General features: G+C 63.9%; 54 protein-coding genes and 3 tRNA genes (2 of these 57 cut by a window edge). 22 read left to right on the forward strand and 35 right to left on the reverse strand.

All coding sequences use genetic code 11. The annotated features are described in order from the left end of the window. The 3 genes from M0D43_RS01570 to M0D43_RS01580 form a co-directional block, all read right to left on the reverse strand. A protein-coding gene (locus M0D43_RS01570) for a TonB-dependent receptor (RefSeq protein WP_425510629.1) crosses the window boundary here: on the reverse strand, positions 1–2,360 show its 5' portion. It extends 568 nt beyond the left edge of the window; 2,360 of the gene's 2,928 nt are visible here — the first part of the coding sequence; its start codon is at positions 2,358–2,360; the stop codon falls past the left edge of the window. 541 nt (positions 2,361–2,901) lie between these two features. After that, a complete protein-coding gene (locus M0D43_RS01575; protein ID WP_252163264.1) occupies positions 2,902–5,838 on the reverse strand; it encodes a TonB-dependent receptor in 2,937 nt (978 codons plus the stop codon). Positions 5,839–6,093: 255 nt separating this feature from the next. Then, a complete protein-coding gene (locus tag M0D43_RS01580) occupies positions 6,094–7,065 on the reverse strand; it encodes a LysR family transcriptional regulator (RefSeq protein WP_252163265.1) in 972 nt (323 codons plus the stop codon). A gap of 274 nt (positions 7,066–7,339) precedes the next feature. On the opposite strand from M0D43_RS01580, the gene M0D43_RS01585 reads away from it, so the two are divergent. From M0D43_RS01585 to fdxA, 6 genes are all read left to right on the forward strand, one after another. Next, the gene (locus M0D43_RS01585; RefSeq protein WP_260807769.1) at positions 7,340–7,471 is read left to right on the forward strand and encodes a hypothetical protein; all 132 of its coding nucleotides are present in this window, start codon (positions 7,340–7,342) and stop codon (positions 7,469–7,471) included. Positions 7,472–7,475: 4 nt separating this feature from the next. Next, positions 7,476–8,108 (forward strand): 2-dehydro-3-deoxy-6-phosphogalactonate aldolase, encoded by a 633-nt coding sequence (locus M0D43_RS01590; RefSeq protein WP_252163266.1) that lies wholly within the window; start codon positions 7,476–7,478, stop codon positions 8,106–8,108. After that, a complete protein-coding gene (gene dgoD / locus M0D43_RS01595) occupies positions 8,105–9,253 on the forward strand; it encodes a galactonate dehydratase (protein ID WP_252163267.1) in 1,149 nt (382 codons plus the stop codon). Before M0D43_RS01590 ends, dgoD begins: the two co-directional genes overlap by 4 nt. Next, positions 9,247–10,158: an SMP-30/gluconolactonase/LRE family protein gene (locus tag M0D43_RS01600; RefSeq protein WP_252163268.1), complete on the forward strand. Its 912-nt coding sequence runs from the start codon at positions 9,247–9,249 to the stop codon at positions 10,156–10,158. Before dgoD ends, M0D43_RS01600 begins: the two co-directional genes overlap by 7 nt. Beyond that, the gene (locus M0D43_RS01605; RefSeq protein ID WP_252163269.1) at positions 10,155–11,033 is read left to right on the forward strand and encodes a 2-dehydro-3-deoxygalactonokinase; all 879 of its coding nucleotides are present in this window, start codon (positions 10,155–10,157) and stop codon (positions 11,031–11,033) included. Before M0D43_RS01600 ends, M0D43_RS01605 begins: the two co-directional genes overlap by 4 nt. Positions 11,034–11,115: 82 nt before the next feature. Then, positions 11,116–11,439, forward strand: a complete 324-nt coding sequence (gene fdxA, locus M0D43_RS01610) for a ferredoxin FdxA (RefSeq protein ID WP_006453280.1) — start codon at positions 11,116–11,118, stop codon at positions 11,437–11,439. 134 nt (positions 11,440–11,573) lie between these two features. Here the strand turns inward: fdxA and M0D43_RS01615 are convergent, their stop codons facing one another. Continuing rightward, the gene (locus M0D43_RS01615) at positions 11,574–12,092 is read right to left on the reverse strand and encodes a hypothetical protein (protein ID WP_019303177.1); all 519 of its coding nucleotides are present in this window, start codon (positions 12,090–12,092) and stop codon (positions 11,574–11,576) included. A gap of 16 nt (positions 12,093–12,108) precedes the next feature. After that, positions 12,109–13,017, reverse strand: a complete 909-nt coding sequence (dapA, locus tag M0D43_RS01620) for a 4-hydroxy-tetrahydrodipicolinate synthase (protein ID WP_252163270.1) — start codon at positions 13,015–13,017, stop codon at positions 12,109–12,111. 93 nt (positions 13,018–13,110) lie between these two features. Between dapA and M0D43_RS01625 the strand changes: the two genes are divergently transcribed. From M0D43_RS01625 to M0D43_RS01670, 10 genes are all read left to right on the forward strand, one after another. Continuing rightward, on the forward strand, positions 13,111–13,737 hold the full coding sequence (locus M0D43_RS01625; protein ID WP_002813792.1) for a glycine cleavage system transcriptional repressor: 627 nt from the start codon (positions 13,111–13,113) through the stop codon (positions 13,735–13,737). Positions 13,738–13,748: 11 nt separating this feature from the next. After that, positions 13,749–14,099, forward strand: a complete 351-nt coding sequence (locus M0D43_RS01630; protein WP_252163271.1) for a ribonuclease E inhibitor RraB — start codon at positions 13,749–13,751, stop codon at positions 14,097–14,099. Positions 14,100–14,136: 37 nt separating this feature from the next. After that, positions 14,137–14,619, forward strand: coding sequence for a peroxiredoxin (locus tag M0D43_RS01635; RefSeq protein WP_260807771.1), 483 nt, complete (start codon positions 14,137–14,139; stop codon positions 14,617–14,619). Positions 14,620–14,701: 82 nt separating this feature from the next. Next, on the forward strand, positions 14,702–16,099 hold the full coding sequence (locus tag M0D43_RS01640; RefSeq protein ID WP_101364721.1) for a PhoH family protein: 1,398 nt from the start codon (positions 14,702–14,704) through the stop codon (positions 16,097–16,099). Beyond that, positions 16,099–16,581 carry a hypothetical protein gene (locus tag M0D43_RS01645; protein ID WP_260807773.1) on the forward strand — a complete coding sequence of 161 codons (483 nt, stop codon included), beginning with the start codon at positions 16,099–16,101 and terminating at the stop codon, positions 16,579–16,581. Before M0D43_RS01640 ends, M0D43_RS01645 begins: the two co-directional genes overlap by 1 nt. A 6-nt stretch (positions 16,582–16,587) precedes the next feature. Continuing rightward, positions 16,588–17,259 carry a YoaK family protein gene (locus tag M0D43_RS01650; protein ID WP_252163273.1) on the forward strand — a complete coding sequence of 224 codons (672 nt, stop codon included), beginning with the start codon at positions 16,588–16,590 and terminating at the stop codon, positions 17,257–17,259. A gap of 37 nt (positions 17,260–17,296) precedes the next feature. Then, entirely contained in the window at positions 17,297–18,106 is an 810-nt protein-coding gene (gene thiD, locus M0D43_RS01655) for a bifunctional hydroxymethylpyrimidine kinase/phosphomethylpyrimidine kinase (protein WP_260807775.1), read from the forward strand. Then, on the forward strand, positions 18,103–18,984 hold the full coding sequence (locus M0D43_RS01660) for an alpha/beta hydrolase family protein (protein WP_252163274.1): 882 nt from the start codon (positions 18,103–18,105) through the stop codon (positions 18,982–18,984). Before thiD ends, M0D43_RS01660 begins: the two co-directional genes overlap by 4 nt. Positions 18,985–19,024: 40 nt before the next feature. Further along, a tRNA-Arg gene (locus tag M0D43_RS01665) sits at positions 19,025–19,101 on the forward strand. A 95-nt stretch (positions 19,102–19,196) separates the two neighbouring features. Further along, positions 19,197–19,273 (forward strand) — tRNA-Arg (locus tag M0D43_RS01670). Positions 19,274–19,438: 165 nt separating this feature from the next. Here the strand turns inward: M0D43_RS01670 and M0D43_RS01675 are convergent. Continuing rightward, positions 19,439–20,428 (reverse strand): DedA family protein/thiosulfate sulfurtransferase GlpE, encoded by a 990-nt coding sequence (locus tag M0D43_RS01675; protein ID WP_260807776.1) that lies wholly within the window; start codon positions 20,426–20,428, stop codon positions 19,439–19,441. Positions 20,429–20,472: 44 nt separating this feature from the next. Further along, positions 20,473–21,417 carry a LysR family transcriptional regulator gene (locus tag M0D43_RS01680; protein ID WP_252163275.1) on the reverse strand — a complete coding sequence of 315 codons (945 nt, stop codon included), beginning with the start codon at positions 21,415–21,417 and terminating at the stop codon, positions 20,473–20,475. Between the two features lie 135 nt (positions 21,418–21,552). Here M0D43_RS01680 and M0D43_RS01685 point away from each other — a divergent pair, with 135 nt between their 5' ends. Continuing rightward, positions 21,553–22,254 carry a pirin family protein gene (locus tag M0D43_RS01685; RefSeq protein ID WP_252163276.1) on the forward strand — a complete coding sequence of 234 codons (702 nt, stop codon included), beginning with the start codon at positions 21,553–21,555 and terminating at the stop codon, positions 22,252–22,254. A 362-nt stretch (positions 22,255–22,616) separates the two neighbouring features. On the opposite strand, the gene M0D43_RS01690 is transcribed toward M0D43_RS01685, so the two are convergent. The 15 genes from M0D43_RS01690 to rlmE form a co-directional block, all read right to left on the reverse strand. Beyond that, positions 22,617–24,575, reverse strand: coding sequence for a methyl-accepting chemotaxis protein (locus M0D43_RS01690; RefSeq protein WP_252164932.1), 1,959 nt, complete (start codon positions 24,573–24,575; stop codon positions 22,617–22,619). A 958-nt stretch (positions 24,576–25,533) separates the two neighbouring features. Continuing rightward, positions 25,534–25,626, reverse strand: a tRNA-Ser gene (locus tag M0D43_RS01695). Between the two features lie 84 nt (positions 25,627–25,710). Continuing rightward, complete coding sequence (gene csrA / locus M0D43_RS01700) at positions 25,711–25,923, reverse strand: carbon storage regulator CsrA (protein WP_252163278.1); 213 nt, start codon at positions 25,921–25,923, stop codon at positions 25,711–25,713. Positions 25,924–26,062: 139 nt separating this feature from the next. Next, positions 26,063–28,711, reverse strand: a complete 2,649-nt coding sequence (alaS, locus tag M0D43_RS01705; RefSeq protein WP_252163279.1) for an alanine--tRNA ligase — start codon at positions 28,709–28,711, stop codon at positions 26,063–26,065. A gap of 101 nt (positions 28,712–28,812) precedes the next feature. Then, complete coding sequence (gene recX, locus M0D43_RS01710) at positions 28,813–29,301, reverse strand: recombination regulator RecX (RefSeq protein WP_101364712.1); 489 nt, start codon at positions 29,299–29,301, stop codon at positions 28,813–28,815. 287 nt (positions 29,302–29,588) lie between these two features. Further along, a complete protein-coding gene (recA, locus tag M0D43_RS01715; protein WP_101364710.1) occupies positions 29,589–30,623 on the reverse strand; it encodes a recombinase RecA in 1,035 nt (344 codons plus the stop codon). 172 nt (positions 30,624–30,795) lie between these two features. Then, complete coding sequence (gene lexA, locus M0D43_RS01720; RefSeq protein ID WP_252164933.1) at positions 30,796–31,437, reverse strand: transcriptional repressor LexA; 642 nt, start codon at positions 31,435–31,437, stop codon at positions 30,796–30,798. A gap of 88 nt (positions 31,438–31,525) precedes the next feature. Beyond that, positions 31,526–33,202 (reverse strand): 2-polyprenylphenol 6-hydroxylase, encoded by a 1,677-nt coding sequence (ubiB, locus tag M0D43_RS01725; protein ID WP_252163280.1) that lies wholly within the window; start codon positions 33,200–33,202, stop codon positions 31,526–31,528. Between the two features lie 472 nt (positions 33,203–33,674). After that, positions 33,675–34,169 (reverse strand): CinA family protein, encoded by a 495-nt coding sequence (locus tag M0D43_RS01730; protein ID WP_252163281.1) that lies wholly within the window; start codon positions 34,167–34,169, stop codon positions 33,675–33,677. A gap of 418 nt (positions 34,170–34,587) precedes the next feature. Further along, the gene (hflX, locus tag M0D43_RS01735) at positions 34,588–35,907 is read right to left on the reverse strand and encodes a ribosome rescue GTPase HflX (RefSeq protein WP_252163282.1); all 1,320 of its coding nucleotides are present in this window, start codon (positions 35,905–35,907) and stop codon (positions 34,588–34,590) included. A 14-nt stretch (positions 35,908–35,921) separates the two neighbouring features. Beyond that, positions 35,922–36,197, reverse strand: coding sequence for an RNA chaperone Hfq (hfq, locus tag M0D43_RS01740; protein ID WP_101364746.1), 276 nt, complete (start codon positions 36,195–36,197; stop codon positions 35,922–35,924). A gap of 77 nt (positions 36,198–36,274) precedes the next feature. After that, on the reverse strand, positions 36,275–37,258 hold the full coding sequence (gene miaA / locus M0D43_RS01745; RefSeq protein WP_252163283.1) for a tRNA (adenosine(37)-N6)-dimethylallyltransferase MiaA: 984 nt from the start codon (positions 37,256–37,258) through the stop codon (positions 36,275–36,277). Beyond that, positions 37,258–38,160 carry a dihydropteroate synthase gene (gene folP, locus M0D43_RS01750; RefSeq protein WP_252164934.1) on the reverse strand — a complete coding sequence of 301 codons (903 nt, stop codon included), beginning with the start codon at positions 38,158–38,160 and terminating at the stop codon, positions 37,258–37,260. Before folP ends, miaA begins: the two co-directional genes overlap by 1 nt. A 118-nt stretch (positions 38,161–38,278) precedes the next feature. Further along, positions 38,279–40,219 (reverse strand): ATP-dependent zinc metalloprotease FtsH, encoded by a 1,941-nt coding sequence (gene ftsH, locus M0D43_RS01755; RefSeq protein ID WP_252163284.1) that lies wholly within the window; start codon positions 40,217–40,219, stop codon positions 38,279–38,281. A 61-nt stretch (positions 40,220–40,280) separates the two neighbouring features. After that, on the reverse strand, positions 40,281–40,913 hold the full coding sequence (rlmE, locus tag M0D43_RS01760; protein ID WP_252163285.1) for a 23S rRNA (uridine(2552)-2'-O)-methyltransferase RlmE: 633 nt from the start codon (positions 40,911–40,913) through the stop codon (positions 40,281–40,283). 65 nt (positions 40,914–40,978) lie between these two features. On the opposite strand from rlmE, the gene yhbY reads away from it, so the two are divergent. Continuing rightward, positions 40,979–41,284: a ribosome assembly RNA-binding protein YhbY gene (yhbY, locus tag M0D43_RS01765; protein WP_010365692.1), complete on the forward strand. Its 306-nt coding sequence runs from the start codon at positions 40,979–40,981 to the stop codon at positions 41,282–41,284. A 15-nt stretch (positions 41,285–41,299) separates the two neighbouring features. Further along, positions 41,300–41,674: an Mth938-like domain-containing protein gene (locus tag M0D43_RS01770; protein WP_252163286.1), complete on the forward strand. Its 375-nt coding sequence runs from the start codon at positions 41,300–41,302 to the stop codon at positions 41,672–41,674. Between the two features lie 156 nt (positions 41,675–41,830). Here the strand turns inward: M0D43_RS01770 and M0D43_RS01775 are convergent, their stop codons facing one another. From M0D43_RS01775 to surE, 4 genes are read right to left on the reverse strand one after another with little or no spacing between them, the layout of a single operon-like run. Beyond that, positions 41,831–42,604, reverse strand: a complete 774-nt coding sequence (locus tag M0D43_RS01775) for a peptidoglycan DD-metalloendopeptidase family protein (protein WP_252163287.1) — start codon at positions 42,602–42,604, stop codon at positions 41,831–41,833. Then, on the reverse strand, positions 42,601–43,215 hold the full coding sequence (locus M0D43_RS01780) for a YqaA family protein (RefSeq protein WP_252163288.1): 615 nt from the start codon (positions 43,213–43,215) through the stop codon (positions 42,601–42,603). The genes M0D43_RS01775 and M0D43_RS01780 overlap by 4 nt, the downstream gene beginning before the upstream one ends. Before the next feature lie 18 nt (positions 43,216–43,233). After that, on the reverse strand, positions 43,234–43,911 hold the full coding sequence (locus M0D43_RS01785) for a protein-L-isoaspartate(D-aspartate) O-methyltransferase (RefSeq protein WP_010365684.1): 678 nt from the start codon (positions 43,909–43,911) through the stop codon (positions 43,234–43,236). Next, a complete protein-coding gene (gene surE / locus M0D43_RS01790; protein ID WP_252163289.1) occupies positions 43,908–44,687 on the reverse strand; it encodes a 5'/3'-nucleotidase SurE in 780 nt (259 codons plus the stop codon). The genes M0D43_RS01785 and surE overlap by 4 nt, the downstream gene beginning before the upstream one ends. A gap of 99 nt (positions 44,688–44,786) precedes the next feature. Here surE and M0D43_RS01795 point away from each other — a divergent pair, with 99 nt between their 5' ends. Further along, complete coding sequence (locus M0D43_RS01795) at positions 44,787–45,326, forward strand: Smr/MutS family protein (RefSeq protein WP_162301122.1); 540 nt, start codon at positions 44,787–44,789, stop codon at positions 45,324–45,326. Positions 45,327–45,588: 262 nt separating this feature from the next. Here M0D43_RS01795 and truD read toward each other — a convergent pair whose 3' ends face one another. The 9 genes from truD to M0D43_RS01840 all read right to left on the reverse strand — a co-directional run bounded on the left by truD (position 45,589) and on the right by M0D43_RS01840 (position 53,386). Next, on the reverse strand, positions 45,589–46,698 hold the full coding sequence (gene truD, locus M0D43_RS01800; RefSeq protein WP_252163290.1) for a tRNA pseudouridine(13) synthase TruD: 1,110 nt from the start codon (positions 46,696–46,698) through the stop codon (positions 45,589–45,591). Between the two features lie 120 nt (positions 46,699–46,818). Then, on the reverse strand, positions 46,819–47,310 hold the full coding sequence (gene ispF, locus M0D43_RS01805) for a 2-C-methyl-D-erythritol 2,4-cyclodiphosphate synthase (RefSeq protein WP_101364697.1): 492 nt from the start codon (positions 47,308–47,310) through the stop codon (positions 46,819–46,821). A gap of 15 nt (positions 47,311–47,325) precedes the next feature. Further along, positions 47,326–48,129: a 2-C-methyl-D-erythritol 4-phosphate cytidylyltransferase gene (gene ispD, locus M0D43_RS01810; RefSeq protein ID WP_252163291.1), complete on the reverse strand. Its 804-nt coding sequence runs from the start codon at positions 48,127–48,129 to the stop codon at positions 47,326–47,328. Continuing rightward, positions 48,126–48,491: a cell division protein FtsB gene (gene ftsB / locus M0D43_RS01815; RefSeq protein ID WP_252163292.1), complete on the reverse strand. Its 366-nt coding sequence runs from the start codon at positions 48,489–48,491 to the stop codon at positions 48,126–48,128. Before ftsB ends, ispD begins: the two co-directional genes overlap by 4 nt. Before the next feature lie 3 nt (positions 48,492–48,494). Continuing rightward, positions 48,495–49,787: a phosphopyruvate hydratase gene (gene eno, locus M0D43_RS01820; RefSeq protein ID WP_101364694.1), complete on the reverse strand. Its 1,293-nt coding sequence runs from the start codon at positions 49,785–49,787 to the stop codon at positions 48,495–48,497. Positions 49,788–49,919: 132 nt separating this feature from the next. Continuing rightward, positions 49,920–50,192 (reverse strand): hypothetical protein, encoded by a 273-nt coding sequence (locus M0D43_RS01825; protein WP_260814268.1) that lies wholly within the window; start codon positions 50,190–50,192, stop codon positions 49,920–49,922. A gap of 76 nt (positions 50,193–50,268) precedes the next feature. After that, positions 50,269–51,099, reverse strand: coding sequence for a 3-deoxy-8-phosphooctulonate synthase (gene kdsA, locus M0D43_RS01830; RefSeq protein ID WP_252163293.1), 831 nt, complete (start codon positions 51,097–51,099; stop codon positions 50,269–50,271). A gap of 205 nt (positions 51,100–51,304) precedes the next feature. Continuing rightward, positions 51,305–52,969: a CTP synthase gene (gene pyrG, locus M0D43_RS01835; protein WP_252163294.1), complete on the reverse strand. Its 1,665-nt coding sequence runs from the start codon at positions 52,967–52,969 to the stop codon at positions 51,305–51,307. 174 nt (positions 52,970–53,143) lie between these two features. Further along, a complete protein-coding gene (locus M0D43_RS01840; RefSeq protein ID WP_101364691.1) occupies positions 53,144–53,386 on the reverse strand; it encodes a hypothetical protein in 243 nt (80 codons plus the stop codon). Positions 53,387–53,550: 164 nt separating this feature from the next. Between M0D43_RS01840 and parE the strand changes: the two genes are divergently transcribed. Together parE and M0D43_RS01850 are read left to right on the forward strand one after the other, a co-directional pair. Beyond that, a complete protein-coding gene (gene parE / locus M0D43_RS01845) occupies positions 53,551–55,440 on the forward strand; it encodes a DNA topoisomerase IV subunit B (protein ID WP_252163295.1) in 1,890 nt (629 codons plus the stop codon). A gap of 326 nt (positions 55,441–55,766) precedes the next feature. Then, positions 55,767–57,085, forward strand: the 5' portion of a protein-coding gene (locus M0D43_RS01850) for a S10 family peptidase (RefSeq protein WP_252163296.1). Its footprint extends 181 nt past the window's final position; only the first 1,319 of its 1,500 coding nucleotides appear in the window; its start codon is at positions 55,767–55,769; the stop codon falls past the right edge of the window.

Genomic DNA, 57,085 nt, shown 5'->3' on the forward strand with positions numbered 1-57,085 from the left:
CCGTAGTTTTCGGCGACGGTCTGGTTGGCGATGTAATCGCTCACGTCCTTGTAGAACAACGTCAGATACATCATGTCGCTGGTGTCGAAGTACCACTCCAGCGCGGTGTCGTACTGATTGGCCTTTTCCGGCCGTAGATTCGGGTTGCCTGCCGCGCCAGTCCAGCGCGTCACGACACCGTCTTGCACCGTCGCAGAGAGCAACAGATACGCCTGCAGTTGATTGTAGTCCGGCCTTGCCATCGCCTTGGATGCGGCGATACGCCATTGCAGCGCATCGGAGAACTTGAAGCGCAGATTCAAGCTCGGCAACACGTCGGTATAGCGACCATGCGCGCCGTTGCCAAAGTATTGGCCGGTGTACTGGTCACGCAGCGCCTGTGGCGCGATGCTTGCCGACAGATCGGGGAACTGACCATAGCCATCGGCAGAGGTCCTGGTTTGCACCACACGCACACCGATATTGCCATCCACCGGCACGCCCAGTGCCTCGTCGTTACCGAAGGTCAGCATGGCATAGGCGGCCTGGGTACGTTCGGTCTGGTGATTGATATCGCGCAAGCGATAGCGCACCGGCGACCAACCGCGACCGCGCAGGGCGACGATCTGCCGGATCAGCTGCGTAGTGCCGGCATAGTCCTTGACCGCAGCATTGCTGGGGAAGTACAGCTGCGTGGGCACATCGACATGGCCGCGGAACAGGTTCGGAAACGTGTACAACTCCGAAGACCCAGTCATGTATTCGGCCAGATCGGCCAGCCCTGTCGCAGAGCCCGGGACGGGTGCAGATCTGTCGGAAATCACGCCCCAGTTGTAGGGGGTGTTCTTGTTGGTCTGGGTGCGGTCGGTCGCGCGAATGCCGGCACGAAAACTCTGTAGCCAGGCGCTATCGTCGTAGCGATAGTCCAGATCGAAGCGTGTAGCCAGCTCGCGACCGCGATTCTGCCCCAGGTGGTCCATCGCCGCTCTCCAGGAGTAGTTGGAGGGGGCGGCGGCATAGGTACGATCGGCAATTGCCGCAGACGGATACCTGCCGCTCAAGTCGACCATCAGACCCGGCAGATAGATCGTGTTGAACAGGGTGAAATCCAATGTGCCCTTATGCGACTGCAGCAACTGCATGTCGCCGCTCAGCTGCAATTGGTCGGTCAGGCGGTGGCGGAAGCCGCCTGCCAGGTCCGTGGTGGTGGTGGTCTGTTGCACATAGCGCTTCTGGGTATTGAAGCGCACCCGATCGTTCGCGCCGCCTTGCCCGCGCCACAAGCTGGAGCCAGGTTCCCCACTGACGAATCTGCCCTGGTCGTCATAGGCGAATGTCGTTGCTGGCGCAGGGTTGATCGCGCCGCTCTGGTCGTTGAAGACCGCTGCGTGATCGCCCCAATTCAAGTCGTAGCTGGAGCGCATGTATTGCAGATAGAACTCGGTAGCGTCGCTGGGTCGCCACTGAAATGCAGCCGCCCCCCCCTGACGCTTGCGCTCGGAGTCCATTTGCCGCCAGTCCAGTCCACCAGGCACGTAGACCTTGGAAAAATTGGTGCCGGCCAGCAACGTCGGGTCGGTGCGGCGCACGAAGGGCTCCACCTGGACGCCATCGCTACGCGAGCGCATCGCCGAATACGCCGCGTCCAGCATCAGCCCCATTTCCCCCAGCCCGGTGTTCCAACGGTTGCTGAGTAACAATGAGCCGGACGGTTTGGTGGTCTTGCTCAGATCACCCCGATTCGCGTCAGCATTGAACGCGATGCTGCGGCCCGGCTCGTCGAACGGCAGACGTGTGCGCAGGTTGACCGTCCCACCGAGCCCGCCTTCGATGATCTGCGCCGATGGGTTCTTGTACACGTCCAGCCCGGCCATCAGCTCGGCAGGCACATCTTCGAAATTCAAGCCGCGGCCGCTGTCGGCGGTGAAACTGTCGCGACCATTGAGTTCGCCGCGCACCTGGGTCATGCCGCGAATCATCACGCCGCTACCCTCGGCAGAAAAATGGTCCGGATCGCTGCGCGTGATGAAGTGATCGATGGTGACGCCGCTGACACGCTGCAAGCTCTCGGTGACGCTGCGATCCGGCAGCGCGCCGATGTCGTCGGCACTGACTGCGTCAACGATTTGTTCGGCATCGTGTTTGATCGACTGCGACTTGATCAGGCTGCCGCGCAGACCACGCACCTGCACCGCATCCAGATCCACTGCACTGTCCGTCTGGCCGGGAGACGCGCCCTGCGAAGATGACGCTTGCTGCGCGCAGACCGGCACAGCAAGCAAGCAACCGATGGCGACTGCCATTGCCGAACGCGGCAATGGCAGCGAGCGCCCGCCATGCGCGACCTTCCACACGTTTGCAGGGCTTGACGATGGAACCATGCGATTCTCCTCTCCCAGCCTCAAACGACTGAAATGCGCTGGCGCGAAGTAAGAACGCCGCAAGTCATGCGGATGACGTCTGGCTCTCGCTCCTCCCAAGAGCGACCCGCGCCTGATGATGACCACACCTGCCGCTCGCTCGCCCGTCATACAGACATCAATGGCGCGGCAGGCGAAGCCCAAAAGCGCAGCAGTTCCTGGCACGAAGTCTCGTCGAGGAATCAGAGCCGAAATGTTTCGCCTCCCAGAAAATATGCGATCCGCGTCACTGCGATAGTCCAGTGATCGAAGGGCGAAGCAGCGTTCGCTGCACCACCGCCTCGTCTCTCACCCGGCCCACCGATCTGCAGCATCATGGCTCTGCCGTCGCAGGCACACTGTGGGCGCATCGAGGATGGTCTACCCCGACGAAACAACGCTGCAAGGCAAGTAACAGCTGATACAAAAAAAGCGGGCCTGGCATTCAAGCCAGACCCGCCGATCGATCTGAACGTCGCTAGATGTCCCAACGTTGCTTGCAGCCACGCAGTAGCCCGGGCACTTACCAGTTCATGCGCAGCACCAGCGAGTAGCGCCGGTCGTTGACGAACCAGCTGCGTGTGTACAGATGGTTGTCCACCTCGCCTCCGGTATAGGACGTCGGCCCCATCAACACCTTGGTCACTGTGTTGGTCAGATTGTTGGCCTGCACGCCGAGCTGCACATGCGGATTGAACCGATAGAATGCCGAGGCATCGAGTTGGCCGTAATCGTCCGACCAGGTCGGCAACTTGGTCGACACGTCGCTGGCGGTCAGCAGGTAACGCGAACGCCAGTTGTAGGCCAGGCGCAGAGAGAGCGGTCCTTTCTCGTAGATGCCGGCAAGGTTGTAACTGCGCCGCGACAGACCCTCCAGCGGCAGGCTCACACCCGTGACGGTGGTCTGCGTGTACGGGTCGGTGGCCGTGTTGACGCCGCCGCTGCTGTCGACGAAGGTGAAGTTTGCATTGACGCCGAAGCCGCTCAACCAACCCGGCCAAGAATCGAAGAACTGCGTATAGCCGTATTCGAAACCGCGGATACGCCCCTTGTCCATGTTGTACGGACGCGTCACCAGCCAGTCCTGCCCACCGTAGTTTTCAGTGACCGTCTGATTGGAGAAGTAATCCTTCACGCTCTTGTAGAACAGCGTCAGGTACATCATGTCGCTGGTGTCGAAGTACCACTCCAGCGCGGTGTCGTACTGGTTGGCCTTCATCGGCTGCAGATTCGGATTACCGGCCGTACCGGTCCACCTGGAGACTGTGCCATTGGACTCGGTGTTTGCCGCCAGCAGCAGGTAAGGCTGCAATTGCGTGTAGTCCGGACGTGCCATCGCCTTGGACGCGGCGATGCGCCACTGCAGTGCATCGGAGAATTTGAAGCGCATGTTGAAGCTCGGCAGCACGTTGGTGTAGCTGCCCTTGGCATTGTTGGCGAAGTACTGCCCGGTATACTGCTCCCGCAGCTCTTCCGAACCCGCGCTTCCCGACAGGTCGGGGAACTGGCCGTAGCCATTGGCCTCGGTCCTGGTCTGCACGATGCGCACGCCGATATTGCCGTCCACCGGCACGCCCAGCGCGTCGTCATTGCCGAAGTACAACACCGCGTAGGCGGCTTGGGTGCGTTCGAACTGGCGATTGATGTCCTGCAACTGATACTTGTCCGGCGCCCAGCCCGATCCGCGCAGCGCCACGATCTGCTCGATCATCTTCGAGGTGCCGGCGTAATCCTTGACCGCAGCAGTGCTCGGAAAGTACAGGCTGTTGGGCACATCGATCTTGCCGCGGAACAGATTGGAATACGAATACAGCTGCGAGGAGCTGGTCATGTAGGTGGCCAGATCGGCCAGGCCGGTCCCATTGGCGGTACCGGGAATCTGCGCCCAGTTATCGCTGATCACGCCCCAGTTGTAGCCGGAGTTCTTGTTGATCTGGGTGCGGTCGGTGGCGCGGATGCCGGCACGGAACGTGCGCAGCCAGGAACTGTCGTCGAACGCGTATTCCAGGTCGAAGCGCGTGGCCAGTTCGCGGCCGCGATTCTTCGCCAGATGGTCCATCGCCGCACTCCAGAAATAGTTGGAGGGGTTGGTGATGTAGGTGCTGTCGGCAATCGCCACCGACGGATATTTGCCGCTCAGATCGACATTCAGGCCCGGCAGATAGATTGAATCGAACAGGGTGAAGTCCAGCGAATCACTCTCCGAGCGCACCAATTGCATATCGCCGCGCACGGTGAGGTTGCTGGTGAGCTTATGGGTGAAGCCGCCAGACAAGTCCGAGGTGGTCGTGCTCTGCTGCGAGTAGCGGTTGTTGGTGTAGAAGCGCACGCCATCGTTGCCGGTGACGTTGCCACGCCAGGAACTGGACGTCGGCGCGCCGCTGACGAAGCGGCCGTCGGCATCGTAGCTAAACTGGGTACCGGGCGCCGGCGCAATCGCGTTGGTGTCGTCGTTGAAAAACGCTGCGCGCTCCTGCCAGTTCATGTCGTAGCTGGAGCGCATGTATTGCACATAGATCTCGGTGTCGTCGCTGGGACGCCACTGGAACGCGCCCGCCACGCCGTTGCGCTTGCGCTCGAAATCGAGCTGGCGCCAGTTGACGCCACCGGGCACATAGACCTTGTCGAAGTTGGTGCCCTCCAGCAGCGCCGCATCGGTGCGACGCACGAACGGCTCGACCTGGATGCCATCGCTGCGGGTGGCCAGTTCCGAATGCGCCACGTCCACCATCACGCCCATCTCGCCGAGACCGGTATTCCAGCGATCGCTGAATAGAAACGAGCCCGACGGCTTGTAGGTCTTGCTGAAGTCGCCGTAGTTCTCGTCGGCGGTAACGCCGATCACTCGCCCCGGCTGGTCGAACGGCATCCGCGTGCGCAGGTTGACCGTGCCGCCAAGACCGCCTTCGATGATCTCGGCCGACGGGTTCTTGTAGACGTCCACGCCCGCCATCAGTTCGGCAGGGACATCCTCGAAACTCAGACCACGGCCACTGGCGGCGCTGAAGCTGTCGCGGCCATTGAGTTCGCCGCGCACCTGGGTCATGCCGCGAATCATCACGCCGCTGCCTTCGGCAGAAAAATGGTCCGGATCGTTACGCGCCATGAAGTGATCGATGGTCACGCCGCTCACCCGTTGCAGGGTTTCGGTGACGCTGCGGTCCGGCAACGCGCCGATATCCTCGGCGCTGACCGAATCGACGATCTGTTCGGCATCGTGCTTGATCGACTGCGACTTGATCAGGCTGGCGCGCACCCCGCGCACTTCGACCGCATCCAGGTCGGTGGCGTTGCCCGCACTGCGCGAGGAGGCATTCTGGGACGACTGCGTCTGCTGCGCATAGACCGGCGCAGCGAGCAAGAGCCCGATGCTGACGGCCATGGCGGAATAACGCAACGAAGGCAAACGACGGGCGAGCACGCCCGTACCTGCCGAGGCATGGCTAGAACACTGGTACATCTGAATCCCTCCCAGGACGCAAGACGATTGAAACGGGTTGTCGCGGCGCAGACGCGCCGCGTGATCACACAAAAAACGGGCGATGTCGCCCGTGATTACCCTACGGCAAGCGGCTTGGCCGCCGATCGCGTGCCCGACGTTACGTGCGCTTCAGCGTGCGATCTCGCTCAGAGATATAGGCGTGCAGCGCACCGCCAGCCAATGAAAAATTCACAAGCTGCTATTCCAAGGAGGAATAGCAATGGAAGAGCTTGGTCAGACAGGGGATTCTGGGCCGCGCAGTGTGGGATACAAACGTCGGGCAGTGGTACGCAACGCCTGCAAAATGCGCTCGGCACCCGGCGGCAGGATGTAATCGCGCCGACGGATGATGCCGAACGACTCCATCCGCACACCCAGTTCGATCGGCAGCACGGTGAGCAATTTGGCCTGGATCAGCGGCGCCACCGATTCCACCGGCAAGGCGGTCAGCATGTCGGTGCCGCGCAGCAAGGTCGAGGTCACCGGCAGCGACGAGGTTTCGATGGCATTGGTCGGCGTCTGCACGCCATGCTCCATGAACATCGAATCCAGCCGCGCACGCAGCACGCTGTCGGCTGGCGGCAAGATCCAGCCATACCGCACCAGATCGGCATGCTGCAGGCCGGCGCGGCTGGCCAGCGGGTGGCCGGCGCGCGCAATCACCGAATGCGGCTCGTCGGCGAGTGGTTCGAACTCCAGTTCGCCCACGCCTTCCGGCCCCAGGATGCGGCCGATCACGATGTCCAACTGCCCATCCAACAACTTGGCCACCAGCGGGCGGCTGTAGTCCATTTCCACCCGCACCAGGATGTCCGGGAACTCGCGCTTGACCTCGGCGATCGCTTGCGGCACCAGGTTGGTGCCCGGATTGACCACCGTGCCGATCGAGGCCTGGCCCATGCGCCCGGCGCGCAACGCGGCGATTTCTTCCTGCGCCCGGCCAATCTCCGACATCGCTGCGCGCGCGCGCCGAATCAGCACGTGGCCATACCAGGTCGGCTCCACGCCGCGGGCGTGCCGCTCGAATAATTTCACGCCCAGCATGTCTTCCATTTCCGCCAGCAGCTTGGACGCCGCCGGTTGCGTCATGCTAGCGGCCTCAGCCGCGCGTAACACCGAGCGCTGTTCGTGCAAATGCAGCAGTAGCAAGAGCTGGCGGGTCTTGAGCCGGGCGGCGTTGAACCAGGGAGTACTGGAATTTGCCATAGCGTGCGATTGCGGCCGTGTATTCGTCGGAGGAATAGAATATGCCGAAAATTTCATTTGCAGCACATATCTCCCCGCGCGAGGCTATCGAACGCCGCAGCAGGAGTTACTACCTCCCGGGCGCGGCGAGAACAGACGTGACCTGCCCGTCCTCGGGCGGCAACACGCACGCCAATACGCGGAGGTGGACGACGATGACGGCATCTTACCCGCCCAATGCAGGCAGTGAGACAGCACACACGGATTCGTGCGGCACACCTGAAGGTCGGACTCCATGACCTTCGCCGCCTACCGTGCTCATCTCGACCTGCGCGTCAGGCGTGTGACCGCCACGCAGTGGCGCCCTCCCCCGTCGGTTGCCACCCACCCGGTCGCCAACCGCCGCTTTCCGCTCTACCGCGAGTAACCGCATGACGTCAGATACCACTGCCAGCCCGTTCGCCCTGCCCCTGATCGCCATCCTGCGAGGCATCACGCCGGAAGAGACGCTCGACCATGTCGGCGCGCTGATCGAGGCTGGTTTCGATGCGATCGAAATCCCGCTCAACTCACCGCGCTGGGCCGAGAGCATCGCGCTGGCTCAGCAGACCTTTGGCAAACGCGCCTGGATCGGTGCCGGCACCGTGCTGCGCAACGAAGACGTCGATACCCTGGGCGAGATCGGTGCGCGCTTCATCGTCACCCCCAACACGCGCCCGTCGCTGATCCGCCATGCGGTGTCGCGCGGCTTGACCGTCGTGGCCGGTTTCGCCACTGCCAGCGAGGCGTTCGACGCCATCGACGCTGGCGCGACGATTCTCAAGCTGTTCCCGGCAGCCACCTATGGCGCCGCGCATGTGCGCGCCCTGCGCTCGGTGCTGCCCTCCCACATCCCGGTCTACGTGGTCGGTGGCGTCAGCCCGCAGACCCTGGCCGGCTTCCTCGCCCAGGGCGCCGCCGGCGCCGGTATCGGTGGCGAACTGTACAAACCGGCGCAATCGCTCGAAACAACCCAGACGCATGCACGCGCCTTCGTGCAGGCCTACCAGGAACTGCAAGGATGAAGATCACCCGCCTCACTACCTACCACGCTGCGCCGCGCTGGTTGTTCCTCAAGGTCGAGACCGACGAGGGCATTACCGGCTGGGGCGAGCCGGTCATCGAAGGCCGCGCGCGTTCGGTGGAGGCCGCCGTGCACGAACTGGCCGGTTATGTCGTCGGCAAGGATCCGGCGCGCATCAACGACCTGTGGCAGACCATGTACCGCGCCGGTTTCTACCGTGGCGGCGCCATCCTGATGAGCGCCATCGCCGGCATCGACCAGGCGTTGTGGGACATCAAGGGCAAGGCGCTGGGCGTGCCGGTGTACGAGTTGCTGGGCGGGCTGGTGCGCGACCGCATGAAGACCTATCGCTGGGTTGGCGGCGATCGCCCGGGCGCCATCATCCAGCAGATCACCGACTACCGCGCGCTGGGCTTTGACACCTTCAAGTTCAACGGCACCGAAGAAATGATGCTGATCGACAGCGCGCGCGCGGTCGACGCTGCGGTGGTCAAGGTCGCTGAAATCCGCGAAGCCTTCGGCAACACCATCGACTTCGGCATCGACTTCCACGGCCGCGTCGGCGCGCCGATGGCCAAGGCACTGCTGCGCGAACTCGAGCCGTTCAAGCCGCTGTTCGTCGAAGAACCGGTGCTGGCCGAACAGGCCGAGTATTACCCGCGCCTGGCCGCCAGCACCTCGATCCCGCTGGCTGCCGGCGAGCGCATGTTCTCGCGCTTCGAATTCAAGAACGTGCTGTGCGCCGGCGGTATCGGCATGGTGCAGCCGGACCTGTCGCATGCCGGTGGCATCACCGAATGCGTCAAGATCGCCGCGATGGCCGAGGCCTACGATGTCGGCTTCGCGCCGCATTGCCCGCTCGGCCCGATTGCGCTGGCTGCATGCCTGCACGTGGACTTCGTCTCGCACAATGCCGTGCTGCAGGAACAGAGCATCGGCATTCATTACAACGAAGGCGCCGACCTGCTCGATTACGTCATCAACAAAGACGATTTTCACTGCGTGGATGGCAGCATTGCCGCCCTGCCCAAACCCGGACTCGGTGTGGAGATCGACGAAGAGATGCTCAAGCGCGCGAACGAAAACCCGCCCGACTGGCGCAACCCGGTGTGGCGTCATAGCGATGGCAGCATCGCCGAATGGTGAGCACGCCCGAACACACCGCCGTGCTGGCGGTCGACAGCCGCTGCACACATGGCGAGGGCGTGCTGTGGTGCGCACAGCGCCAGGCGCTGTATTGGGTCGACATCAGCGAACAACGCCTGTGGCGGCATCATCCGGCCACTGCACACACACACTACTGGACACTGCCCGACCGCCCCGGCTGCATCGGTCTGATGGACGATGGTCGCATCCTGATCGCACTGGCCAAGGCGATCGGCATCGTCGATCCGGACAACGTCAAGGAAGACGTGCTGCCATTCGAAAAGCTGGCCGATGTAGAAGCGGACAACCCGCTCACCCGCAGCAACGATGGCCGCGCAGATCGCAACGGCAACTTCGTGTTCGGCACCATGGATGAGCACGACACCAAGGCCGCGCGCGGGGCGATGTATCAATTCTCGCTGAAACACGGCTTGCGTGCATTGCCGCTGTCGGGCGTGTCCATCCCCAACTCGATCTGCTTCAGCCTCGACGGTCGTATGCTCTATTACTGCGATTCGGTGCGCCCGCAGATCCTGTGTTGCGATTACGACGCGCAGACCGCGCAGACCAGCAACACGCGCGTGTTCGCCACGCTGGACCGCGACGATGCCGAACCGGACGGTTCGATCATCGATGCCGAAGGTCATCTGTGGAATGCGCAATGGCGCGCGTGGCGCGTGGTGCGCTATCGCCCCGATGGCAGCATGGAGCGCATCGTGCAACTGCCGGTCAAGCACCCCACCTGCAGCGCCTTCGGTGGCGCGGCTCTGGATCGCCTGCATGTGATCTCGTCGCGCCTGGACCATAGCGCCGAAGAACTCGCGGGCATGCCCCAAGCCGGCAGCCTGTTTGTCTGCGACGTCGCCATCATAGGCCTGCCAGAGAGCCTGGTGGCCAGCGCGTGATCGCCATCGACTGGGGCACCAGCAGTCTGCGCGGCTATCTGCTCGATGCCCACGGCAAGGTGCTTGCGCAGCGCCGCGGCAGCGACGGCATCCTGGCCTGCCAGGGACGCTTCGCCGAAGTGCTGGCTGGCTTGGTCGACGGCTGGGACGGCCCGCTGTTGCTCTCGGGCATGATCGGTAGCCGCAATGGCTGGAGCGAACAAGCCTATCTGCCCTGCCCCGCAGACACCGACGCGCTCGCCCAGGCGATGCGCCGCCATGACGACCTGCTGCCGGGTCGCACGCTGTGGTTCGTGCCCGGCGTCAGCACCAGTGAACAGGCCGGCGTGCCGGATGTGATGCGCGGCGAAGAAACCCAGTTGGTCGGCCTGATGAGCGCACTCGGCGATGGCGCGCATGTCGCCTGCCTGCCTGGCACGCACAGCAAATGGGCGCGGATCGACAACGGTCAACTGACCGGTTTTGCCACCGTCATGACCGGCGAGTTGTACGCCGTGCTGCGTCAGCACAGCATTCTGGGCAAGCTGATGGATGACACTCACACCGAGCTGGACACTGCAGCATTCCTGCAAGGTGTCGACCGCAGCAGCGAGCCCGGTGGACTGAGTCACCACCTGTTCGGCGCCCGCACGCTCGGCCTGTTCGAACGGCTGTCTGCTACGGCGCTGCCGTCTTACCTCTCGGGCCTGCTCATCGGCCACGAACTGCGCGAGCACCGCGGCCACCACGCTGCCGTGCACCTGGTCGGCAGCCCTGGTCTGGCGCAACGCTACGCATTGGCGCTGCAGCACCTGGGCGTCGAACGCCAGCTGCATCCGGAAGATCTGGCTGCGACGGGGCTGTTCGCACTGGCCAGGCAGCGCGGGCTGACCTGACAAGCCAGCAGCAAAACATCGACAACCCCACACCCATCACGCGACTGCTTTAGAATTGGAAGGCTAAACGCCGGATTCCGCCATGCCTTTTGTTGTCACTGAAAACTGCATCAAGTGCAAATACACCGACTGCGTCGAGGTCTGTCCGGTGGATTGCTTCCATGTCGGCCCGAACTTTCTGGTCATCGACCCGGACGAGTGCATCGACTGCACCCTGTGCGAACCGGAATGCCCGGCCAACGCGATCTACCCGGAAGACGACGTCCCGGCAGGGCAGGAAGGCTTCGTCGCACTCAACGCTGAACTCGCCAAGGCCTGGCCAGTGCTGACCGTGCGCCAAGAACCGCTGCCCGATGCCGCCGAATGGGATGGCAAGCCGAACAAGTTGCCATTGCTGCAGCGCTGAACTGAGCTGCACACCCAGACCCGGCGCGTTTACACCGCCGCGCGCGTCCTGCAGCGCAATTGCAAGCAGTGCCGTACGAACGCAAAACGGGCGCCCCAAGCGCCCGTTTTGCTATCCGGCAAAGTGAACCGGCCTCAGCCGCCCAACTTGCCCTTGAGCGCGGTGATCACGGCTACCGGCGCTGCCGCCGTTGCCGGCATGCCACGCGGATCCACTGCCGAGACATAGCTGCCCGCCTCGACCTTGACCACACGCACCAGGAAGCTGGAACCCTCGTAGCTCACGTCGTAGGAACCGAGCATCTGCGCCTTGCTGGCGATGGTCAGGCCGGGGATGTCGGCCAGTGCCGCGCCGACCTTGCCGAACACCTCATCGCGCTCACCCGGCACGGTGAACCCGCTATTGGCGCTCGCCGACGGCGGGGTGTTGGCCTGCTGCTGCGTGGTCGACGCCAGCGTCGGCACCTTCATTGCACCGGAAGTGTCGGGCAGATTCAGATCCGGCGGCACTTCCAGCGGACGGGCTTCCGGGGCCAGCGCATAGTCGCCGCGCGCGCCCTTGTGAAACCAGCTGCAACCGCTCGTGGCAGCGACAGTGGCGGTCGCCAGCAACGCGAGCGACAGCACGCGGACGGGGGAAACGGAATGACGCATCGATAGATCTCCTGGGTCAGGCCGCGAGCATTTCGCGGCTGGAAAGCGCTTCCAACGCAATGGCGTCGGCGGCAAGGCGGTCGGCGGCAGGCTGGTGCGCCGCAGAAAGGGGTAACAGCGGCAAGCGCAGGCCATGGCCGATCCCGGCGCGCTGCAGCAGCGCCTTGACCGGGATGGGATTGGATTCGATCCCGCAGAAGCTGTGGTACTCGCTCAGACGCGCGTCCCACGCAGTGGCAGCGTCGCGCTGGCCATCGCGGGCCAGATCGCACAGGCGCCGATACGCCGCCGGCAAGGCATTGGAGGCCACCGAAATCAGCCCGGCAGCGCCGGACAGCATCGATTGCGCAGCGCTGCCATCGTCGCCACTCAGCACCACAAAGCGATCGCTGCGCAGCGCCACCAGTGCGGCCACGCGCTCGGGCTCGCTACGCGCTTCCTTGATGCCGACAATATTCGGATGACCCGCCAGATCGGCGACCGTCTCCGGCAACAGGTCGCAGCCGGTACGGCCCGGCACGTTGTACAGCACCACCGGCAGGCCACCGTTATCGGCAACCGCCAGAAAGTGCGCCTTTAATCCGGCTTGGGTCGGACGCACATATGGCGGCGTCACTACCAGCGCGTACTGCGCGCCCAGCGCCGCGGCGCGACGGGTCTGCGCAATGGTCTTTGCAGTGCCGGACAAGCCGGTGCCGGCCAGCACCGGCACGCGACCGGCTACCTGTGCCACCGCAGCACGCAACAGCGTGTCGTATTCGTCATCGCTCAGGGCGGCTGCTTCGCCGGTGGAGCCGGCGACCACGATTCCCTGCACGCCACCGTGCAGCTGCTGCTCCAGCAGCCGCCGCCAGGCATCCAGGTCGAGTGCGCCGTCCGGCCCGAAAGGGGTTGCCAGCGCGGTGATGATGCCGGAAAGGGACAAGATTCTGCTGCTCTTACGTGACAGGAAAAGGCCCGCGCGGGCGCGGGTTGAAACCGTCTGCATGTTACTTGCGGCGCGAAACCACGGGCAAGTATGCTGGTCACCGCCAGGGCGCCTGCCCGGGCGGCCATTCAGCCTGATGCAATGCCGGAAGCCCCTTTGACTGACTCTACACCCCGGCCTTCGCCGACCGAAAATCACCTCCTGATCAACGCCTACACGACGCATCCGGAGTCCCCCCTGTTGCCCGTCACCCGCCGCATCGCCGACAGCGGCTGCAATCTCGTGGACGCTCGCCTGGCCACGGTGGGGCGCGATGTCTCGGTCACCGCGCTGGCCACCGGCTCCTGGGATTCGGTCGCCAAGCTCGAAGCCATGCTGACGCGGCTCGAACGCGAGGAAGGCCTCAAGCTGGTGTGGTACCGCACCGGCCCCAAACAGACCCAATCCAACCTGCTGCCCTACATCGTCGAGGTCATCGCCGCCGACAAGCCGGGCATCCTGTTCCAGCTGGCCGATTTCTTCGACCGCCAGGGCATCACCATCGAAAACCTGCAGAGCACGCGCTACCGCGCCATGCAGACCGGCGCGGAGATGTTCTCTGCGCAGGTGACCATCGGGGTGCCGGCCAACATGCACATCGCCGCCTTGCGCGATGATTTCCTGGAATTCTGTGATCACCTCAATCTCGACGCGATCATGGACCCGATGAAGTTCTAAGGCACCCATCAATGGCCATCGCGATCTCCGCGCTGAAACAGATGTTCGACCACATCCGCTCCGAGACCGACTGGAATCTCGACGGCCCGCTACGCTGGGAGTATTTCTTCGCCGACCCTGCGCAGGAACCGCTGCAGGAACTCGCCGAACAACTCACCCAGGACGGCTACCGCGTCATCGACATCTTTCTCGGCGAACGCGACGAAGACGATGGCGACGATGAAGCGTCGTACTTCCTGCATGTGGACAAGAAAGAGCATCACACCATCGAGTCGCTGAATCAGCGCAATGCGCAGTTCGACGCACTTGCCAAACGTTTCCATGTGGCTGCTTATGATGGGATGGACGTCGGCCCGGCATGACCGCGCCGTACGCCCCTCCACTTTGGGCTGAGCAACGATGACCGACGCTGTACTGGAATTACCTACTGCAACATTCGACCTGCCGCTAGCGCTGTCCGGCGGCACCCAGACCACGCTGCGCAGCTATGCCGGCAAGTGGGTGGTGTTGTACTTCTACCCGAAGGACAGCACGCCCGGCTGCACCACCGAAGGCCTGGACTTCAACGCATTGCTGCCGCAATTCAAAAAAGCGGGTGCAGCAGTGCTGGGCGTCTCGCGCGATTCGGTGAAATCGCACGACAACTTCTGCGCCAAGCAAGGCTTCACCTTTCCGTTGATCAGCGATGGCGATGAAGCGCTATGCCGCGCCTTCGACGTGATCAAGGAAAAGAACATGTACGGCAAGCAGGTGCTCGGCATCGAGCGCAGCACCTTTTTGCTGTCGCCCGAAGGGCATGTCGTGCAGGCCTGGCGTAAGGTCAAGGTCGCCGGCCATGCCGAGGCCGTGCTGGCCGCAGTCAAGGCGCACGCCAAACAGTGACGCCCCTGAGTTCCCGTGTCCTCCATCACCCTGCAGTTGCAGGCGTGATGGCTCGCCCCTGCTCCATCACTTGGAAAACCCAATGACCCGAGGCAAGCGCATCTACGTGCTGGACACCAACGTGCTGATGCACGATCCCACCGCGCTGTTCAAGTTCGAGGAACACGATGTGTTCCTGCCGATGCAGGTGATCGAGGAGCTCGACAACGCCAAGAAAGGCACCTCCGAAGTCAGTCGCAATGCACGCCAGGTCAGCCGTTTCCTGGACGAATTGCTGGAAAACACCAACGCCGAGCAGATCCAGGCCGGCATCCTGCTCAGCCATCCGCAGGGCATCCAGCTCAAGGGCCAGGCGGCGATCGGCCGGCTGTATTTCCAGATCCACCCGATCGATCCGGGCCGCACCTTCGGCGCGATGCTGCCGGACAACAAGATCCTGGCCTCGGTGCTGGCGCTGCGCGAAGAAAATCCGGACGTGCCGGTCATCCTGGTGTCCAAGGACATCAACCTGCGCATCAAGGCCTACATCAGCGGCCTGGTCGCCGAGGATTACCAGAACGACCGCGCGCTGGACGATTTCAGCCTGCTGTTCACCGGCGCCATCGAGCTGCCGGAAGACTTCTGGGAGAAGCACAACGAGGACCTGCGCAGCTGGAACGAGCGCGGCCGCACCCATTACGAGATCGTGCTGGCCGACGATGAAGATTGGTACCCCAATCAGTACCTGTACCTGCCCGGCGAAGATGAAGTCGAGCTGCGCGTGGCCAAGGTCGGCGGCGGCAAGGCCACGCTGTGTCTGGTCGACGACTTCCGCAACACACAGCACGCGGTGTGGGGCATTGCCGCACGCAACCGCGAGCAGAATTTCGCGCTCAACGCCCTGATGGACCCGGAAATCGACTTCGTCACCCTGCTCGGCACCGCCGGCACCGGCAAGACCTTGCTCGCACTGGCCGCCGGCCTGGCGCAGACGATGGACCAGCAGCGCTACCGCGAAATCATCATGACCCGCGCCACCGTCAGCGTGGGCGAAGACATCGGCTTCCTGCCCGGTACCGAAGAAGAAAAGATGACCCCATGGATGGGCGCGCTGACCGACAACCTGGAAGTGCTCACGCACAACCAGGAAGGCGGCTCGTGGGGCCGTGCGGCCACCAACGACTTGCTCGCCAGCCGCATCAAGATCCGCTCGATGAACTTCATGCGCGGCCGCACCTTCCTGTCGCGGTATCTGATTCTGGACGAGGCGCAAAACCTCACCCCCAAGCAGATGAAAACGCTGATCACCCGCGCCGGTCCCGGCACCAAGATCGTGTGCCTGGGCAACGTCGAGCAGATCGACACGCCCTACCTCACCGAAACCACCTCGGGCCTGACCTACGCGGTGGATCGCTTCAAGGCGTGGCCGCATAGCGCGCACATCACGCTGCGTCGCGGCGAGCGTTCGCGTCTGGCCGACTTCGCCTCAGAGGTGTTGTGATGCGCGCACGTCGCGGCGCGGTGGCGCTTGCCGTGATCGCACTGGCTGGCTGCGCCACCACGCAGGGGCCAGCCAGCGTGCCCACCAACCTGAAGAACGGGCAGTCGTGGATCATCGCCCGGCAAGGCGTCGCCGAGCAGGTACTGCAAACCTGTTCGCGCGACAGCCCGGCCAAGCATCCAGGCCAGATCAGCGGCTATTGGGCGCCGAGCCATCAGCAGGTCGAACAACTCGAAGCGCGACAGGACGCGTTGACGCCCACCATTGCCGAGCCGCGCGAGTTTGACCGCCAATACGTGGGTGTGGTGATCCAGGGCCAGCAGCTGATCTATATCAATGCCTTCAAGCTGCCGAATACGCCGGAAGTGAAACCGGCCACCGAGGCGATCCAGGTCTGCGACGGTGGCGGCATGTTCTGGGGCGCGCTGTACGACCCGCAGACCGGTGCGTTTTCGCAGATTGCCGTCAACGGCAGCCCCTGACCCACGATGGGCCTGCTGCTGCCGCGCTGGGTCTGGATTGGCGCGGTGGCGTTGTCGAGCGTGGCGGGCATGGTCAACGTGGTCGGCTACCTGGGCTCGGAGCACCAGGTGGTCAGCCACCTCACCGGCACGACCAGCCTGCTCGGCGTGGCCCTGGTGCAGGACAGCGCGCCGGAGATCGGCTTTCTCTGGGGAATCCTGATCGCGTTCTGCGCAGGCGCCATGCTCAGCGGCCTGATCATCCAGGACGATGCCTTGCGGCTTGGACAGCGCTACGGTGCGGCGCTGCTGATCGAGGCACTGCTGTTGCTGGCCGCGATTCCGCTGTTCAAGCTGCATCATGTCGGCGGCGCACTGTTCGCCGCTGGCGCCTGCGGTCTGCAGAATGCGATGGCGACAACCCTCAGTGGCGCAGCGGTCCGCACCACGCATTTGAGCGGCATGTTCACCGATCTGGGCATCGGCCTGGGGCACCTGCTGCGCGGGCGCCCGCTGCAAGTGCGCCGACTCACACTGAGCGGGCTGATCATCGGCGGCTTTCTTGGCGGCAGCATCCTCGGCACTGTGCTGTTCCAGCGCTGGCAGTACGACGCGCTTTACCTGCCGGCCATCCTCACAGGATTGGCCGGTGCCGGCTATGTCGCCTATGTGCAATGGCGTCGCTGGCACGCAGGATGATGCGCACATCCTGCATGTAGCAGTGCAGAATCGGCACATGACCACGCCCAGCACGCTGTCTGCATTGACCATCGCCGGCTCGGACTCCGGCGGTGGCGCCGGTATCCAGTCCGACCTCAAGACCTTCGCCGCACACCGGGTGCACGGGTTGTCGGCGATCACCGCATTGACCGCACAACACACCCGCGCCGTCACCGCCGTACACATCCCCCCCCTGCACTTTCTGCAGGCACAGGTGGATGCCTGCTTCGCCGATTTCGAGATCCAGGCGGTCAAACTCGGCATGCTAGCCAATGCCGACGTCATCCAGTGCGTGGCCGATCTGCTCGAACGGCATCGCCCACCATTCGTCGTCCTCGATCCGGTGATGGTGTCCACCAGTGGCGCGCGCCTGCTCGAAGATGCGGCACTGGAGGCGTTGCGCACGCGTCTGCTACCGCTGGCGACGCTGATCACGCCCAATACGCCCGAAGCCGAATTACTGATCGGCCGCCGCATCGGCAGCGCCGATGCCGCCGAACGCGCCACCGCTGCCCTGCTCGACCTAGGCGCGAACGCGGTGCTGCTCAAGGGCGGCCATCTGCTTGAAGGCGCACGTGTACTCGATCGCTTCGATGACGGCGTGACCCAGGATGTGTTCATGCATCCTCGCCTGCAGGTGGATGCGCATGGCACCGGCTGCAGCCTGTCGGCGGCGATTGCCGCGCAGTTGTGTCAGGGCCTGTCGTTGCTCAACGCCTGCGAAGCGGCGATCGATTACGTTGCACGCGCCATCCGTCTGGGCCAATGCCCCGGCCATAGCGATGTGCTGGTGCTCGACCACTTCGGCGCCGCGCCCAGCGCATGAGCGTGCAGACCGATACCTTGCTCGCCAGCGTTGCAGATGGACATCGCTGGCAAGTGCTCCGCTGCGCGCCACCGCAACCAGCTGTCACCCTGCTGTGGCTACCCGCGTTGGGCGTGGCAGCGCGGCATTACCAACCCTTCGCACAGGCGCTCGCGTCCACCGGCGTGGCGGTATATCTTCACGAATGGCGCGGCAATGGCAGCAGCACGCTGCGCCCGTCGCGTGAGCACGATTGGGGCTATCGCACGCTGCTTACAGACGATCTCCCGGCCAGCCAAGCCTTGCTCGATCTGCACGACCGGCAGCGACCTCGCGTCATCGGCGGACACAGCCTTGGCGGTCAGCTCGCGTGCTGCCATGCCGCACTGCATCCGGCGCAATTCGCCCAGCTCTGGCTCGTGGCCAGCGGCTCGCCGCACTGGCGCACGTTTCCCTCGCCGATGCGCTACGGCCTGCCCGTAGCATTCCGGCTGTTGCCGTGGCTGGCGCGCGTGCAAGGCGTGCTGCACGGGCGCAAGCTCGGCTTCGGCGGCACCGAAGCACGCAGCCTGATTGCCGATTGGGCGCAGGTCGGCCGCAGCAATCGCTATCGCGCGGCGGGCGCACCATGGGATCTGGAACAGGCACTGGGCCAACTGCGCGTGCCGATCCGCGCGGTGGCGCTTGCACGCGACAAATTAGGTCCGGCAGGTGCGCTGCGTGCATTGCTCGACAAAATGCCGCAGGCACGCGCGCAGCACGTGACGTTGGACGATAGGCAACTGGGGACGCGTAGCGATCATTTCGCCTGGATGAAAACGCCTGCGGCTGTGGTCGCTGCGCTGCGCAGTGCGCCTGACGATGCCATCAATGACGATCGAATTTCACAAAGGGATTGACGGGCCCGTCGCTCATCCGCATAATTCCGCTCCTGACGAGGCGCCCGTAGCTCAGTTGGATAGAGTACCTGGCTACGAACCAGGCGGTCGGGAGTTCGAATCTCTCCGGGCGCACCATCTTCAGAACAAGAAAAAGACAGCATTCAACCGCTGTTTTTTCAGTTAAAAAGATCCGATCGCACTGCGTCAGATCTGCAAGTTAAACAAGATATGCGCCCGTAGCTCAGTTGGATAGAGTACCTGGCTACGAACCAGGCGGTCGGGAGTTCGAATCTCTCCGGGCGCACCAATCTTGAAGAGAATGACCAGCTCGCTGGTCTTTTTTTTGCCTGTCGTTTTTGCGAATGCAGATGACGGCGCGCATCGCGCTGTATCCCAGTGTCGCTCCATCGGGCGATGACGATCGCTAGCGCAACGCTCGCCGACGCCACCGCTGACACCGCACACGGTGCAATCAGGCCGTGGCGGCAACGCTGGCGTCAGCAGCCACGACCACCGGCATCAGCGATGTCACCGGATGCCCGGCATCGCGCCATGCATCCAGACCGCCCAGCAGTGGCCGCACATCGCGATATCCGCGCTCGCGCATCCGCGCGGCCAACCACGCTGCAGACACTTCGTCCGGACACGCGCAGTAGATCACCACGCTGCGATCGCGCGGCACGCTGGCAAGAATCTGCGCCAGCTGGCGCTCGTCGGCGAATACGGCGCCAGGAATCGTGTAGGGCTGCAGATCGCGATAGCCCGGCGCACGGATATCCAGCACGGTCGGGCGCAGGCTCTGCTCGCCATCCAGCAACGGCACCAGCTCATCCACCGCGATGCGCGCATGCTCCAGCGATCGCAACAGGCTGTGCCGCCGCCACCAACGCCAACCGACATAGCCGGCCAGCAACGCCGCCAAGACCACGACAGCGCCCGAGCCAAGTTCGGACAGAAAGGCGAGCACGTCCCGCACTTGATGCGCGAACACGGCCCCCACGCTCAAGCCGACCAGCGCCCACAGTGATGCACCGAAGGCGTCGTAACGCAGGAACGCTGCAGGGCGCACCCGCATCGCACCGGCCATCGGCACCGACACCATCGACAAGCCCGGGACGAACTTGGCGACTGCCAGCACTCGCACGCCCCAGCGCGAAAAAAAGCGCTCGGTCTGCTTCATGCAGCTATCGCGCGACAGCGACAGTCGACACAGCGACTGCAAGGTGCGATTGCCGAAGCGGCGACCAGCCAGATACCACGCCAGATCGCCCAACAAACTTGCCGATACAGACACTGCCAGCGCCGCAAGCCCGGCCAGCCAGGCATCGCTACCGCCCTGCAACGCGTAGCTGGCACCGACCAGCACCAGGGTCGGCAACGCCGGCACCGGCAGCCCGAGCGACAACGCCAGCACGTTGGCGAACACCAGCGCCAATCCGTACTGTTCGATCAAGCTTTGCATGCGACGACCCTGCGCGACGGCGAGCGGCCATTATCCGCCTTCGGTCACAGCGGCGACTGCCCGGCAGCGACGGAACGATACGTTGCGGCCAAGGTGTGCAACCAGCTGTCGAACAGGCTTTCGCTGCGCAAGGCACGTCGCCACCAGCCCAATGCCTCACCCTCCTCACCTGGCCGCCACGCCAGGTAAAAGGTTTCGTCGGGCTTGTGCGTTTCCACCTGCACCTCGCGCAAGCGGCCGTCCTGCAGCGCCCCGCGCGCGTATGGCTCGGGCAGAAAGCCGTAGCCGGCGCCGGTCAGTTGCAGCAGCAGCTTGGTGCGCATATCGGGCACAGTCAGGACATCGCGGCCGGACAGCAGCCCAACCGTGCGCGGCAGCAAGCGCCGCGCCGAGTCCGCCACGGCGATCGCACGGTGGTCGGCAAGTTCGGCCACGCCCAGCAGGCCGGCCGTCGCCAGTGGATGCGTGGATGCCACCGCAAACACGAAGCGCAGAGTACCGATGGGCTCGGCCACGTATCCACCGCCACTGGGTCCCTCGCCAGCCGCCACGATCAGGTCCACGCGTCTATCGAGCAGCGCCTCCCAACTGCCTGACAACGACTCGCTGAGTACGCGCAGCCGGGTGCTGTCGGCCACGGTGTAGAAGTCCAGGATCTGCGGCTGCAGCAAGGCCGCAGGCAGCACCGCATCCAGCCCGATCGCAAAGTCCGACTCCCAGCCCGAGGCCACGCGCCGCACGCGCACCTCCAGCTCTTGTGCGGCACGCAGCAGATGGCGCCCTTCGCGCAGCAGTTCGCGGCCCGCCTGCGTGGGCGTGGCCTTCGGCCCGACCCGCTCGAACAGCTGCACGCCCAGATCCTCCTCCAGCTTGGCGACCGTGTAGGAAATCGTAGACGGCACCTTGAACAGCACCTTCGCGGCGCCAGCGAACGACCCACGGCGGTCGATGGCATCGAGAATCTGTAGCGCTTCCAGGCTGATCTTCATTGTTCGAAATTTTCGATGGTAGTGTCCGAATCTACTCGCTTTTTCTTGCGAACGCAGAGGTGGAGACTACGCATCAAGCCGCTGGGACACCGATTCAACCCCAGCACCAATTCGAATCTTTCAGGGAGAAGCAGCATGTTGAATGTCCGCAAGAGCGAAACCCGTGGCCGCGCCGAGCATGGCTGGCTGTCCTCGCGCCACACCTTCTCCTTTGCCAGCTACCACGACCCGCGCCATATGGGCATCGGCCCGCTGCGGGTGATCAACGAAGACAAGGTGACCCCGGGCGAAGGCTTCGGCACCCACGCCCACCGCGACATGGAGATCATTTCGTATGTCCTGGGCGGCGCGCTGGAGCACAAGGACAGCATGGGCACCGGTTCGGTGCTGCATTACGGCGATGTGCAGCGCATGAGCGCCGGCAGCGGCGTCACCCACAGCGAGTTCAATCACTCGTCCAGCGAACCGGTGCACTTCCTGCAGATCTGGGTGATGCCCGAGCGCGCCGGCATCGAACCGAGCTACGAAGAAAAGCACTTCGATGCCGACAGCAAGCGCAACCAGTTGCGCCTGATCGCCTCGCCGGGTGGTGAGAATGGCTCGCTGCGCCTGCACCAGGATGCTCGCCTGTACGCCTCGATCCTCGATGGCGAGGTGCGCCTGCAACAGCCGCTGGCCGAAGGCCGCATCGGCTATGTGCAGGTGGCCCGCGGCAGCCTGAGCGTCAACGGCCAGCCGCTGTCGGCCGGCGACGCGGTGCAGGTCACTGGCGAGCCGGACATCGTCCTGGCCGATGCACGCGATGCCGAAGTGCTGGTATTCGACCTGCCGAAGTAATCGCCAAAAGCTGGATGGATGGCGTACAGCGCAGCGCTGGTGCGCAATGCGCTAGCTAGCGCAGACACAGACAAAGCCCGCTCACGCGGGCTTTGTCTGTATGCGAACTTTTCAGAGGACTGGGCAGCGGCGACGTCGTGGCGAGTTGTCGCTGATGGCTTTCGCTTTCGGCTTACAACTGACGACCTGCCGCATGCGGTAGCGATTAGCATCGCCTTGCCGCCCTGCGTGTCATCCCGAGCGGCACTGACAAGCGAATGCATCTCCCAGCACGCCAGGCAGGTCAGAGCAGCTTTCACACGCAGGCAACCACGCGATCAACGGGACGTTACCGCACCACGCACGATGTTAGTGCAATCCAGTCACGCCACCTTCGATGGAGCGTGCCGCGCAGCCTGCGCATCGACCTGCGCGACAGCGCGATCCGACGCGCCATTGGCATCACCATTGACCAACGCGAACAGCGCATCCGCATCGCCTTCCAGTACGCGCGCCGAGCGCGCCAGGTCGTCGACCATCCGCGCCTGGTCGCGCGCCTGCACACCGATCGACTGCAACGCGACATTGGCGGTGGAAATATCCTGGGCCTGGTCGTGACTGGCAGCGGCGATCTGCTCCACGGTGGCAGTCACGCGCAAGACCGATGTCACCATGTCCTGCATCACCACGCCAGCTTGCTCGGCCAGGCGTGAGCCATCGCCGACCTGATCGGTTGCATTGTCGATCAAGGAGCGAATCTCCTTGGCCGAGACGCTGCAACGCTGCGCAAGACTGCGCACTTCGGTGGCCACGACGGCGAAGCCACGCCCCTGCTCACCGGCGCGCGCCGCCTCCACCGCAGCATTCAGGGCCAGGATATTGGTCTGGAACGCGATGCCGTCGATCACCTCGATGATCTGGCCGATGCGGTCGGTCGCCGAGCGGATGCCGGCGGTGGTCTTGACCACGTCGGCAATGACATCCGCGCCTCGCCGCGCCACCGCAGCCGAGTCTTCGGCCATGCGCCGCGCGGAACCTGCATTCTCGGAATTGGTGCGCACGGTTGCGGCCAGTTGATCGATCGTGCTCGAGGTCTGCGCCACCGCAGCAGACTGCGTGGACACACGGCTGACCAGTTCCTGGTTGCTCACCGAAATATGGTGCGCCTCGCGCTGCACGTTCTGCGCAATGCTCATGGTCTGCAGCATCAAATCGCGCATCCGCTCGGCCGAACGCACCTGGTCGGTGACGTCGGTTGCGTATTTGACCACTTTGTACGGCCGTCCGGAGACATCCAGGATCGGGTTGTAGGAGGCCTGGATCCACACCGCACTGCCATCCTTGCGCAGTCGGCGATAACGTCCCGCATCGAACTGGCCGCTTGCCAGCTTGGCCCAGAACTGCCGGTACTCCTCGGACGCGCGATAGGCCGCATCGACGAACACGCTGTGGTGCTGCCCGATCGCCTCGGCAGCCGGATACCCCATGATTTTCAGGAAGTTTTCGTTTGCACCGAGCACGTTCCCTTTCAGGTCGAACTCGATCACGCCCATCACCTTGTCGATCGCCCGGATGCGCCCGTCCGCATCGGCCGAATCGATCACCTGACGGGTCACGTCGGTGGCGTACTTGACCACCTTGTACGGGCGCCCGTGCTCGTCCAGCACCGGGTTGTAGGACGCCTGGATCCACACCTCTCTGCCGTCCTTGCCGATGCGCCGGTAGCGGCCCGCATCGAAGGCACCGCGCCCAAGCGAATCCCAGAACGCGCGATATGCGGCCGACTGACGCGTCGTCGTATCCACGAACATGCCGTGGTGCTTGCCGCGAATCTCCTCAAGCCGATAGCCCATCACTTGCAAGAAATTCTGGTTGGCCGCGAGCACCGTGCCGTCCAGCGAGAATTCGATGACTGCCATCACCTTGTCGATGGCGTCGATACGCCCTTCGAAATCAGCGGTCTGGCGCACCTGCGCAGTGATGTCGGTGGCGTACTTCACCACGCGATACGCCTTACCGGATCGATCCAGCAACGGGTTGTACGATGCGTTGATCCACACCTCGCGCCCCTGCTTGTCCAAGCGGCAGAAGCGCCCGGCATTGAAGTCGCCGCGACGCAGCGTCTCCCAGAACTGCCGATAGCTTTCGCTGTCGCGATCGGCAGGAGTCACGAACATGCGGTGATGCTGGCCAACCACCTCGTCCAGTCGATACCCCATCAACCCCAGGAAATTCGGGTTCGCATCCAGAATGCGGCCGTCCAGATCGAACTCGATCACCGCCATCACACGATCCACCGCCGTGGCCTTGTGTTGCAGCCCACGGCCGCCGAAAGAGAACACGCGTCCAAGCAGGTGCGATAGGCGCATCACGTCGAAATCCGAGCTTTAATTCACCTATTTAGCGACCCATGCGCCGGTTACTTGACCCCCACCGTGTGCGACATCTCCAAGGCGGTTCAGATGGCGTCATGGAGCGGCGACGCACCCTGATGCGAGGAGCTACCGACACCCGCTCTGAGCCTCTTTGTGGACGACCGACCCCGTGAAACGACAGCACAGCCATGTATGTACCCCCTCCGCGTATGCGCAAGACAGGAAAAGCCAGCAGCGCCCAAGACATCATGGATCCGACGCGCTTCTCTTCCGTCGATCCGTTTCGCTCGATGCGTCATACGGCACGCTTGTGCTCACGCGAGTGGGTGGAGCGTCGTCCAAGGTTGTGTGCATGCCTGCAGGCGCGTGCCACGCGCATGCGGATGTCATGGCACATCGCATGCGTGCGCCGGAACCCGACGGACTTGCAGGACGTAATCAGTCAACACCGCCTGCAACACAACAACGCAGCTCGCAATTGCGATGCAGATGCGCGTAAACGCTTAGCGATCGTTCGTTTCGACGAAGCGAGCAAGCCAAATACCCACGCCGGAAGCCAGGTCTCATTCTTGCGATATGCGCCAGTTCGATGCGCTAAAACTCGTGGCGTGCCGGCGATGTCGCCAAGCTCGAAAGACGACCTCTCCTCAGGCACTGTCGACATGGACCACGCAGGGACTGCGCGCAGCCAGATAGCTGCACACACCGCCGGCTGACACTGAGCGCTTTTAGGAACGCTTCTGCGACGGCGAGCCACTGCCAGCCCGCATCAACGGATCCCGCGGGCGCTCAAGCAATGCTTATGGTTGCAGCGGCCAAGCGCCGATATCAGCCGACCGATATCAGCCGACTTCGTTTACCTAAGGACCGCAGCAATAAAAATAAAAACGCCCGCAAATCAATGATTTGCGGGCGTTCAGAACACTGGCGGAGCGAGAGGGATTCGAACCCTCGATAGAGCTTTTGACCCTATACTCCCTTAGCAGGGGAGCCCCTTCAGCCGCTCGGGCATCGCTCCAGTTTTTTGCTGCCTGCCGCGATGTCCGTGGCAGGCCGCGAAGAATAGCGGGTAAGAGGGGCTAACGTAAACCCTTTACAACGATCAATTCGAAGAATCGTCACCGTGATGTGCGCCGGAAGCGACCGGCTCATCCCCACGCTGGATACGCTGATAGATTTCTTCGCGATGCACAGCGACATCCTTGGGTGCGGTGATACCGATACGCACCTGATTTCCCTTGACGCCGAGAACGGTCACGGTGACCGAGTCGCCGATCATCAAGGTTTCGGCTACCCGGCGAGTGAGGATCAACATTTTGCAAATCTCCTGGAACCGATGGATTTCCCACCGGCATCGACGGCCTCCTGAGTGAGACGCGCCCTACGTAAAGGGAATAGACCAGAAATGGTAGCGGGACATCCTGCTAGCCAGCAAGGCATAGCAGGACAACTGTTCAGCCCAAGTGTTGCTTGACCCAGAGGGGCACACCGTCGAGTGCGGTCGCAAGGGCGGGCCCGTCCTCGCCACCACCCTGGGCGAGATCCGGACGGCCACCGCCCTTGCCGCCGATCTGACTGGCGATATGGCCGAGGAGTTCCCCTGCCTTCACCTTGCCAGTTGGGCTGCCGTTCACGCCAGCGACAAGCGCAACTTTGCCGCCTGAAGCGCCAGCCAGCACGATCACCGAGTCACCGAGCTGTTGCTTCAGGCGATCCATCGCATCACGCAGCGCCTTGGCATCGAAGCCTTCCAGACGCACCGCCACCACCTTGACCCCGGCCACGTCGATCGCACCAGCGCCCAAATCGGCCGTTGCGCCCGACGCCAGCTTGGCCTTAAGCGATTCCAGCTCGCGTTCCAGCCGCTTCTGACGCTCGGCCAATGCGCGCACCTTGTCCACCACCTCGGTCGCGTTGCCGCCGAGCAGAGTGGCGGCCTCAAGCAAGCGACGCTCCTCGTCGGCCACATAGTCCAGCGCGCCCTGCCCGGTCACCGCTTCGATACGGCGCACGCCCGAGGAGACGCCGCCTTCGGAGGTGATCTTGAACAAGCCGATGTCGCCGGTGCGGGTGACATGGGTGCCACCACACAACTCGGTGGAATAGCCGCCCATCTTGAGCACGCGAACGTTTTCGCCATATTTCTCGCCGAACAGCGCCATCGCGCCAAAATCCAGCGCCTCCTGCATCGCCATGTTGTGCACTTCCACGCCATGGTTGGTGCGGACTTCGGCGTTGACCTTGCGCTCGATCACAGCGAGCTCATCGGCGGTGATCGGTTGGAAGTGGGAGAAGTCGAAGCGCAGACGATCCGGCGCGACCAACGAGCCCTTCTGCTGCACATGCGTTCCCAACACTTCGCGCAACGCGGCGTGCAGCAGATGGGTCGCCGAATGGTTGAGGATGGTCTTGCCGCGACGTTGCGCATCGATCCCACCGGCAAGCACATCGCCAAGCGCGAGCGCGCCTTCGCTGATGCGGCCCACATGACCATGAAACTGACCGGCGAACTTCTGCGTGTCGGCGACTTCGATCGACACACCCGGGCCGCTCAGCTTGCCGCTGTCGCCAACCTGACCACCCGACTCAGCATAGAAGGGGGTGCGGTCGGTGAACACGATGACCTCGTCGCCCGCTTCCGCACGTTCGACTGGACGCCCCTGCTTGAGCAGTGCCACGACCTTGAGCGCATCGGCATCGTACGCTTCGTAACCCAGGAACACGGTTGGCGACATACTGGCGACCAGATCGGCCGGCAATGCCACGCCACCGCCGAACTTGCCCGCCGCACGCGCGGTCTCGCGCTGACGCTCCATGGCGAACTCGAAGCCCTCCATGTCCACGCGCATGCCACGCTCGCGTGCGATGTCGGCGGTCAGATCGACTGGGAAACCGTAGGTGTCGTACAACCGGAACGCATCGGCGCCGGGAATGATCTCCTGCGAGCGCGATGCGACCTCGTCGAAGATCTTCATGCCGGCGTCCAGCGTTTCGGCAAAGCGCTCTTCTTCGGCCAACAAGGCGCGCGCGACGATCTCGCGTGCGACCACCAGTTCGGGATAGGCCTCGCCCATCAGTTCGACCAGGGTCGGCACCATCTTGCTGAAAAACGGCTGGCGCACGCCCAGCATCCAGCCATGCCGCAGCGCACGCCGGATGATCCGGCGCAGCACATAGCCGCGCCCTTCGTTGGAGGGCAGCACGCCATCGACGATGAGGAACGAACAGGCGCGGATGTGATCGGCGATCACCCGCAGCGACTTGTTTTCCAGATCGCTGATGCCGGTCAGCGCGCTGGCTTTGCCGATCAGGGCCTGGAACAGATCGATTTCGTAATTGGTGTGGACGTGCTGCAGGATCGCCGCAAGACGCTCCAACCCCATACCGGTATCCACGCACGGCGCCGGCAGCGGCACCAGGGTGCCGTCGGGCTGGCGATCGAACTGCATGAAGACTAGGTTCCAGATCTCGATGAAGCGGTCGCCATCTTCATCCGGCGAGCCCGGCGGACCACCGGCGATGTGATCGCCGTGGTCGAAGAAAATTTCGGTACACGGGCCGCAGGGGCCGGTGTCGGCCATCTGCCAGAAATTGTCCGAGGCGTACGGCGCACCCTTGTTGTCGCCGATGCGCACGATGCGACTTTCCGGGATGCCGATCATGTCGCGCCACAACGCAAAGGCTTCTTCGTCGGTGTGATAGACGGTGACCAGCAGACGGTCGGCCGGCAGCTTCCAGACCTGGGTCAGCAGCTCCCATGCCCAGGCGATGGCGTCCTTCTTGAAATAGTCGCCGAACGACCAGTTGCCGAGCATTTCGAAGAAGGTGTGGTGGCGTGCGGTGTAGCCCACCGAATCCAGATCGTTGTGCTTGCCACCGGCACGCAGGCAGCGCTGCACGTCTGCGGCACGCACGTAACTGCGTTTCTCTGCGCCAAGGAAGACGTCCTTGAACTGGACCATGCCGGAGTTGGTAAACAGCAAGGTGGGGTCGTTACCTGGCACCAGCGGCGCGGATGGCACGATGGTGTGGCCCTTCCCCTCGAAGAACGCGAGGAAGTCACTACGGATCTGGGAAGTGCTGAATTTGAAAGGTGCGTTCATGTGCTGGCATTGGGCGGGCGGCAGTCCCGGTCACCCAATGAGATGTGGGCGCAGATGAGCGGAACAACCTGAAACCACGAAGGGTAGCAGGCCTGACGCCCTCAGTCCTCAAGGTCGAAGCGGGTCGCGATGCGAATGCTGTTGCCGTCGAAACCACGCCGGGCCAGCAAATCGGCGGCCTTGCGCCGCTGCGGAAGGTCCACTGGGCCTTGCTCACCGAAACGACGGCGGATCAGGTCCCGCGCGTTTTCGGTCCAATCGCCTTCAAACGTCGCCATGGCGGCACTGATGGCCTCGCTATCCAGACCATGGGTTCCGAGTTCGGCACGAATATGCAGCGGACCGTAGCCGGAGCCGGCGCGATTGCGCACCACGGCAGCAGCGAAACGGGTGTCGTCTTGCCAACCCTCGCCGGTGAGACGATCAACAGCAGCTTGCGCCGCATCTGGCTCGATCCCGCGGGCCAGTAGTTTGCGGTTCAATTCCTTGCGCGAATGTTCGCGCCGCACCAATAGACCGAGTGCGCGCTGGACCGGCGTCTGCTCCTTGAACCGGCGCCCCCGCTTTGGTGCGGGCTCTTGCTCGTCCATCGTCAGGTGTCCTGAAGCGCTAAAATCGCATTGCATCAAATGCGCCGTCCATGGCGCCTGCCCTCCTGGCCTTCGATAGATCTACCGCGAGAAGCGACGGCACTGACTCCGCCGTCCTCGCGATAGAAAAACTTCAACCGCATTTGGACCTGTTGTGCCGCCGCCGGGCGAGCGCGGGCGGTGCTGGGGTCGTCGCGTACCACGGGCACGCGACGGTCCATCCATCGCTTACTGACCGCAACACCATCACCTAATTCCGACAACCGGCGATGGTATGCAGCTGCGACTTATTCCTTCTCTTCGTCATCGCCGGCTTCACGCGGCGCTTCGGAAGGCTGGAACTTCTCACGCAGCTCGGCTTCCAGCCGGACAGCAACCTGCGGGTTATCGCGCAGGTAGGTGCGCGCGTTGTCCTTGCCCTGCCCGATGCGCTCATCGCCGTAGCTATACCAGGCGCCGGCTTTGTCGACCAGCTTGGCTTCCACGCCCATGTCGATCAGTTCGCCTTCGCGGCTGATGCCTTCGCCGTACAGGATTTCGGTCACGACCTGCTTGAACGGAGGCGCCAACTTATTCTTGACCACCTTGATCTTGGTCTGGTTGCCGATGATCTCGTCGCCCTTCTTGATTGCGCCGATACGACGAATGTCCAGACGTACCGAAGCGTAGAACTTCAGCGCATTGCCGCCGGTGGTCACTTCCGGGCTCTGGCCAGGCATCATGACGCCGATCTTCATACGCAGCTGATTGATGAAGACCACCAGCGTGTTGGAGCGCTTGATGTTGCCGGTGAGCTTGCGCAGCGCCTGGCTCATCAGGCGAGCCTGCAGGCCCGGCAGCTGGTCGCCCATTTCGCCTTCGATTTCTGCTTTCGGGGTCAGCGCGGCAACCGAGTCAATCACCACGATGTCCACCGAGCTCGAACGCACCAGCATGTCGGCAATTTCCAATGCCTGCTCGCCGGTATCCGGCTGCGACAGCAGCAGATCGTCGACGTTGACACCCAGCTTGGCCGCATAGATCGGGTCCAGCGCGTGCTCGGCATCGATGAAGGCTGCGGTGCCGCCCAGCTTCTGACACTGGGCAATCGCCTGCAGTGTCAGGGTGGTCTTGCCCGAGGATTCCGGCCCATAGATTTCGACTACGCGACCCTTGGGCAGGCCGCCAATCCCCAGAGCGATATCCAGCATCAGCGAGCCGGTCGGAATGACTTCGACCGCTTCGATGACACGGTCGCCCATGCGCATGACCGAGCCTTTGCCGAATTGCTTTTCGATCTGGCTCAGTGCGGCGGAAAGGGCGCGCTTCTTGTTCTCGTCCATCTGGGTGATCCTCGTCAGTGATTTCGGTATGGGACTAATGTAGCGGCGGTGTATCGCACAAGCTGAGACTGCAGGCGACACACTCAGATTAGGAAGACGACATGTCCCGTGGCAGCGGGGAATCCTGCGATGTCGGCTCGGGAAAAAGCCAGCACGACCATCGGCACAGCCCTCAGCGGTTAGGCCTCAACAGCCCGCAATACAGGCCTTCAATCGCGAAATCCTGATCCGGCAGCACTTCGATGGGCGCGTAGTCCGGGTTGCGCGGCAGCAGTCGGATCCGGTCCTTGCCAATCTTCAGCAGCTTGACAGTGATTTCCTCATCGATCCGCGCCACCACGATCTGCCCCGAGCGTGCGTCGCGGGTGCGGTGCACACCGATCAGATCGCCATTGAAGATGCCTTCGTCGCGCATCGAATCGCCTTGCACCTTGAGCAGGTAGTCTGGCGAGGGCGAGAAGAACACGCGATCCAGCACTACGAAGTCGTCCGATCCGATATCGGCCCCGATCGGCAGGCCCGCCGCCACGCGGCCCAACACCGGCAGACGCAGCACATCGTCCCGGACGGGTTCGCTCACCGCCGCTGCGCGCGTCTGTGCACCCTGGCCGGCCAGCCGGATCCCGCGCGCCTGGCCTGGGACGCGACGGATCGCACCGGCCTGCTCCAGTGCCTCCAGGTGATACTGCGCGGCGCGCACGCCCTTGAAGCCGAACGCACGCGCAATTTCGGTCTGCGACGGCGGGACGCCATCGGTGTCGATGCGCTCGGCGATCAAGGCCAGGATAGCTTGCTGGGTATCGGTCAGGTCCATGGTTAGTAGTATTACTACTAACGGGCGCTTGCGCAAGCGCTTCGCAACACCTCGACCGCAACGCCGTCACGGGTGCGCGCGTGATGCGCTAGCGCCGGCTGCGCCAGATCGAGAACAGGATCCAGATGCCGCACAGCGCAGCGCCGATGAAGCCACCCACCCCCAGCGCGAGCAACCAACGGCTGGCACTGCCACCGACACTATTCATGACGATCGACGAGCCGATCACCAGCGCGGCAGTGACAATGCCCATCGTGAGCCGATTGGCCGCGCGGTCGACCTGCTCGCCGAACTCGCGCAATGCGCGTGTTTCGATCTGCAGCTGCAGCTTGCCGCGGCGTGCGGCCTGCAGCAGGCGCTTGAGGTCGCGCGGCAGATCGCCGATCAGGTCGATCGCGCCGGTCACGGTGCGACGGCTGCGCCGCAGCATTGCGCTGGGTGCATAACGCTGCAGCACCACGCGTTCGAGATACGGACGCGCCTCGGTGGCCATGTCGAAATCCGGATCGAGCTGGCGGCCCATGCCTTCGAGCGTCAGAAACGCTTTGATCATCAGCGCCAGATCCGACGGCAGGGTCAGCCCGTGGTCGCGCAGGATCGAGGTCACATCGCCCAGCATCGCGCCGATGCGCAGCTCTTTCAGCGGCACGCCGCGGTACTCGTCGACGAACGCGCCGATGTCCTGCTGCAGACGTGGCTCGTCGATTTCCAGGCTGGTGCCGGCCCATTCCAACAGCACATCGATCACCGCTTCGGCGTCGTAGCTGACCATGCCGTGCAGCAATTGTGCGACCTGAAATCGACGATGCTCGGAGACGCGCCCCACCATACCGAAATCAATGACGGCAATGCGGCCATCGCGCAGATAGAAAATATTGCCAGGATGCGGATCAGCGTGGAAGCAGCCGTCCTGCAGCACCATCTTCAGCACGATGCCGGCGCCGGCGCGCGCGAGCACCTTGCGGTCCAGACCGGCTGCATCGACGGCAAGCAGATCGCGCCCGGGAATGCCATCGATGAAGCCCTGCACGTTGAGCGACTCGCAGGTCCACTCCCAGTACACGGTCGGCACCACCACTTGCGCGTCGTGGGCGAAGTTGGCGGCGATGCGTTCGGCATTGCGCCCCTCTGCAGCGAAATCCAGCTCGCGTCGCAGCGAGACGGTAAATTGTTGCACCACCTCGGCGGGACGATAGCGCTTGAGATCCGGCGCGCGGGTCTCGACGATTTCGGCAAGCCGCGCCAGCAAGCGTAAGTCGGCATCGATGGTGTCGCCGATACCGGGACGGCGGATCTTCAACACCACCGGCGTGCCATCGACCAACCACGCGCGATGCGTCTGTGCCAGCGATGCGGCCGCCAATGGCTGTTCGTCCAGACGCGCGAACACGCTCTCCGGCTCCATGCCCAGCGCGGCAACCAGCTGCGGGCGGATCTGCTCGAACGGCAGCGCCGGCACCGCGTTCTGCAGCTCGCTCAATTCTTCGATCCACTCCGGCGGCAGCAGATCCACGCGCGTGGCCAGCACTTGCCCGAGTTTGACGAAGGTGGGCCCGAGCTCTTCCAGTGCACGCCGCACGCGCAATGCCGCGGACATGCGCAAGCGGCCCTCGGCGTTGTTCCAATGCAACAACCTGCCAGCGCGCTCGAGCACATCGGCCATGCCGATCCGACGCACCACATCGCCGAAGCCGTAGCGAATCAGAACCGAGGCGATTTCCTGCAGCCGCCCAAGATCACGCACCGTGCCAAGTGCTTCCCACATCAGTGCACCGCCCGCGCGCATGCGGCGCTCAGACGCTGCGTGACAGCGCATTGCACAGCGGCCTGCAGCGCTGGGGAGGATGAGAAAGACGCAAGGAGCGAACGCATTGGCACACTAGGCGGTGACGAGACCTTGTTTGTAGCCGATCTGCCCGCCGCTGTCGCGCCCTCGCCCGCTCGAAGCTCAGCGCAGGTTGCAACGCGTTGCAGAGCGCATGCGGAAGATGCAGCGTGCTTGCGTCAAGTGCATGCACCTCAATCCCGCAGTCACAAGGTCAGAACATCCATGCGCGGCGGCCCCGGAAACGCGTTCGGCAAACCGTCTTTGCAGCGGCGTGTCGATGACGATCTGCCAAACTTTTTTGGCACGACGCACTGCTACAGCATTTCGATTTCGCTGCCGCGCGCCATCATGCTGCAAATGGTAGACGAGGAATCTGTCACAGAGCGCCATCCAGCAGACCTGCGGGCAGCTAAAGCAACGCGCTCAGCCCACGCAGTGCTGCAGCCACGGTCTGACGCCGTACTGCATCGCGGTCGCCGTTGAAGTGAAAGAGTTGCGCCGTGGCATAACCGCCACGCCGTTTCCAACCGATCCAGACTGTGCCGACCGGCTTATCGTCGCTGCCGCCGCCGGGCCCGGCAATGCCGGTCACCGCCACCGCGATGCTTGCGCCGGAATTGACCAGCGCGCCAGAGACCATTTCGATCACGGTTTCGCGGCTAACCGCTCCATGCACTTCCAGGGTCTGCGGGCGGACGCCGAGCAATGCCTGTTTCGCCTCGTAGCTGTAGGCGGCCATGCCGCAGTCGAACCAGTGCGAGGAACCGGCGACATCGGTCACCGCCTTGGCGATCCAGCCACCGGTGCAGCTCTCGGCGGTAACCAGGCGCTCGCGCGCGGCAAGCAATTGCTGCCCGAGGGCTTCGGCCAGCTGCTGCAGTTCGGAATCGGCGGACAAGGACATGGGCACGACGACAAGGGAGCAGCCGACGTTTTAGCCCAATTCGCCGCCCCTGTCTGCGGTCGGCCCGATTCCGGTTGGGAGTGAGGTGGCCGAGGTTCAGTGGCGATGTGTGGCCGACATGCGGTGCCTTGGGTCTGGATCGGCCTTGGATGTGCAGCAATTTGCCAGCCGCACACCGTCAACCTGCAGTACCTTCCAGATCACCTGAGCACCGCAACTAGGGCACCGCGTTACCGAGGAGAGATGTGGTGCGAGGCGTCAGCTCACGACTGCGATCTACCGCAGCCCTCATGCCATCGCCCAGGTTCGGATCGGCCGAGACGACACGTCACCGCTGCCGCACAGCGACACCGCAGCCCGCCTCGCTGTTGTGTTGGAGCAGCAGCACAGTCGCGCCATGCCGACTGTGCTGTTTGCATCAGGCTTCCCAGTCTTCGCGGCGATCCGGCAGCATCGCGCGCAGTGGCGCACCGTCCTCGCCGGCGGCCAACCGCTCGGCTTCGACCATCGGCAGATCGACCTCGAGCAACCAGCCGTCCTCGTCGGATTGCTCGTTGCGCACCACTTCCAGCTGATGCAGCCGCGAACGCAGGCGGCCGGCCGACGGCGGCAGCCGCAACTGGCCGGTCAGATGACGCAGGTCCAGTCGCTGACCGAGCGCATGCTGCAATTCTTCCAGTCCGCGCCCATCGCGCGCCGACACCCACACACGCTCGCGGCGCGCCGGGTCTGGAATGCCGTCTTGCGCATCGTGGCGCACTTCGGCACCGTCGATCTTGTCGATCTTGTTGAACACCAGCAGTTGCGGCAGATCGCCGGCGCCGACGGCCTGCAACACTTCATCGACCTGCAGGATGCGCTCTTCGCGCAGCGGGTCGGCCGCATCGACGATATGCAGCAACAGATCGGCATCGCGCGCTTCGGACAACGTCGAACGGAACGCGGCGACCAGTTCGTGCGGAAGATCGCGCACGAAGCCGACCGTGTCGGCAAGAATCGCGCTACCACCCGGCAACCCGATGCGCCGCACGGTGGGATCCAGCGTGGCGAACAGCTGATCAGCCACGTACGCCTCCGCGCCGGTCAACGCATTGAACAATGTCGATTTGCCGGCGTTGGTGTAACCGACCAATGCAATCCGCGGCAATTCGCTGCGCATCCGTGCACGACGCATCTGGGTGCGCTGCACCTCGACTTTCTCCAGCCGCTGCTGCAACTGCTCGACGCGCTTTTGCAGCAGGCGACGGTCGGTTTCCAGCTGGGTTTCGCCGGGGCCGCGCAGGCCGATGGAGCCGCCGCGCTGGCGCTCCAAGTGAGTCCAGCCGCGGACCAACCGCGTGGCCATGTGACGCAACTGGGCCAGTTCCACCTGCAGCTTGCCTTCGTGGCTGCGCGCGCGTTGCGCGAAGATATCCAGAATCAACCCGGTGCGGTCGATGACGCGCCGCTCCAGATACTTCTCCAGGTTGCGCTCCTGGCCGGGCGACAAGGTGTGATTGACCAACACCAGATCTGCACCGGTGGCCTCGGCAGCCGCCTTGACCTCTTCCAGCTTGCCGCTGCCGATCAAGGTCGACGGGCTGGGTTTATCGATGCGTGCGGTGAGCGTGGCGGCCACCGTGGCGCCCGCCGACTTTGCAAGGTCGGCGAACTCCTCCATCACATCGTCTTCGGCAGGCCCACCGGAGTGGGTCTGTATCAACAACGCGTGTTCACCCTTGCGGGACCGATCAAACACGCACTACTCCGTTACTACTCGACGTCGTCATCTTCCGCCTGGTTGCCTTCATTGGATTGCACATACCCACCACCCGGTCCCACGCGCACATTGCGCGCCGGCACTACCGTGGAAATGGCGTGCTTGTACACCATCTGACTCACGGTATTGCGCAGCAGGACCACGAATTGGTCGAACGACTCGATCGTGCCCTGCAGCTTGATGCCGTTGACCAGATACACCGACACCGGAACCCGCTCGCGCCGCAGCGCATTGAGGAATGGGTCCTGTAAAGATTGCCCCTTAGCCATCGAAAAATCCTCTTCATTATTGTTCTTATTGTCCCGGTCGACACCTGCCATCCCCAGCCGGTCCCGGAAATGGGATGTTACACGCCTGAAGCCTGCCGCACAGCGGAACGATCACCGAGGAAGTCGACAAGTGCGCGCTCCAATTGATGACAGTCACGCTCCGGGTCGAACCAGCGCGCGTCGAGCTCACCACGCAGCCAGGTGAGCTGCCGTTTGGCCAGTTGCCGGGTCGCCTGGATCGCCTTGTCGCGGAACTCGGCCAGGCTGGCAGCTCCGTCCAGATACTCCCAGGCTTGCCGGTAGCCGACCGCGCGTACCGCCGGCAGATCCAGTGGCGCTGCCACCGCCTGCATCTGCGGCAGCGCCCGCAACTGCTGTACCTCTGCAAGAAAGCCCTGTGCCAGCATCGCGTCCAGGCGTCGTTCGATGCGTCCATGCAGCACCGCGCGCGCGCGCGGTGCCAGTACCACCTTCAACACACGCACCGGCAGGCGCGGCCCTGGCGGTAGCGCCTGCCAGTAACTGATCGGCCGCCCGCTGATGCGGTACACCTCCAGTGCCCGCTGGATCCGTTGCGGGTCGGTCGCATGAATGCGCGCGGCTGCAACCGGGTCCACGACTGCCAGCTGCGCGTGCAAGCCCGCCCAACCGAGCTGCTCGGCTTCGGCCGCAATGGATGCGCGCACGGCTTGGTCGGCCTCGGGTAAGTGCGACAAGCCTTCCAGCAGCGCACGAAAATACAGCCCGGTGCCGCCGGCGAGGATCGGCAACTTGCCGCGCGCCACGATCTGCGCAATCGCCTGACGTGCATCGCTGGCGAACTCGGCTGCCGAATACACCTGCCAGGGATCGCGCAAGTCGAGCAGATGATGTGGCACCGCCGCGCGCATCGCCGCGTCCGGTTTGGCTGCGCCGATCTCCAGACCGCGATACACCAGCGCCGAATCGACGCTGACGATTTCTCCGTTCCAGCGCTCTGCAACCTTCAGCGCCAGCGCAGTCTTGCCGCTTGCGGTAGGACCCATCAGGGCGATCGCCAGCGGGCGTTGGTCGGCGGGCATCAGTCCTCGTCCGGCCAGCGGATCGTCGGTGCGGCCGGTGCGCTGACACGCGGGACGGGAATCGCCGCCATCGCATTCCACACCTTCAACGCATCCACGGTTGCCGCCACATCGTGCACGCGCAACAGCAGCGCGCCATGTTGGGCGGCAATCAAATGCGCAGCCACCGAGCCATGCACACGTTCGGCAGCCACCTCGCGCCCGGTCAGCTCGCCGATGCTGCGCTTGCGCGACAGCCCTGCCAGTACCGGCAAGCCGAATTCCTGCAGGCGCTGCAGCTGCGCAAGCAGAGTGAGGTTGTGCGTGGTGGTCTTGTCGAATCCAAAGCCCGGATCCAGAACCAGCCGGCGTTTGTCGATGCCGGCCATTTCGGCGGCAAAGATGCGCTCGGCGAGAAACCGGTGCACTTCACCGACGACATCGTCGTAATGCGGCGCGTCTTGCATGGCGTGCGGCGCGCTGCGCGCATGCATCAAGACCACCGGCACGCGCAGATCCGACGCCGCTTCCAGTGCACCGGGCGAACGCAGTGCATACACGTCGTTGATCATGCCGGCGCCGGCCGCGACCGCTGCGCGCATGACCTCCGGTTTGAACGTATCCACGCTGATCGGCACGCTGGTCCGTTGCGCCAGCGCTTCGATCACTGGAATCACCCGCTGTAGTTCTTCTTCAACCGAAACCGCCGTGGCGCCCGGGCGGGTGGACTCACCGCCGATATCCAACACCGCAGCACCCTGCTCCACCAGCGCCAGCCCATGTGCGATCGCCGCGTCGCAGGTCGAATGCTGGCCGCCGTCGGAGAACGAATCGGGCGTGATATTGACGATACCCATCACCTGCGGCGCATCCAGCCGCAGGCTGCGGCCGGCGCAATCCAGTTTGAGCGAGGTATCGAACATCGGCGGTGTCTCCTGGGTGGTTGCTTGCATGTGGGCATTGGTGCGCCCGATAACGCATCAAGGCCGGGAATCGCTTCCCGGCCTTGATGGATGTCCTGCAGATCAGTGCACGACCGACTTAGATCTGCTCGGCGGGTCCGGCGATGGGCGGCAATGGACGCGGGCTACCCTTGTCGTTGTTGTTGCCACCGTCCTTGTCGGACTTGCCCCAACCCGCCGGCGGCGGCGGATCGCGACCTTCCATGATGGCGTCGATCTGCGGCACGTCGATGGTTTCGTACTGCAGCAGCAACTGCGACATCGCATGCAGCTTGTCCAGGTTCTCGGTGAGGATGGCCTTGGTCTTGCTGTAAGCCTTGTCCAAAATCGAGCGCACCACTTCGTCGATCTTGCGCGCGGTCTCGTCGGACACGTTCTTGTGCTGGGTGACCGAACGCCCCAGGAACACCTCGTCTTCCTCCTCGCCGTAGGCCACCGGACCGAGTTCGTCGGACAAGCCCCACTTGGTCACCATGTTGCGCGCCATCTTGGTGGCCCGCTCGATGTCGTTAGACGCGCCGGTGGTGACCTTGTCGCCGCCGAAGATCAATTCTTCGGCAACGCGGCCGCCATACAGCGAGCACAGCTGCGATTCGATCGCCACGCGATTCATCGAGTAGCGGTCGCCTTCCGGCAGATACATCGTCACGCCGAGTGCGCGGCCGCGCGGAATGATGGTGACCTTGTAGACCGGATCGTGCTCCGGCACCAGGCGGCCAACGATGGCGTGGCCTGCCTCGTGGTACGCGGTCAGCGTCTTCTCGTCTTCGCTCATGGCCATCGAGCGACGCTCGGCACCCATCAAGATCTTGTCGCGGGCACGGTCGAAGTGGTCCATACGGACTTCCTTCTCGCTGCCACGCGCCGCAAACAACGCCGCTTCGTTACACAGGTTAGCCAGATCGGCGCCCGAAAAACCCGGGGTACCGCGGGCGATGACCATCGGCACGACGTCATCGGCCAGCGGCAGCTTGCGCATGTGCACACGCAGAATCTGTTCGCGCCCCTTCACGTCCGGCAGCCCGACCACGACCTGGCGGTCGAAACGGCCCGGACGCAGCAGCGCCGGATCCAGCACGTCGGGACGGTTGGTCGCCGCGATCACGATCACGCCTTCGCCGCCTTCGAAGCCGTCCATCTCGACCAGCAACTGATTCAGTGTCTGCTCGCGCTCGTCATGCCCGCCGCCGAGACCGGCGCCGCGATGACGGCCCACCGCATCAATCTCGTCGATGAAGATGATGCACGGCGCGTGCTTCTTGGCCTGCTCGAACATGTCGCGCACACGGCTGGCACCGACACCGACGAACATCTCGACGAAGTCAGAACCGGAGATGCTGAAGAACGGCACCTTGGCCTCGCCGGCGATCGCCTTGGCGAGCAGGGTCTTACCCGTACCCGGCGGGCCAACCATCAACACGCCGCGCGGAATCTTGCCGCCCAGCTTGGTGAACTTGGTCGGGTCGCGCAGGAAGTCGACCAGCTCACTCACTTCTTCCTTGGCCTCGTCGCAACCGGCAACGTCGGCGAAGGTGATCTTGACCTGGTCCTCGCCCTGCAGCTTGGCGCGCGACTTGCCGAAGCTCATCGCCCCCTTGGCACCGCCGCCACCGCCTTGCATCTGGCGCATGATGAACAGCCAGAAGCCGATGATCAGAATGACCGGCAGGAAATTCAGTACCAACGACCAGAAGCCAGGGCCGGTCGAGGGCTTCTGGCGGGTCATTTCGATGTTCTTGCTATACAGCACGTCGACCAGCTTGTCGTCGCGCGGCCCGTAGACGGTGGCTTCGCTACCGTCGGTGCGCTTGAAGCGGATCGCGTTGACCGCGAGGTTGGTCTCATCGGTGTAATCCACCGACTTGACGCGCCCGGAATCCACTTCTTTCAGAAATTGGGTATAGGTGATCGAGTCAGGACCGACGCCGCCCGCCATCCGCGGCGAGAAGCTCTGAAAGACAACCATCAGCACAACTGCGACGACCACCCACAGCAGCAGATTCTTGGTCAAGTCGTTCATCCTCATTGGCTCCGGTGCCCTCTACTCTTCAATAGCTTGAAATACGGTGGTCATTGGCAGCTTACTTGATCTGGACACGCTTGCCCTGACCGAGTGCATAAACTTCCGGGGAGCGCTTGCGCGAGGCCGCCGGCTTGCGAATCGTCACCTTCTCATAGCGGCGGCGAAGCTCACGAATGTAGTCGTCGGACCCAACACCCTGGAACAGCTTGATCAGGAACGCCCCGCCCGGTTTGAGGTGGGTGTCGGCAAATTCCATCGCCAGTTCCGCCAGGTGCATCATCCGCGGTTGGTCGACCGCATCCATGCCACTCTTATTGGGGGCCATATCGGACAGAACAAGGTCCACCGGCACATCGCCCAGCATCGCTTCGAATTGCGATAGGACGGTTTGCTCCCTGAAGTCGCCGTGAAGGAACTCCACACCCGCCAGGGCCGGCATGTCCAGAATGTCCAGCGCCACTACCCGGCCGCTGTCGCCCATGGACTTGCGCACCTGCTGCGACCAGCCGCCCGGCGCCGCCCCCAGATCGACCACCACCATGCCTGGCTTGAGCAGGCGGTCGCGTTGCAGTAGCTCTTCCAGCTTGTAGGCCGCGCGTGAGCGCATGCCCTCGGCCTGGGCCTTCTTCACGTAAGGGTCGGCGAAGTGTTCCTTGAGCCAGCGTTGGCTGCTTTTACTGCGGGAAGGCATTGGCAAGGGGGTCCGAACGGGTCGCCATGATACCCTGAACACCCTTTGCTTCCCTTCGATCCTGCATGTCCATTGTTCTCACCTCCGCCCAGAACCGTTTCCTGCGCGGCCAGGCACATGATCTCAAAGCCTTGCTGCAGACCGGCGGCAAAGGGGTCACGCCGGCATTTCTGGCTGAACTCGAGGAAGTGCTCGAGCGCCACGAACTGATCAAGGTGAAGGTGGCCTCGGAGGATCGCGAGACCCGTGATGCGCTGATTGCCGAGCTGATCGAGCAGACCGGCAGTGCGCTGGTACAACGCATCGGCCACGTCGCCATCTTGTACCGCCCCAGCAAGGAAAAGCGCCAGATCGTGCTGCCGCGCGGCTGAGCCAAAGAGTTCGTCATGCCTCTAAGTCAGGAACACCCCGATTACGCTTATGCGCTGCGCGCGGCCGACGGCCGTCAAGCCAAGGTAAATGACCAGATCCTGCAGCAGAGCTTCATCCTGATGCCGGACGAGCTGGTGGAACGCTGGCCGGTACAAACCCTGGAGCAACTCCAGGTGAGCCACATGGACGCGGTCCTGGCGCTCAGCCCGGCCGTGATCCTGCTCGGCACCGGCGAGCGCCAGCTATTCCCGAAGACCGACGTGCTGGCCGCGTGTCTGACCCGCGGCATCGGCCTGGAGGCAATGACCAATGCCGCCGCCGCACGCACCTACAACGTCCTGGCCAGCGAAGGCCGCCGTGTTGCGCTGGCGATGGTGCTGCCGGGCTGAATCGAGAATCGAGAAAGCGGGCCGAAGCACGCTTTCTCTGTCAAGCAGAACTTGCGCAAACAGGATCAGTGAACGCTTGCCCTCACTGCCCACGCTCCCAGATTGCCGAAGCGCAGGGCTGTTCCTATTCCCGATTCCCTACTCCCAATTCCCAATTCACTTCTTCGGCAAATACAGCAGCGGATCAACCGGCTTGCCGTTGTAGCGGATCTCAAAGTGCAGCATGTCGCGGGACGCACCGCTGCGACCCATCTCGGCGATTTGCTGCCCGGCCTTGACGCTCTGGCCTTCGTTGAGCAGACGCTTGCGGTTGTGCCCGTACGCGGATAGCCACTGATCGTTGTGCTTGATGATGATCAGCTCGCCATAGCCGACCAGGCCGGCGCCGGAATACACCACCACGCCATCGGCGGCGGCACGCACGGCCTGGCCGCTGGCACCGGCGATGTCCACGCCCTGCTTGGTGGTTTCGCCAGTGACGAAGGTGCCGACGACCACGCCATCGGCCGGCCAACGCCAGGAAAACCCACTACTGACCGGTGCGGCGATTGGCGCAGCCGGACGCGGCGGAGCCACGGTACCGGCCACCGGCGCACTGCTGCCGGGCTTGCTGGCACCAGGCGGATACAACTTGAGGGTCTGGCCGGGATAGATGGTGTTCGGCGACGACAGGCCGTTCCAGGCCGCCAGATCCGGCGCAGAAATATTGGTGCGGCGCGAGATCGCGTAGAGGGTATCGCCGCGCTGGACGGTCACCGTGGCCCCCGGGCGCGGCACCGACGGACGGGGCGCCGTGCTTGGACGCGACGACGCGCCACCGCTGGCGCCAGGCGAACGCACCACCGTGGCGCTGCTGCAGGCGGTGAGCCCGATGACCACTGCGAGCATGACTGCTGTCTTGCGTACCGAATTCATCTGCGTCTTGCTCATCCGTTCGTTGTCTTCCACACCAGCCACCCTGCACCTACCGCCAACACTGCCATCGCAACCCAGCCCAGCGGCTCGATCCAGCGATGCAGCGCCGCTTCGGCACGCGCACCGCCCAGGCGGATCGCACCGGCAACCAGATACACGCGCTTGCCGCGTCCTACCAACATGCTGGCAATGAACGGCAGGATCGGCACCCCAACCACGCCCGAGGCCCAGGTGAAGATCTTCAGCGGGATCGGAGTGAAACCCACTAGGACCAGTGCCCAGAACGCCTTCCACGGCGAATCGGCCACCAGCGTGCGCAGGGTTTCGATCTGCTGCTGGATCTTTGCGCTCCAGCCCAGCCATTCGATCAATGGCTGCAACGCCGCAAACGCGAAATGGCCGAGCAGATAACCGACCAGTGCGCCGCAGATCGAGCCTAGCAGGCTCAAGGTGGCGAACCAAAACGAGCGCTTGGGCTCGGCCAGCGACATCGGTGCCAGCATCACTTCCGGCGGTACCGGGAAGATGAAGCCCTCCACGAAGCTGAGGCCGGTCAGCAGCGCGGGTGCGCGGCGATGGCGCGACCAACGGATGGCCACGTCGTACAACGGCCCGAAAATCTTCATCGAGAAACTCTCATTTATTCAATCCAGCATGCCCGACAACAGCGGAACGAACGTGACCGGCGCCAGAACCTGTTGTTCGATCGCACCATCGGCCGCACGGGTGAGTTGCACCAACGACTGCGAGGAAGCGCCCCCGACCGGCGCGACCAAGCGCCCGCCGACGGCCAGCTGATCGACCAGCGCATCGACCAACGCCGGTGCCGCCGCGGTCACCACGATCGCATCGTAAGGGCCGTGCTCGGGCCAGCCGATACGGCCGTCGTCATGCTTGCTGCGCACGTTCATGCCCAGGTGGCGGAAGCGCTTGCGCGCCTGCCGCAGCAGGTCGCCGATACGCTCGACGGTGTACACCTCCAGCCCCAGCGCAGCCAGGATGGCGCCCTGATAGCCCGAGCCGGTGCCCACTTCCAGCACCTTGGTCGGCGCCACCTGCAGCACTGCTTCGGTCATGCGCGCCACCACCCATGGCTGGGAAATGGTCTGGCCGTGGCCGATCGGGAGTGCCGTGTCTTCGTAGGCACGCGAGGCGAGCGCTTCATCGATGAACAAATGCCGCGGCACGGTCCGCATCGCGTTGAGCGTGGCCTCGTCCTGGATGCCGGCCTCGCGCAGCCGTTCGACCAGGCGGTCGCGCACGCGCTGCGAGGTCATGCCGATCCCGACCGATTCCGGTTGCAGGCGCAGTCTCGGCGTCATGCCGGGCCGTCCAACGCTGCGGTCAACCCGCCCACCCAACCAGCCACGGTGTCCAGCGCCTGGTAACGGGTGAGATCGACGTGGATCGGGGTGATCGAGATATGCCCGGTGCGCACGGCGTGGAAATCGGTGCCGGCGCCGGCATCCTGCTCCGGCCCGGCCGGGCCGATCCAGTACACGGTGCGGCCGCGCGGGTCCTGCTGCGGCACGCAGGGCTCGGAGCGATGCCGGTTGCCGAGCCGGGTGACTTCGAAACCGAGCACATCCGACCACGCCAGATCCGGCACGTTGACGTTGAGGATGGTGTCGGCAGGCAACGGGTCGGCCCTCAGCCGCGCCACGATCTCCACCGCAGCGCGCGCAGCGGTTTCGTAGTGATGCGCTTGGTGATTGTGCGTGACCAACGACACCGCCACCGCAGGCAAGCCGAGAAAGCGGCCTTCCATTGCGGCAGACACGGTGCCCGAATAGATCACGTCGTCGCCCAGATTAGCCGAGTTATTGATGCCGGAGACCACGATGTCGGGGTCGTAATCGAGCATGCCGGTGAGTGCCAGATGCACGCAGTCGGTCGGAGTGCCGGCCACTGCGCAGGTCTGCGCGTCGATGCGGCGGGTGCGGATCGGCACATCCAGCGTCAGCGAATTGCTGGCGCCGGAGCGGTCGCGGTCGGGCGCGACCACCATCACTTCATGACCGGCATGGCGCAGCGCCTCGGCCAAAATCTGGATGCCGGGGGCGTCGACACCGTCGTCGTTGCTAACCAGTACGCGCATGGGACTCCTCGGAAAACCGGGTCATGATACCGGATGCGTCCGCGCCCTTCGCGCTTGATCTTCGCTTGCGCCTGAGGTTGGGCAGGTTAGGCTGTGAGCATGTCGCATCCTGAAGACGAAGACGACGGCGCGCTGTTCCGCGCAGCGATCGGCGCGGTCAAGCCGATTCGTGAAGTCGCCCCACCGGCCAATGCCAAGCCGCGCCCCAAGCCGCGCGCACGCATGGCCGAGCGCGACGATGCGCAAGCGCACACCGAATTCGCGCGTCTGCTGCGCGACAGTGCGCCGCTGGAGGCGGGCGATACCGCCAGCTACCGGCGCGAGAATCTTCCCACCCGATTGTTTCAGCGGCTCAAGCGCGGGCAATTTTCGGTACAGGACGAACTGGATCTACACGGTGCCACCGCGGCACAGGCCGAATCATTGTTGCGCCAGTTCCTGTTGGAGGCGCATGCGCACGACTATGGCTGTGTGCGCATCATCCACGGCAAGGGCCTGCAGTCGGACAACGGTGCGCCGGTGCTGAAGAACCTGATGGACCGGCTGCTGCGTCAACGCAACGATGTGCTGGCGTTTCATTCGGCGCCGCCGACGCAGGGCGGCACCGGGGCGCTGCTGGTGTTGCTGGCGCGGCGATAGGCGGATTGCGGCCAGCACATGACGCGCGGCGTTGAAGTGCAATTGCATGCGTTGATGCGTTGACCGGAAGGTCTGTCGCATGCCGGTAGCCACTCCGCGAGGTGATGAGTGTCTGGCAACCTTGCAGCGCTGAATCCTGGTCAGTGCCGCCGCTCTCCGCCTCACGATGGCGCCCGTCGCGGCCAAGGCCGCTCCTAGGCAAGCAACGGCAGTAGATCGCCATCGACGCTGTGCGATGCGACCGACCGGCAGTCGCACGCAGTCATTCTTCGGAACGCACACTGGCGTTGAAACGGCCTGCATCGGTGACTTCACCCAACTCCCACAACACTGCGGTGGCGTAGCAGCCGGGCGGCAGCGCGAAGGCGAGCTGCAGGGTCTGCGGCTCCAGCCATTGGTAATCCAGCCCCTGCGGACGTAATCGCAGTGCGCGGCGCTCCTGCTTCAGTCCTGCTGCGTCCAGCCCCTGGCGCAGCGCTTTGGATAGCGGATCGGACAAGGCGTCCTGCTCCACTGCTGCCGCCTGATCGGTCGAGCGCAACTCGCCAGCGCCCCATAACGGACCACTGGGATGGATATCGAAACGCGCCAGTCGCTCGGCAAGCACCTCGTTCCACGGCTCCGGGCCGAAGACGCTACGCGAGCCGTCCAGCATCCACGCCTCACCCTCCAGCGCGCTATCCCAGCTGCCCTGCGCGACGCGCGTACTGAGCACGCGATTGAATAGGGCCGAGCGCGCCGCCGACAGCAGCATCGAGCGCTGATCTTGGCGCAGCCGCCGCTTGGATGTCGGCGCCGGCAGCAAGGTTCCGTCGGCAGCTTGCACATGACCAAACATCGCCAACGCAGCCGCCACGTTTCCGCCATCGCGACCGAAGCGTTGTTCGCCAAACCAGTTGGGGATGCCGCGTGCAGCGATCGCCTGCAACCGGTGCTCGATCGCGTCGCGTCCGCCTTGTACCTGGCGCAGCGTCAACACAAAACGGTTCCCGTGCAACGCACCGCGTTGCAGCTTGCGGTTGTGCCAGGTGCTCTCGACCACCTGCATCTCGGCATCGTCCAGCGCGGTGATATCCGGGGCGATGCGCTTTGGCAGATGTACGCTGAAGCGCTGAGTGGTCACGGCATGGCGATCTTTCAGACCTGCATAGCTGACACCCATTTCGGCGATGCCGGCCCAGTGCGCGAGCTTTTTGGCGATGTAAGCCGTGTTCTGACCACGCTTGCGCACGGTGAGCAGCAGATGCTCGCCTTCGCCGGATGACTCGAATGCCGGTAGTTCGTCGACCTGAAAGTCGTCCGGCGTGCTGCGCATCGCCGCGCTGAGCACGGCAGCGCCATGCGCACGTGGCAGCAGAGAGGTCTCGCTCATGGTGTGGCTCGCCTTCGCGCCGGAGGTGGCGCGCTGTGCGCCGAATCTCTCGGCGTGGTGATGACATCTCGCTGCATCGGCGCCGGTCCCGGCGCGCAGCGCTGCGTGTGTTGCTGCCGCTTATGCAGCGATTCTGCCCAGCAGGACTGCGGCCTGTGCAGCGATACCTTCGCCGCGGCCGGTGAAGCCCAATTGTTCGCTGGTGGTGGCCTTGACGCTGACCGCATCGAGTTCGATCGCCAACAGGCCAGCGATACGCTCGCGCATGGCCACCGCATGCGGACCGACCTTGGGGCGCTCGCAGATCACGGTGATGTCGGCATTGCCGACGCGCCAGCCGCGCTCGCGCAGCAAGCTATCGCAATGCTGCAGAAACTGCGCGCTGTCGGCGTCCTTCCAGCGTTCGTCGGACGGCGGAAAATGCCGGCCGATGTCGCCCAGCGCCAACGCACCCAGCATCGCATCGCACAGTGCGTGCAACACCACATCGCCATCGCTATGTGCGAGTACGCCGTGACTGTGCGCGACGCGGACGCCGCCAAGCATCACGTGGTCGCCAGGGCCGAACGCATGCACGTCGTAGCCTTGGCCGATTCGGAAATTGAAGGACATGGAAACCCTGTGTTGTTAAGTTGCGTCGCCGTCGCGGCGGGCCGTGGCGAGCTGCGCTGTAATCGCGCGCGCGCTGCTCTGCGCATCGGCGGCCTGCACCTCAAGCGCATCGGCATCGACTGCAATGCCGCGGCGCGCCAATTCGAATTCGAAGCGCGCCAGATCCGCAGGCGTCGTCACCTTGAAGTTGTCTTCAGTGCCTTCCACCAGCAATGGTCGCAGTCCCATCCGCTCCATCGCCATCGCCTCATCGGTGACGTCCACACCGGCGGCCGAGGCTTCGGTGAGTCCACGGATCAGTTGATGGCGACGAAACAGCTGCGGCGTGAGTGCGCGCCACAAGCGTTCGCGCGGTTCGGTACCGTCGATGCCGCCATCGTCGCCGGCACGCTTGAGCGTGTCGCGTACCGGTGCGGCCAGGATTGCGCCGACCGGGTCGCCGCGGCCGATTTCCAGCAGACGGTCCAGATCGGCCAGGGCCAGATTCGGCCGCGCGGCATCGTGCACCAGCACGAAATCGTCGGCGCGCACGCTTTCGGGCAAGGCCAGCACACCAGCCAGCACCGAGGCTGCGCGCGTCGCGCCACCCAGGCAGGTGAGCACGGGTTTGGACTGCACGGCAGTCCAGCCCGGCCAATCGGCATCGTCAGGGGCGATCGCCACCATGATGCCGGCCAGCGCCGGATGCGCAGCCAGCGCCGCCAGCGTATACGCCATCAATGGCTGACCGCCGGCCTGCAGATATTGTTTTGGCAGCGGCCCGCCAAAACGCGTGCCGCGCCCTGCGGCCGGCACGATCGCCCAGATCGAACCGGTCATGGATGATCCACCGGATCGGTGGAGGTAGGCGTTTGCTGTGCGGGCGCCGCTGTTTCAGGCGATGCAGGTGACGGCAACGGCGCATCTTCGACCACGCGATAAAACGTCTCGCCCGGTTTGATCATGCCCAACTCGCTGCGTGCGCGCTCCTCGATTGCCGCCTCGCCATCCTTCAAATCCTTCACCTCTGCTGCCAACGCCTGGTTGCGTTGGCGCAAACCTTCGTTGTCCTGTGTCTGATGCGCGACCTGGGCTTCCAGCATCATGACTTCACCGGAATTCCCAGGCCCGAACCAGAAGCGGTACTGCAGCCAAGCCAGCAGCACCGCCAGCACCAGCAGTAGCCAGCGCCAGTTGCGCACGGCTTATCGCTTGATCGAAACGAACGCGTCGCGGCCGGCGTAACGCGCGCCGGAACCCAACGCCTGCTCGATGCGCAGCAACTGGTTGTACTTGGCCACACGATCGCTGCGGCACAGCGAGCCGGTCTTGATCTGGGTGGCGGTGGTGGCCACGGCGATATCGGCGATGGTGGTGTCTTCGGTTTCGCCGGAACGGTGCGAGACGATGGACGCGTAATTGGCCGCGTGCGCCATGGCGATGGCTTCCAGGGTTTCGGTCAGCGTGCCGATCTGGTTGACCTTGATCAGGATCGCATTGGCGGTGCCCGAGTCGATGCCCTGCTTGAAGATCTTCGGGTTGGTGACGAACAGATCGTCGCCCACCAGCTGCACCTTCTTGCCGACGCGGTCGGTGAGCAGCTTCCAGCCGGCCCAATCGTCTTCAGCCAGGCCGTCTTCGATGCTGATGATCGGGTACTGCGCGACCCAGTCGGCCAGGAAGTCGACGAACTGCTCGCTGGTCAGGCGCTTGTTCTCGCCGACCAGGTTGTACTTGCCGTTGTCGTAGAACTCGCTGGAGGCCACGTCCAGGCCCAGCAGCACGTCTTCGCCGGCGGTGTAACCGGCCTTGCCGATCGCCTCGAGAATGGTGTCCAGCGCTTCGACGTTGCTGCGGAAGTCTGGCGCAAAGCCGCCTTCGTCGCCCACCGCCGTGCTCAGGCCATGTCCCTTGAGTACCGACTTGAGCGAATGGAAGATTTCGGTGCCGGCGCGCAGTGCTTCGGAGAAGGAGCTGCAACCGACCGGCAACACCATGAACTCCTGGAAGTCGACGTTGTTGTCGGCATGCGCGCCGCCGTTGATGATGTTCATCATCGGCACCGGCAATTGCACATCGGCTTCGGTGATGGTCGACAGGTACTGCCACAGCGGCTGCTTGCGCGAGGCGGCAACCGCATGCGCGGCGGCCAGCGATACACCCAGCAACGCGTTGGCGCCCAGGCGGCCCTTGTTCTCGGTGCCATCCAGGTCGATCAGGCGACGGTCAAGACCCTGCTGGTCGGCCGCATCGAAATCCTTGAGCGTCTCGGCGATGGTGCCGTTGACGTTGTCCACCGCATGGCGCACGCCCTTGCCCATGTAACGGGTCTTGTCGCCGTCGCGCAGCTCCACCGCTTCCTTGGTGCCGGTCGAGGCGCCCGAGGGGACGGCGGCACGGCCGAATGAGCCGTCTGCCAGCGTGACTTCGGCCTCCAGCGTGGGATTGCCGCGGGAATCGAGGATTTCGCGGGCGAGGATCTTGGCGATAGTGGTCATAGGTCGATCGGTTACCAGTAAGGGGGAAGTACACCGGAAACAAGCTGCCGGATTATCGCTGCACACCGGTCCATTGCCAAATCGCCTGGAGCCGGATGCAGGCAGGGCCGGCGCGATCAGGTGACGCGGCCCTCAAGGCCCGCAGCGACAAACCGAATAACAGCAGCAACAGCGGCAGTAGCGCCAGAGCGATGGCAGCGGCGCCCGACTGGCGGCGCAGGAGAACGCGACCGGACTGGCGACAAGACCGCCCAGCGTCATCAACGCGCCTGTCAGCAACGTCACGAGCATCGGCATGCGCGTGGCCTGCATCGCCTGGTTGCCGTCGCCCGGCATGCCGGTGCTGGCGGTGAACAGCAGGGCCAGGACGGCCAGGCAGGCCCGGGCCGTCAGCGACAGGCCCAACGCCACCCAGCCCCATGGCCAATGGCGCCAATGCCGGCGTTGGCGACGCGATGCCGCCAACGCCGATGCTCGGACCTCATGCGAAGCGCGCGAACCCGTGCTTCTTGGTCACTGCATCCAGTTCCATCAGCGTTTCGAGCAGTTCTTCCATGCGGTCCAGCGGCCAGGCATTGGGACCATCGGACAGTGCCTTGGACGGGTCCGGATGCGTCTCGGCGAACAGGCCGGAGATGCCCACGGCCACTGCCGCGCGCGCCAGCACCGGCACGAACTCGCGCTGGCCGCCGGAGCTGCTGCCCTGCCCGCCCGGCAACTGCACCGAATGGGTGGCATCGAACACCACCGGGCAGCCGGTGTCGCGCATGACGCTGAGCGAACGCATGTCGCTGACCAGATTGTTGTAGCCGAACGAGGCGCCACGTTCGCAGACCATGATCTGCTCGTTGCCGGTCGACTTGGCTTTTTCGACCACCGGCTTCATGTCCCACGGCGCCAGGAACTGCCCCTTCTTGATGTTGACCGGCTTGCCGGCGGCGCAGACGTTCTTGATGAAGTCGGTCTGCCGTACCAGGAAGGCCGGGGTCTGCAGCACGTCGACGACGGCGGCGACCTCGTTCATCGGGGTGTATTCGTGCACGTCGGTGAGCACCGGCACGCCGATCTGCTGCTTCACCGCCTCCAGCACCTTCAGCCCCTCTTCCAGGCCCGGGCCACGGAAGCTGGTGCCAGAGGTGCGGTTGGCCTTGTCGAAACTCGACTTGAAGATGAAGTTGACACCGAGCTTGCCGGTGATTTCCTTGAGCTTGCCGGCGACGTCGAGCTGCAGCTGCATCGACTCGATCACGCACGGGCCGGCGATCAGGAACAACGGCTGATCCAGGCCAACTTCAAAGTCACACAGTTTCATCAGGTCACCTATGGATTAAAGCCCCTCTCCCATCGGGAGAGGGGTTGGGGTGAGGGTAAGGTTGCAGGGCGCTTGTGAAGCCCCATGGTTTGCCCTGGCTGGCGCGTGGCGACGCGTTCATCACAGCTGCCATCTTCCAGTGTGTTGCGGCACACCTCATCCGCGCCCTAAGGGGCACCTTCTCCCGAGGGGAGAAGGGAACAGCTCACGCACGCGCTTCCTTCAACAACTTCCCGCCCGCCTTCTTCTCGCGCGCAGCACGCACGAAGCCGATGAACAACGGGTGGCCGTCGCGCGGGGTGGACAGGAATTCCGGATGCGCCTGGCAGGCCAGGAACCACGGGTGCGTTTCGCGCGGCAGCTCCACCACTTCCACCAAGGTGTCGTCCATCGACTTGCCGGAAATCACCAGACCGGCGTCTTCCAGCTGCGTGCGATAGCGGTTGTTGAACTCGTAACGGTGACGATGCCGCTCAGCCACCACGTCCTTGCCGTATACCTCGCGCGCCAGCGTGCCCGGCTTCAGGCGCTGCTCCTGCAGGCCCAGGCGCATGGTGCCGCCCAGGTCGGATTTTTCGTCTCGCTTTTCCACTTCGCCGGTGGCGGTGCGCCATTCGGTGATCAGGCCGATCACCGGGTGCGGCGACTGGCGGTCGTTTTCGGTGCTGTTGGCCGCATCCAGATCGGCAACATGGCGGGCATAGTCCACCACCGCCGCCTGCATGCCGTAGCAGATACCGAAATACGGCACCTTGTGCTCACGCGCGAACTTGGAGGTCTGCACCTTGCCTTCGAAACCGCGGTCGCCAAACCCGCCCGGCACCAGAATGCCGTCGATGTCCTGCAACGCAGCCATGTCGCTGCCTTCCAGATCCTGCGCTTCCAGCCACTTCAGGTTGACCTTGGTGCGCTGACGCAGGCCGCCGTGACGCAGCGCTTCGGCCACCGACTTGTAAGCGTCCTGGTGATCGACGTACTTGCCGACCACGGCAATGGTGACCTCGTCCAGCGGATGCTTGACCGCATCCACCACGGCAGCCCATTCGGACAGATCCGCCGCAGCCACCTTGTCGCGTAGCTTGAACTGCTCGATGACCAACTCGTCCAACCCCTGGCGCAGCAATTCCAGCGGCATGCCGTACAGCACGTCGATATCCGGGCAGCTGATGACCGCGCGCTCGGAGACATTGGTGAACAGCGCAATCTTGCGACGCTCCGAATCCGGCACCGCCTGCTCGGACCGGCACAGCAGCACGTCCGGCTGGATGCCGATCGAACGCAGCTCCTTGACCGAGTGCTGGGTCGGCTTGGTCTTCAACTCACCGGCCGCCGCGATGTACGGCACCAGCGTGAGATGCATGAACATCGCTTTTTCCGCGCCGCGCTCGGTGCGCACCTGGCGGATCGCCTCCAGGAACGGCAGCGATTCGATATCGCCGACGGTGCCGCCAATCTCGATCAACGCGACATCGAAGCCGGCCGTGGCCTCGTCGATGCAACGGCGGATTTCATCGGTGATATGCGGGATCACCTGCACGGTGGCGCCCAGATAATCGCCGCGACGCTCCTTGCGGATTACGTTTTCGTAGATGCGGCCGGTGGTCACCGAGTTCTTGCGCGACAGGCGGGTGCGCACGTAGCGCTCGTAGTGGCCCAGATCCAGGTCGGTTTCGGCACCGTCGTCGGTGACGTAGACCTCGCCATGCTGGAACGGGCTCATCGTGCCCGGATCCACATTGATGTACGGGTCCAGCTTCATCATCGTGACCTTCAGGCCACGCGCTTCCAGAATGGAGGCAAGCGAAGCGGCGGCAATGCCCTTGCCTAGCGAGGACACTACGCCGCCGGTAACAAAAATCAGGGGGGTCATGGGGCTTGAAGCCTCCCGGAAAGCCATAGTTTAGCGGGTGACGGGCAAATGCCCAAGGGTTGCGTGGTGGCGAGGTCATTCCACGCTGAAAAAGTGCATGCTGCGCGGGCCGCAAATGCAGACGCCCCGGCCGGAGCCGGGGCGTCTGCGTGCCACTTGAGCGATGCGGAAGAATCAGCGCGCCGGCTTCTTTTCTTCCTCTTCCTCACGCGGCGACACGTCGCCCTTGGGCTTCTGCGCGGCAGCGGCGGCGCGGCGTTCGGCCTTGCGCTCGGCTTCGCTCTTGGCCTTCGCGTCGTCGGCCTTCTGCGCGGTGGCGCCCTGCCCGGTCTGCTGCGGAGCGGCCTGAGCCATGGCGGGAAGCGCTGCGACTGCGGCCGCACCGAGGGTGAGCATCAGGATGTGCTTGAACTTCATGGCGTCCTCTTTAGCTTCGGTGACATCCTCAGGTGGGGACGTTTGGTTCCGAAACCAACGCCAGGGTATCCAGTGGCACCCAGCCCTGCACTGAACGCCTGTCGCGTGCAAAAAATCGTCCCAGCCCCCACACTTGCGCGTCGTTTCACGTGCCAACGAGATGCATGAACACCCGTTATAACGCCGCCGATATTGAAGTGCTGTCGGGCCTGGACCCGGTCAAACGCCGTCCTGGCATGTACACCGACACTGCGCGCCCGAACCATCTGGCGCAGGAAGTGATCGATAACTCGGTCGACGAGGCGCTGGCCGGCCACGCCAAGCAGGTCGAAGTCACCTTGTACAAGGATGGCAGCTGCGAGGTGTCCGACGACGGCCGCGGCATGCCGGTGGACATGCACCCGGAAGAGAAGATTCCGGGTGTGGAACTGATCCTGACCCGGCTGCATGCCGGCGGCAAGTTCAACAACCGCAACTACACCTTTTCCGGCGGCCTGCACGGCGTGGGCGTGAGCGTGGTCAATGCGTTGTCGACCAAGGTCGAGCTGTTCATCAAGCGCGAAGGCAGCGAGCACCGCATGGAGTTCCGCGACGGCATCGCCGCCTCCAAGCTGGAAGTGGTCGGCACCGTGGGCAAGAAGAACACCGGCACGCGGCTGCGCTTCTGGGCCGACCCGAAGTATTTCGACACGCCCAAGTTCAACGTGCGCGCACTGCGGCATCTGCTGCGCGCCAAGGCGGTGCTGTGCCCCGGCCTGACCGTGAAGCTGCACGACGAAGCAACCGGCGAGCAGGACAGCTGGTATTTCGAAAACGGCCTGCGCGATTACCTGAAAGGCGAGATGGCCGAGCACGAGATGCTGCCGGCCGAGCTGTTCGTCGGCAGTCTGAAGAAAGACACCGAAATCGTCGACTGGGCCGCGGCCTGGGTGCCGGAAGGCGAGCTGGTACAGGAAAGCTACGTCAACCTGATCCCGACCGCCCAGCACGGCACCCACGTCAACGGCCTGCGCTCGGGCCTGACCGATGCGCTGCGTGAGTTCTGCGACTTCCGCAACCTGCTGCCGCGTGGGGTCAAGCTGGCACCGGAAGACGTCTGGGACCGGGTCACCTTCGTGCTCAGCCTGAAGATGACCGACCCGCAGTTCTCCGGGCAGACCAAGGAGCGGCTGTCCTCGCGCCAGGCGGCCGGCTTCATCGAAGGCGCCGCGCACGATGCCTTCAGCCTGTATCTGAATCAGAACGTGGAGATCGGCGAGAAGATCGCGCAGATCGCCATCGATCGCGCCAGCGCACGGTTGAAGACCGAAAAGCAGATCGTCCGCAAGAAGGTCACCCAGGGCCCGGCCCTGCCCGGCAAGCTGGCCGATTGCATCAGCCAGGATCTGTCGCGCACCGAGCTGTTCCTGGTGGAAGGCGACTCGGCCGGCGGCTCGGCCAAGCAGGCACGCGACAAGGATTTCCAGGCGATCCTGCCGCTGCGCGGCAAGATCCTCAACACCTGGGAAGTGGCTTCCGGCAGCGTGTTGGCCTCCGAAGAAGTACATAACCTGGCGATCGCGATCGGCTGCGATCCGGGCAAGGACGACATCACCGGGCTGCGCTACGGCAAGGTGGTGATCCTGGCCGACGCCGACTCCGATGGCCTGCATATCGCCACGCTGTTGACAGCGCTGTTCCTGCAGCACTTCCCCGCGCTGGTGGCCGCCGGCCACGTGTTCGTGGCAATGCCGCCGCTGTTCCGCGTGGACGTGGGCAAGCAGGTGTTCTATGCGTTGGACGAAGAAGAAAAGACCACGCTGCTGGACAAGATCGCGCGCGAGAAGATGAAGGGCCAGATCAGTGTCACCCGCTTCAAGGGCCTGGGCGAGATGAACCCGCAGCAGTTGCGCGAATCCACCATCCATCCGGACACGCGCCGGCTGGTGCAGCTGACCATCGACGATGGTGAGCAGACGCGTTCGTTGATGGACATGCTGCTGGCCAAGAAGCGCGCAAGCGACCGCAAGCAGTGGCTGGAAACCAAGGGCGATCTGGCGTCGCTGGAAGTCTGAAAACTGGAGTTTTAGACGCCTCGAAAGCGAAAGCCCCTCTCCCGTCGGGAGAGGGGTTGGGGTGAGCGCACGGACGAAGCGACTTGCAAATGATGGCAGGAGACTCCGCCCGCACCCTCATCCGCCCCTGCCGGGCACCTTCTCCCGAGGGCAAAAGGGGGGGCTGCCCATTTTTCCGAATGCGGCGTACTTTCAGGCCGCTCATTCTGAATTCCTTTGCCGAGACTGAAGGCTGCGGTCCGCGCGACACCCGTGCCTTCTTGCACATTCACCAGGCTCTGCAGCGGGCTAGCATCGGGCGCTTCCCTGCCCCGAAGTCGTTGCCCATGCCCTCCATTCTTCGTGCCTGTCTGCTGGCGTGTGTGTTACTCAGCGGGACGGCGCTGGCCGATGCGCCAGATAAAGCCGATAAAAGCGATGCCAAACCCGAGGCTGCTGCCGCCAAACAAGCGCCTCTGCCCGCCGATGCCAGTGTGCGTCAGAGCACGCGTGTGGCCGGCCGTAGCCTGAGCTATACCGCCACGGTCGGCACGTTGCCGGTGCGCGATGCACAGGGCAAGACCACGGGCGAAGTGGTATTCACCGCCTACACCGTCGACGGCAAGGACCGCCCGGTCACCTTCGCGTTGAACGGTGGACCGGGCGCCGCATCGGTGTATCTCAACATGGGCGCGATCGGGCCGAAGATCGTCGGTTTCGGCGCCGAAGGCGACAGCGCGTCAGCACCTGCCACGCTGCGCGACAACCCGGGTACGTGGCTGGACTTCACCGACCTGGTGTTCATCGATCCGGTGGGCACCGGCTTCAGCCGCGCGCTGATCGGCGACGACGATGCCAAGAAGCAGTTCTACAACCCGCAGGCAGATGTGGAATATCTCTCGCGGGTGATCTACGACTGGCTGCTCAAGAACCGCCGCCTGCAGGCGCGCAAGTATCTGGTCGGCGAAAGCTATGGCGGCTTTCGCGGGCCACGTATCACTCATTACCTGCAGACACAACTGGGCGTGGCGATGAACGGCGTGGTGCTGGTGTCGCCGTATCTCAATCCGACCCTGGACGACAACAGCGATGTGTCGCCCCTGGCATGGATGCTGACCTTGCCATCGATCGCTGCCGCACACCTGGAGCGCCAGGGCCAGCTCAGCGACAGCGCAATGCGCCAGGTCATTGACTACACGCGCAGCGATTACGCGGTGGCACTGATGAAGGGCCGCACCGACCCGCAGGCCACCGAAGCGATGCTGCAGCAGGTCACCCGGATGACCGGGCTGGACCCGGCGTACGTGCGCCGCTCCGGCGGGCGCCTGGAAACCCAGGCGTATCTGCGCGAGGTGTTTCGCGACAAGGGCGAGTTGGGCAGCCGTTACGATTCCAACGTGACCGCCTTCGACCCGTTCCCCAACGATGCCGAACAACGCGCCAACGACCCGCTGCTGGACAGCATCATTGCACCCACCACCACCGCGATGGTGGACTTCGTCACCCGTGTGGTCGGCTGGAAGATCGATGCGCAATATCGCGCGCTCAACTACGACGTCAACAAACTCTGGGACTGGAACGACGAACTGCGCAAGGGTGCGGTGACCCAGTTGCGTCAGTCGGTGGCGATCGACCCGAAGTTGCGCGTGTTGATCGCGCACGGCTG

The sequence above is a fragment of the Xanthomonas prunicola genome (assembly GCF_025266575.1).
Taxonomy (GTDB): Bacteria; Pseudomonadota; Gammaproteobacteria; order Xanthomonadales; family Xanthomonadaceae; genus Xanthomonas; species Xanthomonas prunicola.

Coding starts and splice junctions, on each gene's coding strand:
- M0D43_RS01575 (WP_252163264.1), bottom strand. CDS start 5,838: ATGTACCAGTGTTCTAGCCATGCCTCGGCAGGTACGGGCGTGCTCGCC.
- M0D43_RS01580 (WP_252163265.1), bottom strand. CDS start 7,065: ATGGCAAATTCCAGTACTCCCTGGTTCAACGCCGCCCGGCTCAAGACC.
- M0D43_RS01585 (WP_260807769.1), top strand. CDS start 7,340: ATGACCTTCGCCGCCTACCGTGCTCATCTCGACCTGCGCGTCAGGCGT.
- M0D43_RS01590 (WP_252163266.1), top strand. CDS start 7,476: ATGACGTCAGATACCACTGCCAGCCCGTTCGCCCTGCCCCTGATCGCC.
- dgoD (WP_252163267.1), top strand. CDS start 8,105: ATGAAGATCACCCGCCTCACTACCTACCACGCTGCGCCGCGCTGGTTG.
- M0D43_RS01600 (WP_252163268.1), top strand. CDS start 9,247: ATGGTGAGCACGCCCGAACACACCGCCGTGCTGGCGGTCGACAGCCGC.
- fdxA (WP_006453280.1), top strand. CDS start 11,116: ATGCCTTTTGTTGTCACTGAAAACTGCATCAAGTGCAAATACACCGAC.
- M0D43_RS01615 (WP_019303177.1), bottom strand. CDS start 12,092: ATGCGTCATTCCGTTTCCCCCGTCCGCGTGCTGTCGCTCGCGTTGCTG.
- M0D43_RS01625 (WP_002813792.1), top strand. CDS start 13,111: ATGCTGGTCACCGCCAGGGCGCCTGCCCGGGCGGCCATTCAGCCTGAT.
- M0D43_RS01630 (WP_252163271.1), top strand. CDS start 13,749: ATGGCCATCGCGATCTCCGCGCTGAAACAGATGTTCGACCACATCCGC.
- M0D43_RS01635 (WP_260807771.1), top strand. CDS start 14,137: ATGACCGACGCTGTACTGGAATTACCTACTGCAACATTCGACCTGCCG.
- M0D43_RS01640 (WP_101364721.1), top strand. CDS start 14,702: ATGACCCGAGGCAAGCGCATCTACGTGCTGGACACCAACGTGCTGATG.
- M0D43_RS01645 (WP_260807773.1), top strand. CDS start 16,099: ATGCGCGCACGTCGCGGCGCGGTGGCGCTTGCCGTGATCGCACTGGCT.
- M0D43_RS01650 (WP_252163273.1), top strand. CDS start 16,588: ATGGGCCTGCTGCTGCCGCGCTGGGTCTGGATTGGCGCGGTGGCGTTG.
- thiD (WP_260807775.1), top strand. CDS start 17,297: ATGACCACGCCCAGCACGCTGTCTGCATTGACCATCGCCGGCTCGGAC.
- M0D43_RS01660 (WP_252163274.1), top strand. CDS start 18,103: ATGAGCGTGCAGACCGATACCTTGCTCGCCAGCGTTGCAGATGGACAT.
- M0D43_RS01675 (WP_260807776.1), bottom strand. CDS start 20,428: ATGCAAAGCTTGATCGAACAGTACGGATTGGCGCTGGTGTTCGCCAAC.
- M0D43_RS01680 (WP_252163275.1), bottom strand. CDS start 21,417: ATGAAGATCAGCCTGGAAGCGCTACAGATTCTCGATGCCATCGACCGC.
- M0D43_RS01685 (WP_252163276.1), top strand. CDS start 21,553: ATGTTGAATGTCCGCAAGAGCGAAACCCGTGGCCGCGCCGAGCATGGC.
- csrA (WP_252163278.1), bottom strand. CDS start 25,923: ATGTTGATCCTCACTCGCCGGGTAGCCGAAACCTTGATGATCGGCGAC.
- alaS (WP_252163279.1), bottom strand. CDS start 28,711: ATGAACGCACCTTTCAAATTCAGCACTTCCCAGATCCGTAGTGACTTC.
- recX (WP_101364712.1), bottom strand. CDS start 29,301: ATGGACGAGCAAGAGCCCGCACCAAAGCGGGGGCGCCGGTTCAAGGAG.
- recA (WP_101364710.1), bottom strand. CDS start 30,623: ATGGACGAGAACAAGAAGCGCGCCCTTTCCGCCGCACTGAGCCAGATC.
- lexA (WP_252164933.1), bottom strand. CDS start 31,437: ATGGACCTGACCGATACCCAGCAAGCTATCCTGGCCTTGATCGCCGAG.
- ubiB (WP_252163280.1), bottom strand. CDS start 33,202: ATGTGGGAAGCACTTGGCACGGTGCGTGATCTTGGGCGGCTGCAGGAA.
- M0D43_RS01730 (WP_252163281.1), bottom strand. CDS start 34,169: ATGTCCTTGTCCGCCGATTCCGAACTGCAGCAGCTGGCCGAAGCCCTC.
- hfq (WP_101364746.1), bottom strand. CDS start 36,197: ATGGCTAAGGGGCAATCTTTACAGGACCCATTCCTCAATGCGCTGCGG.
- miaA (WP_252163283.1), bottom strand. CDS start 37,258: ATGCCCGCCGACCAACGCCCGCTGGCGATCGCCCTGATGGGTCCTACC.
- folP (WP_252164934.1), bottom strand. CDS start 38,160: ATGTTCGATACCTCGCTCAAACTGGATTGCGCCGGCCGCAGCCTGCGG.
- ftsH (WP_252163284.1), bottom strand. CDS start 40,219: ATGAACGACTTGACCAAGAATCTGCTGCTGTGGGTGGTCGTCGCAGTT.
- rlmE (WP_252163285.1), bottom strand. CDS start 40,913: ATGCCTTCCCGCAGTAAAAGCAGCCAACGCTGGCTCAAGGAACACTTC.
- yhbY (WP_010365692.1), top strand. CDS start 40,979: ATGTCCATTGTTCTCACCTCCGCCCAGAACCGTTTCCTGCGCGGCCAG.
- M0D43_RS01770 (WP_252163286.1), top strand. CDS start 41,300: ATGCCTCTAAGTCAGGAACACCCCGATTACGCTTATGCGCTGCGCGCG.
- M0D43_RS01775 (WP_252163287.1), bottom strand. CDS start 42,604: ATGAGCAAGACGCAGATGAATTCGGTACGCAAGACAGCAGTCATGCTC.
- M0D43_RS01780 (WP_252163288.1), bottom strand. CDS start 43,215: ATGAAGATTTTCGGGCCGTTGTACGACGTGGCCATCCGTTGGTCGCGC.
- M0D43_RS01785 (WP_010365684.1), bottom strand. CDS start 43,911: ATGACGCCGAGACTGCGCCTGCAACCGGAATCGGTCGGGATCGGCATG.
- surE (WP_252163289.1), bottom strand. CDS start 44,687: ATGCGCGTACTGGTTAGCAACGACGACGGTGTCGACGCCCCCGGCATC.
- M0D43_RS01795 (WP_162301122.1), top strand. CDS start 44,787: ATGTCGCATCCTGAAGACGAAGACGACGGCGCGCTGTTCCGCGCAGCG.
- truD (WP_252163290.1), bottom strand. CDS start 46,698: ATGAGCGAGACCTCTCTGCTGCCACGTGCGCATGGCGCTGCCGTGCTC.
- ispF (WP_101364697.1), bottom strand. CDS start 47,310: ATGTCCTTCAATTTCCGAATCGGCCAAGGCTACGACGTGCATGCGTTC.
- ispD (WP_252163291.1), bottom strand. CDS start 48,129: ATGACCGGTTCGATCTGGGCGATCGTGCCGGCCGCAGGGCGCGGCACG.
- eno (WP_101364694.1), bottom strand. CDS start 49,787: ATGACCACTATCGCCAAGATCCTCGCCCGCGAAATCCTCGATTCCCGC.
- kdsA (WP_252163293.1), bottom strand. CDS start 51,099: ATGAAACTGTGTGACTTTGAAGTTGGCCTGGATCAGCCGTTGTTCCTG.
- pyrG (WP_252163294.1), bottom strand. CDS start 52,969: ATGACCCCCCTGATTTTTGTTACCGGCGGCGTAGTGTCCTCGCTAGGC.
- M0D43_RS01840 (WP_101364691.1), bottom strand. CDS start 53,386: ATGAAGTTCAAGCACATCCTGATGCTCACCCTCGGTGCGGCCGCAGTC.
- parE (WP_252163295.1), top strand. CDS start 53,551: ATGAACACCCGTTATAACGCCGCCGATATTGAAGTGCTGTCGGGCCTG.